The 57,266-nt window shown below is 67.8% G+C and carries 50 protein-coding genes and 4 pseudogenes (1 of these 54 only partly in view); 29 read left to right on the plus strand and 25 right to left on the minus strand.

The features are described from left to right. From C2L59_RS47060 to C2L59_RS13190, 7 genes and pseudogenes are all read right to left on the minus strand, one after another. Window positions 1-584, minus strand: a 584-nt coding sequence (locus C2L59_RS47060) for a hypothetical protein (RefSeq protein ID WP_233223455.1), incomplete at its 3' end; no start/stop codon positions are given. Between the two features lie 1,085 nt (window positions 585-1,669). Then, window positions 1,670-1,881, minus strand: a pseudogene (locus C2L59_RS48885) (fasciclin domain-containing protein); the annotation flags it as partial. Further along, complete coding sequence (locus C2L59_RS13165) at window positions 1,836-2,117, minus strand: hypothetical protein (RefSeq protein ID WP_103349796.1); 282 nt, start codon at window positions 2,115-2,117, stop codon at window positions 1,836-1,838. The pseudogene C2L59_RS48885 and the gene C2L59_RS13165, both read right to left, overlap by 46 nt. Then, window positions 2,104-2,496 carry a hypothetical protein gene (locus C2L59_RS13170; RefSeq protein ID WP_103349797.1) on the minus strand — a complete coding sequence of 131 codons (393 nt, stop codon included), beginning with the start codon at window positions 2,494-2,496 and terminating at the stop codon, window positions 2,104-2,106. Before C2L59_RS13170 ends, C2L59_RS13165 begins: the two co-directional genes overlap by 14 nt. Further along, a complete protein-coding gene (locus C2L59_RS13175) occupies window positions 2,493-3,719 on the minus strand; it encodes an NRAMP family divalent metal transporter (protein WP_103349798.1) in 1,227 nt (408 codons plus the stop codon). Before C2L59_RS13175 ends, C2L59_RS13170 begins: the two co-directional genes overlap by 4 nt. Further along, the gene (locus C2L59_RS13180) at window positions 3,716-4,159 is read right to left on the minus strand and encodes a hypothetical protein (protein ID WP_146060362.1); all 444 of its coding nucleotides are present in this window, start codon (window positions 4,157-4,159) and stop codon (window positions 3,716-3,718) included. The genes C2L59_RS13175 and C2L59_RS13180 overlap by 4 nt, the downstream gene beginning before the upstream one ends. A gap of 1,304 nt (window positions 4,160-5,463) precedes the next feature. Then, window positions 5,464-7,566 carry a right-handed parallel beta-helix repeat-containing protein gene (locus tag C2L59_RS13190; RefSeq protein ID WP_146060363.1) on the minus strand — a complete coding sequence of 701 codons (2,103 nt, stop codon included), beginning with the start codon at window positions 7,564-7,566 and terminating at the stop codon, window positions 5,464-5,466. Between the two features lie 278 nt (window positions 7,567-7,844). Between C2L59_RS13190 and C2L59_RS50340 the strand changes: the two are divergent. The 5 genes and pseudogenes from C2L59_RS50340 to C2L59_RS13210 all read left to right on the plus strand — a co-directional run. Continuing rightward, window positions 7,845-8,135, plus strand: a pseudogene (locus C2L59_RS50340) (DUF2264 domain-containing protein); the annotation flags it as partial. A gap of 13 nt (window positions 8,136-8,148) precedes the next feature. Further along, complete coding sequence (locus C2L59_RS13195) at window positions 8,149-9,624, plus strand: DUF2264 domain-containing protein (protein WP_103349801.1); 1,476 nt, start codon at window positions 8,149-8,151, stop codon at window positions 9,622-9,624. After that, on the plus strand, window positions 9,621-12,446 hold the full coding sequence (locus tag C2L59_RS13200; RefSeq protein ID WP_103349802.1) for a polysaccharide lyase family 8 super-sandwich domain-containing protein: 2,826 nt from the start codon (window positions 9,621-9,623) through the stop codon (window positions 12,444-12,446). Before C2L59_RS13195 ends, C2L59_RS13200 begins: the two co-directional genes overlap by 4 nt. 60 nt (window positions 12,447-12,506) lie before the next feature. Further along, the gene (locus C2L59_RS13205; RefSeq protein ID WP_103349803.1) at window positions 12,507-13,622 is read left to right on the plus strand and encodes a LacI family DNA-binding transcriptional regulator; all 1,116 of its coding nucleotides are present in this window, start codon (window positions 12,507-12,509) and stop codon (window positions 13,620-13,622) included. Window positions 13,623-13,934: 312 nt separating this feature from the next. Continuing rightward, window positions 13,935-15,011 (plus strand): substrate-binding domain-containing protein, encoded by a 1,077-nt coding sequence (locus tag C2L59_RS13210; RefSeq protein ID WP_199199052.1) that lies wholly within the window; start codon window positions 13,935-13,937, stop codon window positions 15,009-15,011. Here the strand turns inward: C2L59_RS13210 and C2L59_RS13215 are convergent. Then, window positions 14,958-15,782: a sugar phosphate isomerase/epimerase gene (locus C2L59_RS13215; protein WP_103349804.1), complete on the minus strand. Its 825-nt coding sequence runs from the start codon at window positions 15,780-15,782 to the stop codon at window positions 14,958-14,960. The genes C2L59_RS13210 and C2L59_RS13215 overlap by 54 nt on opposite strands. 304 nt (window positions 15,783-16,086) lie before the next feature. On the opposite strand from C2L59_RS13215, the gene C2L59_RS13220 reads away from it, so the two are divergent. The 7 genes from C2L59_RS13220 to C2L59_RS13250 all read left to right on the plus strand — a co-directional run bounded on the left by C2L59_RS13220 (window position 16,087) and on the right by C2L59_RS13250 (window position 23,093). Next, entirely contained in the window at window positions 16,087-17,418 is a 1,332-nt protein-coding gene (locus C2L59_RS13220) for an ABC transporter substrate-binding protein (protein WP_103349805.1), read from the plus strand. After that, entirely contained in the window at window positions 17,415-18,344 is a 930-nt protein-coding gene (locus C2L59_RS13225) for a carbohydrate ABC transporter permease (protein WP_103349806.1), read from the plus strand. Before C2L59_RS13220 ends, C2L59_RS13225 begins: the two co-directional genes overlap by 4 nt. Before the next feature lie 77 nt (window positions 18,345-18,421). After that, entirely contained in the window at window positions 18,422-19,246 is an 825-nt protein-coding gene (locus tag C2L59_RS13230) for a carbohydrate ABC transporter permease (protein ID WP_199199062.1), read from the plus strand. Between the two features lie 35 nt (window positions 19,247-19,281). Further along, window positions 19,282-20,337, plus strand: coding sequence for a hydroxyacid dehydrogenase (locus C2L59_RS13235; RefSeq protein ID WP_103349912.1), 1,056 nt, complete (start codon window positions 19,282-19,284; stop codon window positions 20,335-20,337). Window positions 20,338-20,377: 40 nt separating this feature from the next. Continuing rightward, on the plus strand, window positions 20,378-21,529 hold the full coding sequence (locus C2L59_RS13240; protein ID WP_103349808.1) for a Gfo/Idh/MocA family protein: 1,152 nt from the start codon (window positions 20,378-20,380) through the stop codon (window positions 21,527-21,529). Further along, window positions 21,526-22,677, plus strand: a complete 1,152-nt coding sequence (locus C2L59_RS13245; protein WP_103349809.1) for a dihydrodipicolinate synthase family protein — start codon at window positions 21,526-21,528, stop codon at window positions 22,675-22,677. Before C2L59_RS13240 ends, C2L59_RS13245 begins: the two co-directional genes overlap by 4 nt. Next, window positions 22,674-23,093, plus strand: coding sequence for a sugar phosphate isomerase/epimerase (locus tag C2L59_RS13250; RefSeq protein WP_158263069.1), 420 nt, complete (start codon window positions 22,674-22,676; stop codon window positions 23,091-23,093). Before C2L59_RS13245 ends, C2L59_RS13250 begins: the two co-directional genes overlap by 4 nt. An 89-nt stretch (window positions 23,094-23,182) precedes the next feature. On the opposite strand, the gene C2L59_RS13255 is transcribed toward C2L59_RS13250, so the two are convergent. The 4 genes and pseudogenes from C2L59_RS13255 to C2L59_RS13270 all read right to left on the minus strand — a co-directional run bounded on the left by C2L59_RS13255 (window position 23,183) and on the right by C2L59_RS13270 (window position 26,923). Then, window positions 23,183-24,223, minus strand: a complete 1,041-nt coding sequence (locus C2L59_RS13255) for an IS110 family transposase (RefSeq protein WP_103349810.1) — start codon at window positions 24,221-24,223, stop codon at window positions 23,183-23,185. Window positions 24,224-24,444: 221 nt separating this feature from the next. Next, a pseudogene (locus tag C2L59_RS13260) lies at window positions 24,445-25,356 on the minus strand (IS481 family transposase); the annotation flags it as partial. A gap of 117 nt (window positions 25,357-25,473) precedes the next feature. Continuing rightward, the gene (locus C2L59_RS13265; protein WP_233223456.1) at window positions 25,474-26,295 is read right to left on the minus strand and encodes an RNA polymerase sigma factor; all 822 of its coding nucleotides are present in this window, start codon (window positions 26,293-26,295) and stop codon (window positions 25,474-25,476) included. A 265-nt stretch (window positions 26,296-26,560) separates the two neighbouring features. Beyond that, window positions 26,561-26,923: a hypothetical protein gene (locus tag C2L59_RS13270; RefSeq protein WP_146060364.1), complete on the minus strand. Its 363-nt coding sequence runs from the start codon at window positions 26,921-26,923 to the stop codon at window positions 26,561-26,563. Between the two features lie 1,268 nt (window positions 26,924-28,191). Between C2L59_RS13270 and C2L59_RS13280 the strand changes: the two genes are divergently transcribed. From C2L59_RS13280 to C2L59_RS13290, 3 genes are all read left to right on the plus strand, one after another. Next, entirely contained in the window at window positions 28,192-29,058 is an 867-nt protein-coding gene (locus C2L59_RS13280; RefSeq protein WP_233223457.1) for a helix-turn-helix transcriptional regulator, read from the plus strand. 40 nt (window positions 29,059-29,098) lie between these two features. Next, complete coding sequence (locus C2L59_RS13285) at window positions 29,099-29,338, plus strand: DUF397 domain-containing protein (RefSeq protein ID WP_103349814.1); 240 nt, start codon at window positions 29,099-29,101, stop codon at window positions 29,336-29,338. A gap of 360 nt (window positions 29,339-29,698) precedes the next feature. After that, the gene (locus C2L59_RS13290; RefSeq protein WP_103349815.1) at window positions 29,699-30,994 is read left to right on the plus strand and encodes an XRE family transcriptional regulator; all 1,296 of its coding nucleotides are present in this window, start codon (window positions 29,699-29,701) and stop codon (window positions 30,992-30,994) included. Here the strand turns inward: C2L59_RS13290 and C2L59_RS13295 are convergent, their stop codons facing one another. Further along, the gene (locus C2L59_RS13295) at window positions 30,995-31,690 is read right to left on the minus strand and encodes an HAD family hydrolase (RefSeq protein ID WP_233223458.1); all 696 of its coding nucleotides are present in this window, start codon (window positions 31,688-31,690) and stop codon (window positions 30,995-30,997) included. A 347-nt stretch (window positions 31,691-32,037) separates the two neighbouring features. On the opposite strand from C2L59_RS13295, the gene C2L59_RS13300 reads away from it, so the two are divergent. Continuing rightward, window positions 32,038-32,940 carry an inositol monophosphatase family protein gene (locus C2L59_RS13300; protein WP_233223459.1) on the plus strand — a complete coding sequence of 301 codons (903 nt, stop codon included), beginning with the start codon at window positions 32,038-32,040 and terminating at the stop codon, window positions 32,938-32,940. A 418-nt stretch (window positions 32,941-33,358) separates the two neighbouring features. On the opposite strand, the gene C2L59_RS13305 is transcribed toward C2L59_RS13300, so the two are convergent. The 5 genes from C2L59_RS13305 to C2L59_RS13320 all read right to left on the minus strand — a co-directional run bounded on the left by C2L59_RS13305 (window position 33,359) and on the right by C2L59_RS13320 (window position 36,869). Beyond that, complete coding sequence (locus C2L59_RS13305; RefSeq protein WP_158263070.1) at window positions 33,359-34,366, minus strand: SAM-dependent methyltransferase; 1,008 nt, start codon at window positions 34,364-34,366, stop codon at window positions 33,359-33,361. A 313-nt stretch (window positions 34,367-34,679) separates the two neighbouring features. Beyond that, window positions 34,680-34,928, minus strand: a complete 249-nt coding sequence (locus C2L59_RS47460) for a helix-turn-helix domain-containing protein (RefSeq protein ID WP_158263071.1) — start codon at window positions 34,926-34,928, stop codon at window positions 34,680-34,682. 67 nt (window positions 34,929-34,995) lie between these two features. Further along, window positions 34,996-35,292: a helix-turn-helix transcriptional regulator gene (locus C2L59_RS47465; protein ID WP_158263072.1), complete on the minus strand. Its 297-nt coding sequence runs from the start codon at window positions 35,290-35,292 to the stop codon at window positions 34,996-34,998. Then, complete coding sequence (locus C2L59_RS13315; RefSeq protein WP_103349819.1) at window positions 35,292-35,540, minus strand: hypothetical protein; 249 nt, start codon at window positions 35,538-35,540, stop codon at window positions 35,292-35,294. Before C2L59_RS13315 ends, C2L59_RS47465 begins: the two co-directional genes overlap by 1 nt. Before the next feature lie 837 nt (window positions 35,541-36,377). Then, window positions 36,378-36,869, minus strand: coding sequence for a hypothetical protein (locus C2L59_RS13320; RefSeq protein ID WP_103349820.1), 492 nt, complete (start codon window positions 36,867-36,869; stop codon window positions 36,378-36,380). Window positions 36,870-37,274: 405 nt separating this feature from the next. Here C2L59_RS13320 and C2L59_RS13325 point away from each other — a divergent pair, with 405 nt between their 5' ends. The 3 genes from C2L59_RS13325 (at window position 37,275) to C2L59_RS13340 (ending at window position 39,351) form a co-directional block, all read left to right on the plus strand. Next, a complete protein-coding gene (locus C2L59_RS13325) occupies window positions 37,275-37,973 on the plus strand; it encodes a hypothetical protein (RefSeq protein WP_233223460.1) in 699 nt (232 codons plus the stop codon). A gap of 55 nt (window positions 37,974-38,028) precedes the next feature. Further along, the gene (locus C2L59_RS13330; RefSeq protein WP_233223461.1) at window positions 38,029-38,610 is read left to right on the plus strand and encodes a GNAT family N-acetyltransferase; all 582 of its coding nucleotides are present in this window, start codon (window positions 38,029-38,031) and stop codon (window positions 38,608-38,610) included. A 126-nt stretch (window positions 38,611-38,736) separates the two neighbouring features. Further along, window positions 38,737-39,351 (plus strand): hypothetical protein, encoded by a 615-nt coding sequence (locus tag C2L59_RS13340; RefSeq protein WP_146060365.1) that lies wholly within the window; start codon window positions 38,737-38,739, stop codon window positions 39,349-39,351. Between the two features lie 252 nt (window positions 39,352-39,603). On the opposite strand, the gene C2L59_RS13350 is transcribed toward C2L59_RS13340, so the two are convergent. Both C2L59_RS13350 and C2L59_RS13355 read right to left on the minus strand, forming a co-directional pair. Then, window positions 39,604-40,341 (minus strand): ATP-dependent Clp protease proteolytic subunit, encoded by a 738-nt coding sequence (locus C2L59_RS13350; protein WP_233223462.1) that lies wholly within the window; start codon window positions 40,339-40,341, stop codon window positions 39,604-39,606. 452 nt (window positions 40,342-40,793) lie between these two features. Further along, window positions 40,794-41,642, minus strand: a complete 849-nt coding sequence (locus tag C2L59_RS13355) for a nucleotide pyrophosphohydrolase (RefSeq protein ID WP_146060366.1) — start codon at window positions 41,640-41,642, stop codon at window positions 40,794-40,796. A 183-nt stretch (window positions 41,643-41,825) separates the two neighbouring features. On the opposite strand from C2L59_RS13355, the gene C2L59_RS13360 reads away from it, so the two are divergent. The 4 genes from C2L59_RS13360 to C2L59_RS13375 all read left to right on the plus strand — a co-directional run bounded on the left by C2L59_RS13360 (window position 41,826) and on the right by C2L59_RS13375 (window position 44,677). After that, complete coding sequence (locus C2L59_RS13360; protein ID WP_158263073.1) at window positions 41,826-42,125, plus strand: acyl carrier protein; 300 nt, start codon at window positions 41,826-41,828, stop codon at window positions 42,123-42,125. A gap of 109 nt (window positions 42,126-42,234) precedes the next feature. Beyond that, window positions 42,235-42,735 carry a helix-turn-helix domain-containing protein gene (locus C2L59_RS13365; protein ID WP_103349825.1) on the plus strand — a complete coding sequence of 167 codons (501 nt, stop codon included), beginning with the start codon at window positions 42,235-42,237 and terminating at the stop codon, window positions 42,733-42,735. Further along, on the plus strand, window positions 42,732-43,745 hold the full coding sequence (locus C2L59_RS13370; protein ID WP_103349826.1) for an ImmA/IrrE family metallo-endopeptidase: 1,014 nt from the start codon (window positions 42,732-42,734) through the stop codon (window positions 43,743-43,745). The genes C2L59_RS13365 and C2L59_RS13370 overlap by 4 nt, the downstream gene beginning before the upstream one ends. Further along, the gene (locus C2L59_RS13375; RefSeq protein WP_103349827.1) at window positions 43,736-44,677 is read left to right on the plus strand and encodes a hypothetical protein; all 942 of its coding nucleotides are present in this window, start codon (window positions 43,736-43,738) and stop codon (window positions 44,675-44,677) included. Before C2L59_RS13370 ends, C2L59_RS13375 begins: the two co-directional genes overlap by 10 nt. Here C2L59_RS13375 and C2L59_RS13380 read toward each other — a convergent pair. Next, window positions 44,674-45,732: a nucleotide kinase domain-containing protein gene (locus C2L59_RS13380; RefSeq protein WP_199199053.1), complete on the minus strand. Its 1,059-nt coding sequence runs from the start codon at window positions 45,730-45,732 to the stop codon at window positions 44,674-44,676. The genes C2L59_RS13375 and C2L59_RS13380 overlap by 4 nt on opposite strands. A 304-nt stretch (window positions 45,733-46,036) precedes the next feature. On the opposite strand from C2L59_RS13380, the gene C2L59_RS13385 reads away from it, so the two are divergent. From C2L59_RS13385 to C2L59_RS48895, 4 genes and pseudogenes are all read left to right on the plus strand, one after another. Beyond that, window positions 46,037-46,891, plus strand: coding sequence for a hypothetical protein (locus C2L59_RS13385; protein WP_103349828.1), 855 nt, complete (start codon window positions 46,037-46,039; stop codon window positions 46,889-46,891). A 227-nt stretch (window positions 46,892-47,118) separates the two neighbouring features. Further along, a complete protein-coding gene (locus C2L59_RS48890; protein ID WP_233223464.1) occupies window positions 47,119-47,757 on the plus strand; it encodes an RHS repeat domain-containing protein in 639 nt (212 codons plus the stop codon). A 26-nt stretch (window positions 47,758-47,783) separates the two neighbouring features. Continuing rightward, window positions 47,784-48,635, plus strand: coding sequence for a tetratricopeptide repeat protein (locus C2L59_RS13395; protein WP_103349829.1), 852 nt, complete (start codon window positions 47,784-47,786; stop codon window positions 48,633-48,635). A 99-nt stretch (window positions 48,636-48,734) separates the two neighbouring features. Next, window positions 48,735-49,357: pseudogene (locus C2L59_RS48895) on the plus strand (IS5 family transposase); the annotation flags it as partial. 1,024 nt (window positions 49,358-50,381) lie between these two features. Here C2L59_RS48895 and C2L59_RS13400 read toward each other — a convergent pair. The 4 genes from C2L59_RS13400 to C2L59_RS13415 all read right to left on the minus strand — a co-directional run bounded on the left by C2L59_RS13400 (window position 50,382) and on the right by C2L59_RS13415 (window position 54,892). Then, window positions 50,382-52,184 (minus strand): ricin-type beta-trefoil lectin domain protein, encoded by a 1,803-nt coding sequence (locus tag C2L59_RS13400; RefSeq protein ID WP_103349830.1) that lies wholly within the window; start codon window positions 52,182-52,184, stop codon window positions 50,382-50,384. Between the two features lie 73 nt (window positions 52,185-52,257). Next, window positions 52,258-53,106 (minus strand): class II fructose-bisphosphate aldolase, encoded by an 849-nt coding sequence (locus tag C2L59_RS13405; protein WP_103349831.1) that lies wholly within the window; start codon window positions 53,104-53,106, stop codon window positions 52,258-52,260. Next, window positions 53,106-54,014, minus strand: a complete 909-nt coding sequence (locus tag C2L59_RS13410; RefSeq protein WP_103349832.1) for a 1-phosphofructokinase family hexose kinase — start codon at window positions 54,012-54,014, stop codon at window positions 53,106-53,108. Before C2L59_RS13410 ends, C2L59_RS13405 begins: the two co-directional genes overlap by 1 nt. After that, window positions 54,011-54,892, minus strand: a complete 882-nt coding sequence (locus tag C2L59_RS13415) for an SIS domain-containing protein (RefSeq protein WP_103349833.1) — start codon at window positions 54,890-54,892, stop codon at window positions 54,011-54,013. The genes C2L59_RS13410 and C2L59_RS13415 overlap by 4 nt, the downstream gene beginning before the upstream one ends. Window positions 54,893-55,193: 301 nt before the next feature. On the opposite strand from C2L59_RS13415, the gene C2L59_RS13420 reads away from it, so the two are divergent. Then, entirely contained in the window at window positions 55,194-56,564 is a 1,371-nt protein-coding gene (locus C2L59_RS13420) for an ABC transporter substrate-binding protein (RefSeq protein WP_233223465.1), read from the plus strand. Then, window positions 56,564-57,266: the 5' portion of a carbohydrate ABC transporter permease gene (locus C2L59_RS13425; RefSeq protein ID WP_103349835.1), read on the plus strand. 254 nt of this gene lie beyond the right edge of the window; 703 of the gene's 957 nt are visible here — the first part of the coding sequence; it begins with the start codon at window positions 56,564-56,566; the stop codon falls past the right edge of the window. The genes C2L59_RS13420 and C2L59_RS13425 overlap by 1 nt, the downstream gene beginning before the upstream one ends.

Here is a 57,266-nt window from a genome sequence, read left to right on the forward strand (position 1 = left end):
GCCAGCGTGACGTCGCATCCTGCGGGGATTCCGGCGTAGTCACTACTCATCGTGGGTCTCCTCAAAATCGGTGGTGTCAGCGGCTGTGCTGTGAATGAACCCGCGAGCGTCCGGTGCAGGGTGCGGATGTCCCGCAGCTTCTGCGGATCAGGCGCGACATAGGTGTTTTCGGTCAGGTAACGGCTCACGGTGTCGACGTGGAGTGGGTCGTCGGTTGCCAGGACGGCCAGTGCGGCGTGCGCGGTGTCGTCGAGGTGTTCGGTGGTGGCGTCGTGTTCGTGCCACAGCCAGGTCGGGAAGACGTATCGGCCGTCAGCGTCGGGCTGGAGGCGCTCGATGGCGGGACCGCTTGTCGGATCGGTGTCATCGTGGAGTGCGTCGTGGTCGGTGACGATCAGGTGGTCGCCGTCCCAGCGGAAGCGCAGATGGTCGGAGGTGGCTTCGACGGTGACGGCGATCCACTCGGTGACGACACGACGAAACCGCGGCGTCACGGTGTATAGGCGGAGGCCGTCTTCGTCGTGGGCCGCGAACTCCAGCTCGCCCAGTTGTGCCGGGAAGTAGGGCTGGTCGTCGCTGCACACCAGTCCTTCGTCTACGCGGAGAACGTCGGGCGGAGAAGGTGCGGACATCAGGTTTTCCTTTCAGCGGACGCAGAACGCGTGGTGGACGGCGCGGACGAGCGCGAACCGAGAACGGCGCCACCGGCAAGAAACCCCGGCGGGGTAGCGCAGTTCCGGCGGTGCGGGAGCCTCGCCGGGTGACCGTGCGCCGGCTCGAAGACGACGCCGGCGCCGAGCACGTGATCCCGATGGTGGATGCCCAGGTGCGGGTGGTCGAGCAGTTCGCCGACGAAGCGCGCGCGAGCGTCCGGTGGTCGGCAATGGCTGGGTGTTCAGCACGGTCATCTTCCTCGTCGACGTCTTCCCGATCGCCCTGCTCCTCATCACCCTCCCGTCGCTGGCGGTGTCGTTCGAGGGACTCGCGGTCTTCGTGGTCAAGACGGCCGACTTGGGCATCACCCTCGCCCCCGTCGATGCGACATCGCGGCTGACGCTCATCATGTATTCGCTCACGCTGCTCATCGAGTTCCAGGCCTACGCGCTCGTCCTCTTCGGCGCCTACCTGCTCGGCCGGTCCTGGTTCCGGCCGGCGACCGCGGACGCCCGACGCGCCGCCAGGGAAACGTGCGCCGTCTCCGTCGGCTGGCCTGGCTCTGCTTCCCGGCCCTCGCGCTGGTCCTCCTCGGCGCGGCGTACGAGGCCGTCGAGATCTACTTCCTCGTGCCGCTGGTGTCCGCCCCGTGATCCATGCCCGACGTCGGCTGGCCCGATCGTGGCCGTTGGTGGAGGGGAACCGTGGCGCCGAGTGACATTCCGCTGGAAAGCTCCCTGCGAACACGGCCGACCGAGCTGGCGATCGGCCGGGCAACTCGACGGGGAATCGAGCGGGATGACTGACCACCGGGCTTCTTCGGTGACCTGCGCCGCGAGTGTGGGTTCTCCCGGTCGTGAGGCCCGTCGCGCTCCATCGGTGAGGTGTCGAACCGACGCGGCCCGGCCGGCGCCAGCTGTATTGCCCCCCGGCCGGGCGTGGGGCACGTGTCGATGCGTGGCATCCGACGCCGGCCGGGTGGTCGTCGAGCAGCGCGAGTGCCTGAGTGTCGGGCGGTCGAGGCGGCGGAGGCGACGGGCTGCGGGCCTATCGAGTCGAGCGAGCCGGGCGCAGAGCCCTGGGCAGCTGGGAGCAGACCGGGCCGAAGACGTTGGCGTTCGTGGTCACTCCGTCCGGGGACCCGGTCGAGCCGGCAGGGTTCGCCGGCATCGACACGGTGTTCACGTCGGTCGAACCTGAAGCGGACGCAAGCGGACGTCGTTCCACGGGATCTCGTGCAGGTCGCGGTGCACCCACCTGGCGATGCGGTCGATGAGCCACGGCCGGTTCATCTCGTCGCGCTCGTAGCCGAGCAGCCGGACGCGCCGGTTCGGGGCGACCAGCACCGCCCGGATGACCGGGACGCCATCGGAGCCGACACCGGTGATGAGATCGGCGATGCGGCCGAGCTGACGCCCTTCCAGGTCGTAGGCGGTCGCGCCCAGCAGGTCACTTGCGCGCATCGCGCGCTCCCGGGATCCGGCCGATCAAGTGGTCGCGCAGCCAGGTCTCCAGTGGCGGTTCGCTGAAGACTTCCGCGCGCAGCGATAAGGAGATGTGGCTGCCCACCTCGGCCACGTGCTCGAACGGGATCCGCAGCGGGGCGGGGGTCTCTTCGGCACGCAGCCGCGTCGCGACCGCCGCGAGCCAGTGCCCGAAGCGGCCGCCGATCCGCCGCCCGAGCGCGACCTGCCCGGCCAGCAACGCGACGATCCGCAGTCGGCCGTCCTCGCTGACGGCGAGTTCGACGTCGTCGACCTTGCCGACTTTGGTGCCGGCGAGGTCGAGGATCTGGCGGTCGAGGAGGTGGAAGTCGATCCGCAGCGGGTCGGGTGTGGTCATTGGCCGGCTCCCGTGATGATCATCAAGGGGATCGCGGCGAGGGCCGCGACGAGGATGACGCCGAGGTAGCCGACGCCGAGGATGTTGCGGATCCGGCCGTTGACCTGGTCTCCGAGGTACGCGCGATCGTTGGCAACCACGAGGATCGGCAGGTACGTCAACGGCAAGACCACCGCCGAGAGCAGCAGCGTGTATTCGGTGAGCTGGACCGGATCGATGGTTGTCAGCAGCAGCGCGGCGCCGAGGACGACGCTGGCGAGGACGACGGTGTGGAACCGGGCGGCCCGCCGTGGGGCGACGCGCTTGCCCCACTCCCAGCCGAAGTACTGGGCGACGGTGTAGCCCGACGACAGCCCGGTTTCCAGCGCGGCGCCGAACGTCGCGGCGAACACGCCAAGGATCACGATCGCCAGCCCGAGCTTGCCGAGGGCCAGGCCGACGGGCAGCGTCGTCTGCGTGATCGCGTCGACCTTCAGTGACGCGGGCTGGAACACGACCGCGGCGCACGCCATGATCGCCAGGGACAGCAGGCCGCCGAGCGGGAACCCGACGAACACGTTGATGCGCTCGGTGCCGAGGTCTTTGCGGGTCCAGTTTTCCTCGACTCCGCCGGAGGAGAAGAAGAACACCTCGTACGGTGTCATGGCCGCGGCGAACAGCGCGACCGCGAAGTACCCGTAGGTGGCCCAGTTCTCCGTCGGCGGTGGGCCCTCGCCGACCTGGCCCAGCAACTCGGGCCACGACAGCGGCAGGGTCACCAGCGCGACGACGAAGACGATCAGCGCCAGGCCGAGCAGGCCGAACACCCGCTCGAGGGTCTCGAACTTGGTGCGCCACAGGACGACCCAGAGCACGACGGCCACGACTGGTACCCACAGCAGGTAATGGACGCTGGTCGCCAGGTGGAGGGCGAGGGCGACGCCGCCGATTTCCGCTCCCAGGGTCAGCATTGTGACCAGGTAGGAGCCGGCGAGGTTCACCAGGGCGATGCGTGGTCCGAGCCGTTCACGGATCAGGTCGAACACGGGGCGGCCGCTGACCGCGGCGATCCGGCCGGCCATGTCGGCGTACACGCAGATCCCGACGATGCCGACGATGACCACCCACGCGAGCCGCATGCCGAACCGGGCGCCGGTCTGGGAGTTTGCGACGAGGTCGCCGATGTCGACGAAGCCGCCGATCGCCGTCAGGATCCCGAGGGTGACGGCCAGGAACTTCTTCATCGATGACGCTCCAGGAAGCCGGCCAGCAGTTCGCCGGTCTTGTGCAATCTCGTAGCCATCGCGCGCTCGTCGTCCGGGCTGACGTCGGCCGCCGCGGTGACAGCGGCAATCTCGGCGCTCGCTTCAGTTAGCAACGGCGCGCACTCGTCGTGCAGCGAGATCGAGGCGGTGTCGGGAATCTGCTCCGCGGTGAAGTCGTCGGCGGCCGTGGCCAGGGCATCGCGTGCCTGCCACAGGACGGACGACCGGTACGGCGGGAGCACTTTCCCGTCGATGTCGGCGGTGACCATCAGTTCGGTGGTGCGGACCTGGGAGAGGGATTGTTCGGCCGCGGTGAGCGCCGCGCTCCGGTAGTCCTCGGCCGAGGTGGGCAGAACGGACGGAACGACCACCGCCGTCGCTACGAGGGCGGCCACTGCGCTTCCCACCGCGATCTTCACCGTTCGGCGCGTCATCGGATCAGCGTAGTATCGGCTGGGCGACTCGGCTGATCAACGGGCGGGCCGCGCGCTCAAGCTGCGGGGTACTGCGCGCCTTCGAGCAAAGGCGCCAGGTGGACGGCGTTGCATGCGAGCGTGGCGTTCGTCGACGCGACGGGCTTCCTGCTTCTCGTCAAGGTCGCTGTAGTCGCCTCCCTGCATGGCCTCGCCGTTCCAGTACGTTCGCGCCTCGAGCCGGAGTGCTGAAGCCCGGCGTCGTTGGGCTGGCCACAAGTCAGCGTGACCTCCTGCGGAGGGTCCTCACGCAGGTGCTCGGAGTTCTCCACTGCGGCGGCCCGCGGGCCCGCCACGCGGCCAGCACCGTCGGGACGATGTCATTCAACATAGACCGGGCCGGCAAGGCCGATGGCCCTGGATCGCGGTCAAGCTCGGCGATCTTCTCCCGTATCGTATTCAGGCTTACGTTGCCTGGACGGCCCCCAGGTAGGCCGGTGGCGGCGGCCGGTGTTGTCGAACAGCCAGCCCAGTCGGCCGCCCCGCCCTCTGCTGGCGGGGCGAGGTCATGCTGACCGTGGTGCCGGCGGGAGTGGACTGGACCGCGGTGGCGGTGGCCAGGGCGTGGATGAGAGGCAGGCCCCGGCCGTGCCAGGGACCCGGCCGAGCCACCGGCTGCCACTGGCCGTGGTCGGTGACGCCGACCTGGTCGACGGACGGCTGCGCTGGCGGCTGAGCCCCTGAACCACGGTCCGGCCGGTCGCTGTCCCGGAACAGGAACATCACCGGGATGACCGCCGTCGGCGAGGCCTCGACCTGCCCGGTGGGTCGGATCCCACCGTCAACGTTGTCCGCAAGACATGTCCAGCCGCTGAATGCAGGAGGACCTGTGCCGTTCCGCCACCTGCGGTGGGCCGGCGCCTTGAGCCTCGGCCCACCGCAGGTGCGCTCATCCGTCCTTCCGGCTCCGGCCGAGGAAGCTGCCGACGACGCCGGCGCCGAGCCCGATGACGGCGACGATGACGACCGGGGTGAAGTCCCTCGTGACGAGCCAGGTTACCGTCATGACGGCAACCAACAGGACGACCCCGATGAGCCGACGGTGCCTATTCAAGCAGCTTTCCGTTTCGGGAGGAGAAGGAGCAGCCCAACCCGCTGGTCAGGCCGAGGGCCGCGTTGGTGGTGACGTCGTCCGAGCTGCCGCCGCCCACGCCGGTTCCGATGCCGGCGCCTTCCGGACCCGGGAGGCGGAAGAGCCGGTCCTCGGCGTCGACGTCTCCGGTGGCGACAACGTGTCGCAGGGTATCCGGTCAGCTGATCGCCATCGAGAACACGTGCAGGCCGGCGGAGGCCAAGGGGCCGCCGACGTCCGGCAGTGTCACCGAGGCCACGGACTTGGCCGCGTCGAGCGGCACCGACGTGGACCACAACCGGACATCCTGCTCGTCGCGGCCGGTCGAGGCGTCGTTGTACTTTGTCGGTGGCTTGTGGTGGTAGGTCATCGCCGCGGCCGGGGTGTTGCCGGCGATCGGGGTTGCCGCCCAGAAGTCGCCGAACGACAACGTGAAGCTCGAAAAGGTGCCGTCGGTGTACGTCACCGTCCCGGTACCGCTCTGGGTGCCGAAGGTCGCCGCGCCCAGGAACGACAGCTTGCCGCCCGAACCGGAGACCGTGATCTTCTGCCCGGCCGCCTTGACGTTGTCCGGGAAACCGTAGTATCGCTGCGGCCAGTCGAAACCCACTCCGCCGACGACCGCGCGCGGGTACTTGATCCCCGCTGCCTCCAGTGCCTGTCCGGAGAAGCTTCGGCCGCTCAAGGTGATGCCGCCGGCCTTCGGGTTCAGGTCGTTGCTGATGCCGACGTTGTCGAACGCCTCGCGTAGCGACGAATAGGTCTTCGCCGCCACGCCGGACGAGTTGTCCGCGCCGATGTCGACCTTGCCGTCCGCGCGTGGGACGGGGGCGCCGAAGTAGTCGCGCGTCCCCGCGTCGGCCGCGGCGGTGCCGGTGCCCAGGGCCGGGGAGCCGGTGGTGAGCTGGTAGCCCGCGACACTGTTGAAGCCGGTCGCGCTGCCGCCCGCGTAGTTGAGCTTCGGGTCGCTCTTGACCGCGCCCTCGTCCCCGGCCGGTGCGGGGAAGCCGCCCCAGTACAGGTTCGAGCGATAGGTGACCCCGGAGCCCGCCGGCAGCGATCCGCCTTGCGACACGAAGATGTTGTTGGCGAACAATGTCGTCGCCGTCGCGCCGATCGGGACCTTCACGTCGAACGGCCTGGCCATGCAGTAGAACGTGTTATTGTAGTATACCGACGGCGAGGACTTGTCGCCGTCGGCGGCGATCCGGCAGTCGTCCTGGGAGACGTTGTACCGGATGACCTGCTTGGCGTGGTAGTTCGGGTACTCCGTGCAGTGCTGGCAGCCCAGGAAGAAACCACCCGCGTTGTTGCTGGAGAAGTTGTACTGGTAGGTGCAGGTTCCGACGATCGCGCCGTCGCAGTCCCACGCCGTCGAGTCGTAGGTCGACGGGTGGTTGCGGGTGACCTCGTTGAACTGGAAGACCGGGTTGCGCGAGTTGATCGGCCACATGCCGGCGAAGTTGCCGGTCAGGAACGGGTACGCGCCGCCGCCGAGGTCGTCCGCCCGGTTGTACTCGACCAGCGGCGCGTCCGAGCCGTGCACCACGATGCCGTCGCCGCCGACGCTGACGATCTGGTTGCGCGCGACGAGGACGTCGGTGTGGTACTGCGCCGGCTTGATCGTGATCTTGATACCGCCGCCACCGGTGTCGTGGACGTAGTTGCCGGTGATGTGCAGGCCCGCGATGGCGCCCGCCGTGGCGTCGCTGAGCACGGAGATGCCCGCGGAACCCTTGAACCAGTCAGCATTCGTGCCGGTCTTGTCGCTCCACCCGGCCACATGATCGACTTCGAGGCCGGTCAGCACGATGTCCGCCTTGGCCGCGATCGTCGTGCTGCGTACGCGGACGCCCGCGCGTTCGGCGGTAGTGCCGGGGTTGGTGACCCGGAGGTCCCGGACGGTCCAGTGGCTGACGTCCTTGAGCAGCACGGTTTCCCCGCCCGCGCCCGCGCCGTCGAGCACCGGGCGCGCGCCGGTGCCGTACGCGCCCACGGTGATCGGTGAGCCCGGCGCGCCGGAGCCCGACGCGACGAACCGCCCGGTGCACGTGGTGCCGCGCTTGAACAGCACCGAGTCACCCGCGCCGAACTTCCGCCCGTTCACCTGGGACAGAGAGGTGAGCGGCGCGGCCTGGGTGCCCGAGGGCGAACCGGTGAACGAGCAGTCGACGTAGTAGGCGGTGGCGGCGGACGCGACGGGGGCGCCGGCGACCGCCGCCCCCACCATCGCCGCCGAGGTCAAGCCGACCTGCAAGGCACGGCGCAGCCGAGAACTCATGGTGGTCTCCTCTTCGTGCGGAGGCGCCTGGGCGGGGTAGCCGGGCGTCGATCGCCCCGGTCCGTTCCGGACCGTGGCGACCAGTTTTCGGGCCGGGAAACAGGCAAGTCAAGAAGGGATCGCTCGACCGAACACAAACGAACGTCACCGTGAGTTTTTGCAGATCACACCTCTGTGAATGATCACCTATCGAGGCCGGGCCCGCGCTCGTGTTCGTCTTTGACCGAGTTCGGCCGCCGGGCTTGTTCGTGAGGACGACGCCGCCTACGTTTCGGCGAATGCACTCAGCGCCGTTGCTGCCGCCGGCCGACTTCGTGCTCAGCCCGCACACCGGTTGGGGCCGCGAGCACTGGGCGGCGGTCGCCGACCACCTCGTGGACGGGATCCTGCGCCACCGGTCGCCGGGCGGCGCGTTCCTGCGGGTGCCGGGGCGGACGAGCTGGTCGGGCGCGGACAGCGACGGCCTGGAGGGCTTCGCGCGCAGCTTCCTGCTGGCGTCGTTCCGGCTGACGGGTGCCCAGGGCGAAGACCCACGCGGCTGGCTGACCGCCTACGCGGAGGGTTTCGCCGCCGGCACGTCCGGTGAGCCCTGGCCCGCGATCGTGGACCGGGGGGCAGCCGCTGGTGGAAGCCGCGTCGCTGGTCATCGGGTTGCGGCTGACCCGGCCGTGGCTGTGGGACCGGCTGGCGGACCCGGTGCGGCAACGGGTCGTGGCGTGGCTGTCGGCCGGGGTGCGCGTCGAGCCGGTGGACAACAACTGGTGGCTGTTCCCGGTGCTGGTGGGCGATTTCCTGGAGTCCGTGGGCGCGGGGTCGCCGGCCGGCCGGGCCCGGATCGAGCAGGGACTGGCGCGGATCGAGTCGTTCCACGCCGGACGCGGCTGGTACGCCGACGGCCCCCACCGCTCGTTCGACTACTACAACGGCTGGGCCATGCACTTCTACCTCGGGCTGCGGTCGTACCTGTTCGGTCACCCCGTCGACCGCGCGCGGCTGGCCTCGTTCCTGGAGGACCACCGGCACTTCTTCGACCACGACGGCGGCATGGTCCACTTCGGCCGGTCGCTGACCTACCGGGTCGCCGCCGTCGCGCCGCTGTGGCTGGGCGCGGCGCTGAACGTCCCGGCGTGCCCGCCGGGGGAGACCCGGCGGATCGCCGGCGCCACCCTGAAGCACTTCGTGGAGCGCGGGGCGATCCGGGACGGGGTGTGGACGGCCGGCTGGTACGGGCCGCACGAGCCCACGCTACAAGCGTATTCCGGAGCCGCGTCACCCTACTGGGCGGCCAAGGGGTTCCTCGGGCTGGCGCTGCCGCCGACACACCCGGTGTGGACGGCGACGGAGACCCTGGACCGGGGACCCGGGGTGGCCTCGCTGCCCGAGCCGGGGTTCCTGCTGCACCGCGCGCCCGGCGACGGCACCGCCCGCCTGGTCAACCACGGCAGCACCGGCCATCCCGGGGACCCGCTCTACGACCGGATCGCCTATTCCTCGCGGACCGGCCCGGCCGCCGGGCCGGCCGACAACACCTTCGCCGTTCTGGTGGACGGCGCGTGGTGCGGGCGGCCGTCACTGGAGCCGGCCGGGACCGGACCGGACTGGGCGGCGTCCCGGCACGTCGCCGCACCCGGGGTGGTGGTCGGCGCGGTGAGCGTGGTACGCGGGGCGAGCGAGGTCCGCGTGCACCGGACCCCGCCGGGCTCGGTCGTGCGCCACACCGGCTGGGCCCTGACCGAAGCCACCGCGACAGTGGGCGCCTTGGCCGTCCGCACGACCTCCGGTGCCTTGTCCGCCGAACTCGTCGGCCTGCTCGGCTACCGGGCGGCCGGCGTCGTGGACGCGCCGGAGGGCACCGCGTTCGGCGCGCCCGCCGTCGTTCCCGCGCTGGAGGGTACCGGTGAGCTGTTCGTCTGCCGGGCCGCTCTCCGGGCCGGCGGCACCGAGCCGCCGGCCGCCACCGCCGAACGCGCCGGCCGGGGCGTTCGAATCACGTGGCAGGACGGCACTACCCACGACGTCGACCTCGACGACCTCTCCGTGATGAGGAGCGATCCATGACCCTGTCCCGCAGGCACTTCCTGCTCGTGAGCGCCGTGACGACGCTGAGCGTGTCCGGCATCCCCGCGCTCGCCGCCGGCGACGCCTACGCCACTCTGCGCGCCCGCTGGCGCGACCTGCTGACCGGCGTCGGCTACAACGCGGCGGCGGAACCGTTCAAGTCCGCCTTGCAGCGCACCGGTCAGCAGGCGGAGGCGTACCGGGCGGCCATGAGCCCCGGCACTTCGTCGCTGTGGCCGGACCTGCCCATCGGCTCCGTCTCGGCCAACGTGACCCAATCGCACAACCGCTTGCGCACGATGGCACTGGCCTACGTGCAGCCCGGCACCGGCCACACCGCCTCACCGACCGTGCTGGCGGCGCTCAAGACCGGCCTAAAGTGGCTGAACGACCACGCCTACACCGCCGGCCGCGCCACCTACGGCAACTGGTGGGACTGGCAGATCGGCACCCCGCAGTCGCTGCTCGACACCTGCGTCCTGATCGACGCGCCGCTGCTGGCCGACCATCTGGCCGCCGTGGACCACTACGTGCCCAGCTCGCTGGTGACCCGGTACAGCGGCACCAGCACCGGGGCGAACCGCGTGGACCTGTGCCGCGTGCTCGCGCTGCGCGGGGTACTCGGCGCGTCCGGGGCCAAGCTGACCACGGCGCGCGACGCGTTGTCCCCCGTGTTCCCGTACGTCCTGACCGGTGACGGGATGTACCCGGACGGCTCGTTCGTGCAACACACCTACGTCCCGTACGCGGGCGGCTACGGCGCGGTGCTGCTCGGCGGCCTCGCGCAGATGCTGACGCTGCTGTCCGGTTCGGCGTGGGCGGTGACCGACCCGAACCGGCAGCTGGTGCTCGACGCCGCCACCACGACCTTCGCCCCCTGGATCATGAACGGCCTGGTGATGGACGGCGTGTCCGGGCGGGGGATCAGCCGAGGCGAGCAGACCGACCACACCCGCGGGCACGCCATCATGGGCAGCATCCTGGTGCTGGCTGCCTCCGGCCTCGGCACATCCGCCGAGGTCACGCGGTGGCGCGGGCTGGTGAAGGGCTGGATCGGGCGCGGCCGGTACAGCCCGTACCTCGACGACCCGGCGGTCGGCGTGCCGGAGCTGGCGCTGGCCAAGGCCGTGGTGGATTCGACCGTGCCCGCGGCGGCGCAACCCGTGGGCCACCGGCTGTTCGCCTCGATGGACCGGGCGATCCACCAACGTCCGCAGTGGATGTTCTCGGTCAGCATGTCCTCCGCGCGCACCACGTTCTACGAAACCGGCAACGGCGAGAACCTGCGCGGCTGGCACACCGGCAGCGGCCAGACCTACTGGTGGGGCGACACCTACGGCAACGGCCAGTACTCCGACGCGTTCTGGCCCACCGTGGACCCGTACCGGCTGCCCGGCACCACGGTGTCGCGCAAGACGCTGGCCGACGCGGCGGGCGGCGACTGGAGCGCAACCCGGCCCCCCAACACGTGGGCCGGCGGTGCGAGCGACGGCACCTACGCCGCGCTGGGCCAGGACGTGCGGGGCCTGCAGAGCACGCTGACCGGCCGCAAATCGTGGTTCTGCCTGGACGACCAGGTCGTGTGCCTGGGCGCGGGCATCACGTCGGCCGACGGCGTGCCCGTGGACTCCGTGGTGGACAACCGCAACCTCGGCGCGTCCGGAACCCACCCGCTCGTGGTCGACGGCACGACCCAGCCCGCGGCCCTCGGCTGGACGCGGCGGTTCACCGGGGCGAAGTGGATGGCTCTCGGCGGATTCGGTGGGTACGTGTTCCCGGGTGGTGCGACCGTGGACGCGGGGCGGTTCGCGCGGACCGGGCGGTGGCGCGACATCAACAAGGGCGGCTCCACCGACAACATCACCCGCCGTTACCTGACGCTGTGGTTCGACCACGGCAAGAACCCGGCGGGCGCCGGGTACAGCTACGTCCTGCTGCCCGGGGCGGGCGCCGCCGCCACGGCCGCCCGCGCGGCGAACCCGTCGGCCGTGGTGCTGGCGAACACCGCCGCCGTGCAGGGGATCTCGGCCCCGGGTACGCACGCGGCGAACTTCTTCGCCGCCGGCACGTGCGGTCCGATCACGGTGAACGCGCCGTGCTCGGTGCTGGTGCGGCGCGTCGGCGAGCAGGTCACGGTGACCGTCGCCGACCCGACGCGCGAGGCCACCACCGTGCTGGTCACGTTGAGCGACAACGGTTTCACCTCCGCTTCCGGCGACCCGACGGTCACCGTGCTGGACACGTCGGGCACCACGCGCCTGCTGGTCGAGGTGGGCGGCTCGCTGGGCCGCGGCCACACGGTGACCCTCGGTACCGGAACCGCTGTCGGCTCGCAGACCTTCCGCACCGTGCCCCCCTCCGCCGACGCCTTCGTCCGCGACGGCACGTACGCGGACACCGCCTACGGCACCGATCCGACGCTGGTGGTGAAAGCGGCCGCGGGCAGCGGGTACACCCGCCAGTCGTACCTGGAGTTCGACCTGTCCGGGCTGGCGTCCGCACCGACGCGGGCGGTGCTGTGGGTGCACGGTGCGGTGTCCGACGCCGACGGCACGCACACCACACTTTCCGCCAACGGGGTCACGGCCGCGTGGTCGGAGTCGGTCACCTGGAACACCCGGCCGGCGCTGGGCGCGGTCGTGGCGAGCCGGCTGGTCAGCACCGCCGCCGACTGGGTCCCGCTGGACGTCACAGCGTTCGTGCGCGGCCGGTTCGCGGTGGACCGGGTGGTGTCGCTGGGGCTGAGGGGGTCGCCGCTCGCGGTCGTGCTGGGCAGCCGCGAGGCCGCGGCCGGCCGGCCTTTCCTGGAGGTACTCACCTGAGCGTTTTCCGGATACGATCACCAGGCGATCGGTTCGCCCGGTCGATCACCGGAGGTGCGGATGGACGCCAGCCGCAGGCATCACGCGATCCTCATGGCCGTGCGCCGCGCCGGGAGCGTCCGGGTCGCCGAGCTGGCCGCCCAGCTCGGCGTCTCGCCCATCACCGTGCGCCGGGACCTGGCGGAGCTGGAGTGCCGCGGGGACCTCAGCCGAGTGCACGGCGGGGCGGTGCTGCCCAGCGCCGTCCGGGACACGCTCGTCACGCCGTCCGTGCCGAGGGTCGTGGGGCGGCGTCCGACGATCGGCATGGTGATACCGGCCGCGAGCCAGTACTTCCGCGAGATCGTGGAGGGCGCCCGGCGGGCGGCGCACGCGCGTGACATCAAGCTGGTGCTCGCGGTGTCGGACTACAACCTCGACGACGACCGGTCCCACGTGCGGCGGCTGCTGGAGGCCAAGGTCGACGGCCTGCTGCTGACGCCGAGCGAGCCGTTCTCGCGGCTGGCGCCGGCCCTGGACTGGATCACCGAACTGCCGATCCCCGTGCTGTTCGTGGAGCGCTCGCACGAGCCGGCCGTCAACCTGCACCCGGTGGAGTACGTGTCGAGCGACCACCAGCACGGGACGATCCAGGCGATGCGGCACCTGGTGGAGCTGGGGCATCGCGACATCGCGTTGGTGACGTGCCAGTCGCCGACCAGCGGGTGGATAACGCGGGGTTACGACGCGGCGGTGGCGGCGATGGGCTTGGCCACCGGCATGCCGCGCCACGAGAACCATACCCAGGCGGAGATCGCGCAGCGCTTGGACGGGTTCTTGGACGGTTTCGCGCGTTCCGGGGTCACGGCCGTGCTGGCGCACCCGGACGACATCGCGATCCAGGTGCTGCAACGGGCGCGCCGGCGGGGCCTGGTCGTGCCGGACGACCTGTCGGTGATCGCCTACGACGACGAGTTCGCGGGCTTGGCGGACATCCCGCTGACAGCGGTCGCGCCGCCCCGCGAGAACGTGGGCCGCCTGGCGGTGGAATTCCTGCTGCGTAAACTCCACAGCGGCCGCTCGGACCGCGCGGAACTCCACTTGCAGCTCCTCCCGCACGTGGTGGTGAGAGCCTCCACCGCCGCGTCTCGCCATGTAACCGCCGAAGACCACACGTCCGCCGAGACCCGGCTCTGACCGGATGTCGTTCTTCGTCCCGTCCGCCTTCGGGCAACTGCAGGCGCTCTGGGAGCGAAGTCCGGATCGAAGTGACTGGATATTTTGATCGCATGTGCTCGAGATGTGATCTGGGTCGGGCGGCGTATCTCAATCCGGGCCAGAAGTGGTTGAGGACGAGCGGCGCCGGAGGACGAGCCCGTCGGGCGTCGGCGGCTCAGCGGGATGACGGTGCGCGCCACACGGCTTGGCGCCCCCAGGAGGAGATCAAGTGATACAACTTGATCCTGACGTGGATTGTCCACGCGCGACGGCTCGAGGGAGTTGCAGGCTGTGACGGCGGAGGAACGGCGGGCGAAGATCGTGGACCTCGTTCGCGAGCTGGGCAGCATCCGGGTGGTCGCGCTGGCTGAACGGCTGGGGATGGCGCCGGTGACGGTCAGGCGTGATGTCGTTGCGCTGGCCGCCGCGGGTGTCTTGCGCCGCTCGCACGGTACGGTCTCGGTGCCGACACGGGCGGTGGATGGGCCCCGGCTCGTGCCCGACCGGGAATGGGTGGTCGGGATGCTGATCCCCGCGGTGGTCTCGTACTTCGACGAGATCATCGACGGGGCGCGAGCCACGGCCGAAGCGCTGGGCGCGCGGTTGGCGCTGGGTATTGCCCCCTACGGCCTCGGAGACGACCGTTTCCAGGTCGCGCAGTTGACGGAGTCCGGTGTCGACGGCCTGCTGGTCACCCCGAACTGGACCTCGGAAGGGCCTTCGGGGGAGGGGGCGTGGATCTGTGACCTGCCGGTCCCGACGGTCTTGGTCGAGCGGCGGGCTCCGGCGGCCAGCGCCTGCGCGGGCCTGGACTCGGTGAGTTCGGATCACCACCACGGAGTCGTGCTGGCCCTGCGGCATTTTCTGGCCTTGGGGCACACCTCGGTGATGCTGGCCGCCCGGCGTGACACGTGGACGGCTCTTCAGGTCAGAGCCGGCTACTGCGCCGCGGTCCGAGAGCTGGGGCTGACGTCGAGCCCGCTGATCGACATCGAACATCCCGGCCGTGACGCCGAGGCGGTCGCCGACCGGATTCGCGGCAACGTGGCCGAGGGGGTGCGCGCCGCACTGGTGCACAACGATCAGGACGCCATTCAGCTGATGCCGCTGTTGCGTGCGCGCGGCGTGCGTGTGCCCGATGACCTGGACCTGATTTCCTACGACGACGTGTTCGCGGCGCTGTCGGCGCCCGCGCTCACCGCTGTCGCTCCGCCCAAGCGCGCTGTCGGCGCCGCCGCCCTCGACCTGCTCGTGCGCCGTCTCGGCCGCCACGATCCGGCCCTCCCCGTGCACCACCTCGAGCTCTTGCCGACGCTACAGATCCGGGCTTCCGCCGGGAAAGCCGCCGCCGCGGACGTCCTGGGCTGAGGCTGCGTCGTTCAGGTAGCGAGCCGCGGCGGTCAGCAGCGGTGGAAGAGGCTCGGCGCGGGGAAACCAGGCCGCTTCGTACTCCCAGGAGACCCGGCAGCCGGCGGCCAGCAGCCGCAGGCACTCCACGATGGGCAGGACTCCGCCGCCGAGCCGCAGGGGTGTGCGGTCGTGCTGGCCGGCAATGTCTTTGACCTGGACGTAGCCCAGCCGCGCACCGAGTGCGTCGCGGGTCGCCTCGGGAGACTCGCTCGCCAGCCAGGTGTGCATCAGGTCCACAGTGCGCCGATCGACGGCCGGTCGACCAGATCGAGAATCCGGGCGACGTCGGCGCCGCCGCGATGGGGAGTCATGGGTCTCCGGCAGCACGCCGATTCCGAGGTCCTCGGCTTCGCCGGCGACGGCCGACAGGCGGCGGGCCGCTCGTGGGTCAGCCCCGCCCGGACACGAACCGGCGTGGGGAAACACCCGCACGTAGCGCGCGTGCAGGTCGGCTGCGAGCTGGAGGGACTGTCGAAGCCGCGCCAGGACAGCGTCGTCCGGGCCCGGCGCGGCAACGCCGATGTAGGTCGCGACCGTGAGAGCGCGGACTCCGCTGACCGCGCGGCTGTGCACCGCGGCCAGCCGCTCGGCGCGGGTCATGGCCGGGGAGATCGTCTCTCCCGGGGCACATCGCAGCTCCAGACCCAGCCAGCCCGTCCGGGTAGCCAGGTCGGCGGCCTCGTGTAGCGGCAGGCCGGGCAGGCCCAGCGTGGAAAAGGCGAGTCGCATGGTCGCACGGCTCCTCGGCGGACGGTGAGCGAAAGTTCGTGCGCTGATCGTCGGCGACGCCGAAAGCGTCTCAATCGATCGAAACGGATCGTTCGACAGCCTAACGCCGCTGTAGTCGGTCGGTGGGCTCTGACGTGCTTCATTCACCGAAACCAGGCCGACACCACGACTCTCGACCAGTCAGTCGAGATCGCTTTAGATCATTTGATTGATCGGTCTTGACGTCGGGCAAGGCTGGTCGCAAGATGGCGGAACTCACGCGAGCCCGCATCGTTGCGGCTGTGCTCGACCGACAGGAGCCGTCATGTTCACCTCTCTCCGGCGTGGTCGCGCCGCCGCCAGAGCCGTAGCGCTCGGGGCCGCTTTCGGCGTCTTGACGGGCCTGGTCACCGCTTGCGGCTCCAGCTCCGCGAACGGCGGTCCGGAGACCATCACCTTCTGGGGCTGGGCCAAGGGCACCGAGCAGGTGGTGAACGCGTTCAACGCCTCGCATCAGGACGTGCACGTAGCGTTCCAGCAGATTCCGTCCGGCGTGGCCGGTGGTTACGCGAAGATCTCCAACGCGATCAAGGCCGGCAACGCGCCGGACCTATTCAACGTCGAGTACGCCCAACTGCCCGACTACGTCACCCAGGGGGCCGTGCAGGACCTCACCGACCGGGTCCGCCAGTCGGGCCTCGACAAGCAGTACCTGCGCCAATCGGTGGCTCTGACCACGCTCGGTGACCGCGTCTGGGCGCTTCCGCTCGACGTGTCGCCGCAGGTGCTGTTCTACCGCAAGGACTTGTTCGCCAAGGCCGGCATCACCAGTCCGCCGGCCACGTGGGATGAGTACCGGGAGGACGCGCAGAAGCTCAAGCAGGCCGAGCCCGGCACCCGGATCGGTACCTTTTTCCCGGACGACCCCAGCACGCTTGAAGCATTGGCCTGGCAGAACGGCGCGAGCTGGTTCGGTACCCGCGGCGACAGCTGGAGCGTCGACCTCGACAGCCCTCCCACCCGCAAGGTCGCCGGCTACTGGCAGCAGCTCGTCTCCGACGACCTGATCCGCGTTCAGCCTTCGTTCAGCCAGCAGTGGACCGCGTCGTTGCAGAAGGGTGAGACCGCAGCCTACGCCGGAGCGGCGTGGGGAGCCGGCGTGCTGGCCTCCACCCTCGCCACGGCGCCCGGCGCCGCCGGTGCGTGGGCCGTCGCACCCATCCCGACCTGGGACGGCGCTCCCGCCAGTGGCATGCTCGGCGGGACGACCTTCGCGGTGTCGAAGGGCAGCAAGAACACCGACGCGGCGGTAACGTTCGCGACCTGGGCCACGACCACCCCGGAGGGAATCAAGGCCCGCATCGCCTCGGGGACGTCGTCCATGTTCCCGGCCTCCCCGGCCCTGCTTCCCACGGCCAAGGCCGCCTTCAAGACGGATTTCTACCGCGGCCAGGACGTCTACGCCCTCTTCGGCTCCGTGGCCCAGGCGATCAAACCGGACTGGCAGTGGGGTCCGGCCATGAGCATCACCAACAACACCTTGCAGGACTCCTTCGGCAAGCTGGGCAAGGGCGGCACGATCGGCGCGGCCATCACCGCGGCCCAGCAGGCCACCGTCGCGGAAATGACCAAGCGCGGACTGAAGGTCGCGCCATGAGCCGCCGTGGCACAGCCTCACCCGGTGGCGGGGGCAGCCGGACCCGCGCGGCGGCCTCGGTGCTGCTCGCCCCCTTCTTCATCCTGTTCGCGGCGGCGACGGTCGTTCCCATCGGTTACGCGATCTACCTGAGCCTGTTCACCGAGCACGCCTCGGGCCTCGGTTTCGGCGGCAGCGAAACCGTCTTCACCGGCTTGAGCAACTACTCCGGCGCGCTCGGCGATCCGTCCTATCGAGCCGGTTACCTGGTCATCGCCGAATACTGCCTGCTCTACATCCCGATCATGCTCGGGCTGTCGCTGGTCGTCGCCCTGCTGCTGGATTCCGCGCTCACGCGCGCGAAACGGTTCTTCCAGCTCGCCTTGTTCCTTCCGCACGCCGTGCCCGGCATCATCGCCGCGCTGGTCTGGACCTACCTCTACACCCCCGGTATCAGCCCGGTCCTCGGCGCCCTCGGTTCCGCCGGGGCCGACCTGGATCTGCTCGGGCACCCACTGCCGGCCGTGGTCAACATGGCCGTGTGGGAATGGACCGGGTACAACGTGGTGATCTTCTACGCGGCGTTGCAAGCCATCCCGCGCGAGGTGCTCGAGGCCGGCGTGATCGACGGCGCCGGCTCATGGCGGACCGCGGTGGCCATCAAGATCCCGCTGATCCGCGCATCGGTCGGCATGGTCGCGTTGTTCACGGTCATCGGCGCGCTGCAGCTGTTCACCGAACCCATGATCCTGCACGGCAGCGCACCCTCGGTGGCCAACGCGTGGACCCCCAACATGTACGCCTACACCGCGGCCTTCTCCGGCAACAACTATGGCCTGGCCGCCGCCTCGTCGGTGTTGCTGGCGCTCGTGGCCGCGATCCTGTCCTACGTCGTCACCCGGGCCGGGCGCAAACGGTCCGGACGTGCGCTGGAGGACGCCGCGTGACCCTCCTCTCCGACCGCCGGCCCCTCTCCGTTCGCCAGGCCCGGTCCTCCGGGCCGAACCGGCCCCGAAACTGGACCTTGTCCAAAACGGCCGTCAACGGCGCCCTGCTGCTGGCGACCGCCTACACCCTTCTGCCCTTGTTGTGGCTGCTGACCGCCGCCGCCAAGGACACTCCCGACCTGCTCGGCGGCACCACTCTGTCCCCCGGCACGTTCCACCTGGGCCAGAACCTGCACAACCTGGGCACCGCCGAGGACGGAATCTATTTCCACTGGTATCTCAACTCGTTGCTCTACGCGGGGCTCGGCGCACTGGGGTGCGCGCTGATTTCCGTCGGCGCCGGTTACGCATTCGAAGTCTTCTCCTTCCGCGGGAAGGAAAAACTGTTCGGCGCGGTACTGATCGGTGTACTCGTTCCCACGACCGCGCTCGCGTTGCCGATGTACCTGCTGGCCTCGCACGTCGGCATCGTCAATACGTTCTGGTCGGTCTTCGTCCCCAGCCTCGTCAATCCTTTCGGCGTGTACCTGGCGCGGGTGTTCTGCGCCGGGTACGTGCCGGGAGAAGTCCTCGAGGCGGCCCGCATCGACGGTGCGGGCGAACTGCGGACCTTCTGGTCGATCGGGTTGAAGATGGTCATGCCCGGCTTCGTCACCGTGTTCCTGTTCCAGTTCACGGCCATCTGGAACAACTTCTTCCTCCCACTGGTGATGCTGTCGGACAATGACCTGTTCCCGGTCAGCCTCGGCCTGTACTCCTGGAACACCCAGGCGCACGCCTTCCCCGACTTCTCTCCGCTGGTCGTGACCGGATCCCTGCTGGCGGTCATCCCGCTCGTGGTCGCGTTCACGGGCCTGCAACGGCACTGGAAGGCCGGTATGACCGCGGGCAGCGTCAAGTGACCTTCGGCCGCATCGACGACGACCCGGAGACCCGCATGCACACTCCCAGTCCGGCTCTCGCCGCCGCCGCCGCCGGGGCCTCGGGCCGCCGGCCCCGGGCCGTGCTGGCAATGCGCCGCGGGCTCGCCGGCCGGCTCATCGACGAGCGGACGCTGAGCCGGTTCACCGAACTGGCCGACCTCGACCCTGACCTGGTGCTCGACGACTTCGCCACCGCCGCAGCCGCCGCGGTCCTCGCCGAAACCGAGGTCATCATCAGCAGCTGGGGCTGCCCGCCGATCGACTCGTCGGTACTGGCCGCGGCGCCGAAGCTGCGAGCCGTTCTCCATGCCGCCGGCTCGGTCAAGCACCACATCACCGACGCCTGCTGGGAACGAGGAATCCAGGTCACCTCGGCCGCCGACGTCAACGCGCTGCCCGTCGCCGAATACACCGTCGCCGCGATCCTGTTCGCCAACAAGGCAGTTCTGCGGCTGGCCACCGAGTACCGGCGACGGCGCGGGACGTTCGACTGGCTGGCCGAGTATACCGACATCGGCAACCACCGCCGCACGGTCGGCGTCGTCGGCGCCTCCCGGATCGGCCGGCGCGTCATCGAGCTGCTGCGCCCGCACGGGCCCCGGGTGTTGTTGTACGACCCCTACGTCACCGAGGCCGAGGCGGCCAGGCTCGGCGTGCAGCTGGTCTCACTCGATCGGCTCTGCGGTCTCAGTGACGTCGTCACGATCCACGCTCCGCAGCTGCCCGAGACCCGCCACCTGATCGACCATCGGATGCTGGGCCGGATGCGTGACGGCGCGACCGTGGTCAACACCGCCCGCGGATCCCTGATCGACCAGGACGCCCTGGCGCGGGAACTGGTCTCCGGCCGGCTCAACGCCGTCCTCGACGTCACCACCCCCGACGTGCCGCTGCCCGACTCGCCCCTCTTCGACCTGCCGAACGTGCTGCTGACCCCGCACATCGCCGGATCACTGGGCACCGAACTGCACCGGATGGCCGAAGCCATCGCCGACGAACTGGCTCGATACGTCGCCGGAGTGCCCTTCGCCTACCGCGTCGAGCGCGACGAGATTTCCCGGACCGCCTGACCGGCAACGCCCCCGGCTCGAGGAAGAGGAGAACAACCGCATGACCCGCAAGGTGATGGGCATCGTCATGAACGGTGTCACCGGCCGTATGGGTTACCGGCAGCACCTGGTCCGGTCGATCCTGGCCATCCGCGAACAAGGGGGCCTGCCCCTCGCCGGGGGCGAAACGCTCTGGCCGGAGCCGATCCTGCTCGGTCGCGACGCCCGCAAGCTCAAGGCGCTGGCCGACCGGCACGGCCTGAGCGAATGGACCACGTCGCTGCCGGAGGCTCTGGCCCATCCTCAGGCCGAAGTGTACTTCGACGCCCAGCTCACGCAGGTGCGCGAGCCGGCGATCCGCGCCGCGATCGAAGCGGGCAAGCACATCTACACCGAGAAACCGACCGCGGAGGACCTCGACGCGGCACTCGGCCTGGCTCGCCTGGCCCGTGCCGCCGGTGTACGCAACGGTGCAGTGCAGGACAAGCTGTTCCTGCCGGGCCTGCTGAAGCTGAGACGGCTCATCGACGGCGGCGTTCTGGGCCGGATTCTCTCCGTGCGCGGCGAATTCGGATACTGGGTGTTCGAAGGGGATTGGCAGCCCGCGCAGCGGCCGTCCTGGAACTACCGCGCCGAGGACGGCGGCGGCATGACGTTGGACATGTTCCCGCACTGGCGCTACCTGCTCGACAACCTCGTCGCCCCGGTGCGCTCGGTCTACGCCCACACCGCAACCCACATCCCCGAACGCGTCGACGAACAGGGCCGTGCGTACCAGGCCAGCGCCGACGATGCCGCCTACGCGGTCTTCGAACTCGACGGCGGTGTGGTCGCTCAGATCAACTCGTCCTGGACCACCCGGGTGGATCGGGACGAGCTCGTCGAATTCCAGATCGACGGTACCGAGGCCAGCGCCGTGGCCGGATTGCGCAACTGCCGCGTCCAGCACCGCGCCCTCACTCCGAAGCCGGTCTGGAACCCGGACCTGGCGGCCACCGAACGGTTCCGCGACCAGTGGCAGCCCATACCCGACAACGGCGAATTCGACAACGGCTTCAAGGCTCAGTGGGAACGGTTCCTGGCCGATGTCGTTTCCGGCTCGGATCACCCCTGGGATCTGTTCGAAGGAGCCAAGGGAGTCCAGCTCGCCGAGCTCGGGCTGCGCTCGGCCGCCGAAGGCCGGCGGCTCGAGGTCCCGGAGCTGCGGCGGTGACCCGCCGCGTGCACCTGCCCGGGATCGGCCGGTACGAGTTGCGGGACCCGGCACCGTTACCGGTGAGCAGCCGCCCGGCGGTCAGCCGCGTGGCCTTCTCGGCCGCGCACGTCGTGGCCGACCCGCTCGGCGACAACACCCCCGGCGCCCCCGCCGCGGTGGACTGGGACGCCACCCTCGCTTTCCGCCACCACTTGTGGTCCCTCGGGCTCGGCGTGGCCGACGCCATGGACACCGCGCAGCGCGGCATGGGACTCGACTGGGCGGCCACTCGCGAACTGATCACCCGCTCGGGGGCGGAAGCCCGCGCCGCCGGCGGGCGGCTGGCCTGCGGTGTCGGCACCGACCACCTCCTCGGGTCCGGACACTCTCTCGCCTCGATCCAGACCGCCTACGAGCCGCAGCTCGCGGTCGTGGAAGAGGCCGGCGCCCAGCCGATCCTCATGGCCAGCCGCGCTCTCGCCGGCACGGCCCAGGGACCCGACGACTACCTGTGTCTCTACGGCAACCTCGTCAGGCAGGCGACCCGGCCGGTCATCCTGCACTGGCTCGGCGACATGTTCGACCCGCTTCTGGCCGGCTACTGGGGATCCCGTGACCTGGACAAGGCCGGCGAAACGGTGCTGGAGCTGATCCGGGGCAACCGGACGCACATCGACGGCATCAAGGTGTCCCTGCTCGAACCGGACCGCGAGATCGCCCTGCGCCGCGCGCTGCCGGAAGGTGTACGGCTCTACACCGGCGACGACCTCCACTACCCCGACCTGATCCGCGGCGACGACCACGGGCACAGCGACGCTCTCCTCGGCGTCTTCGACCCGATCGCCACGCACGCCGCCGCTGCCCTGTACGCCCTGGACATTGGGGAAACCCAGCAGTACGAGACGCTGCTGAGCGCAACCGTTCCGCTGGCCCGGCACCTGTTCGAAGCACCCACCTACCACTACAAGACCGGCGTAGTCTTCCTCGCGTGGCTCGCCGGGCACCAGAAGCATTTCACCATGATCGGCGGCGCCCAAAGCCACCGATCGGTGCCTCATCTGGCCAAACTGGTGACCCTTGCCGACGAAGCCGGGATCTTTCCGGAGCCAGACCTCACCGCGGCCCGGCTGCACCACTTCCTCGATCTGGTCGGAGCCGGGGCGTGAGCGCACCCGAGGACACCGTGCACGACGATCTCGCTAACCTCTCCTTGAACCAGATCACCACCAAGCGCCGGAGCCTGAACGAAGCGGTGCGAGCGTGCGTGGCCGCCGGGATTCCGGCCATCGGCGTGTGGCGTGATGAAGTCGAGGATCTCGGCACCGCGCGAGCGGCCCGGCTCGTGCGCGACGCCGGGCTTACGGTCACCACGCTCTGCCGAGGCGGATTGCTGACCGCACCCGACCGCCCGTCCCGGCGCGCGGCGGTCGAGGACAACCAGCGTGCCATCGACACCGCGGCCGACCTGGGCGCCAGCACCCTCGTCCTGGTCGCGGGGGGCCTCCCGGCCGGCGCCGCAGCCGGGATTTGCGAGGAGCGCGAGCGCGTATCACCGACCTGCTGGCCGAGCTCGTCTGTATGAGGCCATGACGTTGGTGACGCCGGTGTGGAGCCGGGAGGGTGGTGGCTGATCTCCGGCGGCGGTGTGTGGTCGATGGTAGCTCCTCTCTGTCAACCCGCGGTCGGTGTTGGACCTCGTTGGTCGGCTGTGAGATGGCGGTAGATGACTGCGGCGAGTCGCCGTTTGAGGCAGCGCATGGCTTCGCGGTGTCCTTTGCCGGCTGCGCGTCTGCGCTGGTAATAGGTCCGGGCAGGAGGATGGCAGCGAACCTGGCTGAGCGCGATGAGATGCACGGCATGATTGAGCTGCCGGTCGCCGGCACGGGAAAGACGGTGACGTGTGACATCGCCGGAGGAGACCTCGATGGGCGCGGTGCCGCAGTAGGACGCGAAGTGGTTGGCGCTGGGGAACCGGTCGAGTGATCCGACGCGACCGATGATGCGCGCGGCCAGGATGGGCCCGACGCCGGGCAGCTGGAGCAACGTCGGTTCACTGTCGGAGAGCGCGTCCGACACTCGTTGCTCCGCGGTAGCGATCTTTCTGTCGAGATGGCGGATCTCAGCGACCAGGTCGACCGCGAGAACCCGTCGGGTGGCTCGTGCCCCTTGAGCCCGGCGGATCCGGCCGAGCAGCGCAGCGGCGCGGTCGGCCGTTAACGATCCGGGTGCTCCTCCGTCAAGCAGATGCGACAGGAGAACATGCAATCGGTTGATGATCTGGGTGCGGCGTCGGACGAGCTCGTCGCGGTGTTCGCTCAGCAGCCGCAGGGTGTCGGCTTGATCGTCCTGACGGTGTTGCCTGTCGGCACCGGTGAGTGCGGCGACCGCGACCGAGCGGGCGTCGACCTGGTCGGTCTTGCGGCCGTGCCCGGTGGCCAGTTGACGCACCCGGCTGCTGAGTTTGGACGGCACGTCCACGACGATGATGCCGTCGTCGATCAGTCGCTGGGTCAGCGGTCGCCCGAGGCCGTTGCTGCCTTCGATCGCCCAGCGGATGCCGGGCCAGCGCCGGGCCAGACGACGCAGTTCACGGTAGCCGTCGCGGCTTGCCTGCACTCGGAGTTCTCCGAGCAGTTGGTGTCGGCTGTCGACCACGGCTGCGTACCAGCTGGTCTTGTGCGGGTCGATGCCGATGACCACGTCGCGATCCATGTGTGCCAGATTTCCTCTCGCTGGAACGGAAAGAAGCGAGGAGGGCAGACTGACGTCCGGCGTCGCAGACCTCTCTTGAGCCACTCCGCGCAGCGGGATCGCAGCGGGCGCAAGCTACCATTGAGCCAACCTTCGGTGGCAGGTTGTAGTCGAGCGAGCCCGGCCACGATCCCTTGGCCTCAGACTGCAGCACCGAAGCCCGGATCCATGCCACCACGTCAGTTGTAGTGGATGTTCCAGATGGCCAGGGCTGTGGTGCGGTGGGTTTCGCTGGTCCAGGCGTGGGCGTAGAGGAATTCTTCGGCCAGGATCCGGTTGTAGCGTTCGACTTTGCCGTTGTGGCGTGGGGTGTAGGGGTTGATCCGCTGGTGGCGGGCGCCGCGTAGGACGGTGGCGAAAGTGTTTGCGCGGTAGCAGGAGCCGTTGTCGGTGACGATGCGGTGGATGTGGGTGATGCCGTGGCGGGCGAAGAACGCGCGGGCCCGGTGGACGAACCCGATCGCGGTGCGGGCTTTCTCGTCGGGGAGGGCTTCGGTGTAGGCCAGGCGTGAGTAGCCGTCGACGGCGGAGTGCAAGTAGGTGTAGCGGGCTCGTTGACCTCGGGTTTTGGTGCGGGCGACCTGCCGGTCCTGGTTGCTGCCTTTGCCGTGGACGCGCCAGCCGCCGCCGTCGGGGATCTGGCCGGTCTTCTTCACGTCGAGGTGGACCATGTGCCCGGGCCAGCGGGCGATGATCCGCCTCGGCGCCCGGTTGCTGTCGCCGGTGGGGTCGATGAAGCGGCGCCGGTTGAGCCCCAGGTGCAGCAGGTGCCGTCCGACGGTGCGGGTCGAGATGGTGATGCCTTCGGCGGCCAGTTCGGTGGCGATGCGGCGGGCGGAGTATTTACGGGTCCGGCGTAGCTGCTCGATCCGGGCCACTACCTGGGCGGGGGTGGCGGTGGGCTGGTGGTGCGGGACGCTGGGGTGGTCGAGCAGGCCGGTCTCGCCGTGGCGGCGGTAGCGGTCGACTCATTTGGATGCGCATTGGCGGGAGATGCCCATCTCCGCGGCGACGTGGGCGATCGGGCGGGTCTGGCAGCGCGCGACGAGCCGGCGGCGGCCCTCGACAGACAATGGGGCGTTACGGTGGTGCATGGACGGGTCTTTCTCTTCGGCGTGATGAGTGGGTCGCACTTCTCATCCTGCCGCCGAAAGGACCCGTCCCTCGTCTCAGGCCCTCGCCCGCGTCACCAACGTCACGACCCGCAACAGCTAGCTCGCCAACTTCATGGTGAGGAGACGGTGCCCAGTCTCCATCGTGAGGCTCTGTCGGCGGGCACCGGGCTGGCGGACGCTCTTGCTGCCCTTGGAACGCTTCGCAGGCGCCTTTGCGCCGCTCCGGAAGGAACTGTTGATTTCGGCAAGTTCTGCGGATAGCGCCCGGCATGATGCGCATACGTCGAGGTGTGTTTCAACTTCTTCGGTCTGCCGCTTGGTCAAACCATCTCGTGTCCAAGATCCGAGCACCTCGATCGTCGGTCCGCACTGCTTCGTCTGAGCTGCAGCCAAATGAGCCTGCAGATACCCCTGACGGAGAGCTTCCCGAGCTCGGTATGCCAAGGCCGACAATCCGTTGGGTGTGAGTCCGAGGCTCGGCGCCACTTCCGCTGGTGTGCGCCCTTCGACCTCGGTGAGCCACAGCACCTTTCGCCAGCGATCGGGCAGTCCGACGAACGCCCTTCTTGCGAGAACTCTTTCACTGCTTGTCATCACGGTGTCATCGAAGGGGACGCTGACAAGGGTGGGATCCACCGCTTCTGCGATGTCGTCGGACAGTTCGACACGGCGTTCCTTGCGAGTCCTGTCGTATGCCATGTGCCGAAGCGCTGCGAGGAGATAGGCGCGGAACGCTGAGTCAGGACCACCGCCGGCGCGGAGAATTTGGAGGACCCTGATGAACGCTTCCGAAACGAGGTCGTCGGCTTCGGTCGCTGTCCGGGAAAGCTGGCGAGCAAGGTTACGAGCCGAGACCACGTGCCGTGCGTAGAGGTCGCCGTACGCCGCAATGTCTCCACGACGTACGGCTTGGATCAATCGAGCATCGTCACCACCATGAACGTCACAGGTCGACCGGACAGCTCCGCGGGAAGCGCTCGGACCGGAAGCTGGTGGCCTGGATGGTTGTGGCTGCTGGGCTGGGACGAGTAGCTCGGGTGCTCGCACTTCTCGCTCGGAAGCACGAGTGCGACGGCCCCCGCAGTGGCGTCGCGGGCTGCCAAGGGAGTCGAGTTGACCTACCTGTTCGCTGCGGCCCTCTACGAGACTGGCGGCCATAACCGCACTCCATTTCTGATAGCTTTCATGAGCTCGCGGACTTGATCGCCGGAATCAACATGGTCTGCTCTTCTGGGCGTTCCGGCGGAGCCTGCTGATCTTGAGCAGCGAGCTCGTGCCTGTCCGTTCCCGGCGGAAGAGCCAGCAGAGACTCGGAGAAGGCCGGGAACAGGGCAACCATTGCGCGGACACAGCACAGTGGACAGAGGTTGTCCGGCACCGGCGGCCGCTGCTCCCAAATCTTTTCGATTGGAAGGCTGCACAGGCCGTAGAACTCGCTGTGGGGCCAGACGACGTGCACGCGTCCGGCATAGTGATCCGCTGTTCCGCCCTGCTGGTTGGTCCCCCAGTACAGCAGTGGTTCAGGTCCTTGCTGTGGCTCGGCCATGACTCACCGGGCCGATCTAGTTGGACAGTCGCGGCGGCGAGCAACGGCGGCCGGGAGCCTGTCTTGGCCGACAACACTATTCCTGTGACCTGGTTGTTGACGGCAACTCGCCTTGACAGGCCTCGCGGTGTCGAAAGCGCTCTCTCGCAGGGTGACCGTTGACAGGGCAAGCGGGGACTGGGAGAGCAAGATCGCTGGGCTCATCATCGATGTCCTTTCGTCGCTTGCTCGACGCAGGCCGAGTCGGTTTCGGGAACCGGTGTGCCGGGATCCAGGTCGGCGCCGGATCGGCACACCCGGCGATCGAGGGGCCTTGGCCGCCGCCGACGTCGCCGGCGTGAGACCCGGTCACCGTCCCGCGGAGGCCATGGCCCTCGTGGTAGCGATCACAGTCGTCTGCGGCGGGAAGTCCTTCAGTGCGTTCGGAGCGCACTCCCAACACCAGAGACCGAGTCGCTCGTCGTCTGGGGATGGCGAGACGATGTTGTCGCCTTCGGGAGCGGCCGACACTCCCAGCCGAAGAAGGTCGGCTTGGACACGCCGACCGAGTCCGAGCGGCATGGTGATCGCGCCCAAGAGCCCACCGACGGGCATGAGGATGCGCTGCGTCGAGCGGTCAACGGTGGCTGGTAGCCCGTATTCGCTGCGATAGGAGTTGCAGCGTTCTTCGGAAGTCAGGTCCGAATGTGCGACTGGAGTGCGAGTGGTCGACGTTGTCACGGCGAGCCACCTCCTTCGACAGAGCAGGGGGGTCAGGCAGCGCCAGTCAAGTTGCACTGCGGCGATGTGCCACGCGGGGTCGCTCGGCGGCGAGCCGTCGAGCGGCTTGTCGGCACTGCGTGCCGGGGGCTGCGTGACCGGGCGACAGGTTGATCAACACCCTGGGGGCGAGGGTGGGGCCCGTCGTCAGCGGTGCCTCGGGGCGCGGGCTCGGCGGTATGTGTTCACGGCAGCGTCGGACTCGACGCCGCTCGCCTACGTACCACCAGCCGGCACCGACTCCGGCCACGCAGCCCGCCATGAGAAGGAGCGCCGCTGCGATCGCCAGCCCAGACCCCCACGACATCTGAGTGGGGGCTTGTATGGCACTGGGGGCGACCACGGCCGTCGCAGCTGCGATGTTAACTTGTGTACTCATCGCTCTGCGCTCCTCTCTGGCCTGGGGTGCTGTCGTGTCGATGCCTGAACCGTAACTTGTGTACTCAGATTAACTAGCCGACCGATCGGGTGAATTGCGGATACGCTATGCAACCAGACACCCTGTGGAGGTGGAGGAGTCCGTGAACCAGCCGCGCCGGGAGCTGCCTCCGGCTGTCATGAAGATCGTGCTCGGCAACCAGCTCGCCCGTCTACGTGAGGCAGCTGGCGTCACGCAGGAAGACGCGGCCGGTGTCCTCGGATGCACCCAGCAGAAGATCGCTCACATCGAGGGCGGCAGCGGCATCCAGTTGATCGAGCTGAATGCTCTGCTCGATCGGTACGCCGCGAACGAAGCTGACCGGGCCTACACGCGAGACTTGCAAGCTGAGAGCAAGCACCGCACGAAGCGTGGCGCCTTCAGTACCAGGTTTCGCCAGTACCTGCGCTTGCTGGTCGACATGGAACCGAGCTGCAACCGGTACTTCGCGTACCAGGCCCTCGTCGTCCCTGGGCTGCTGCAGACTGAGGACTACATGCGAAGGAACGCGCGGGCCTGGCGGCCCTCGCTGTCGCCCGAGGAGATCGACAAGTACGTCGCAGACCGCATCGCCCGGCAACCCGTACTGGACCACGTCGACCAGGAGTTCTGGTTCATTATCGACGAGGCGGCCCTGCGCCGGACCGAGGGCGGTCCGGTCATGAAGGCCCAGATCATGAAGCTCGTCGAGATCATCGACAGGCCGAACATTGAACTCCAGATCGTGCCGTTCAGCGTCGGCTACTACATGGGGCAAGGCCACGACTACACGATCTTCGGCTATGACACGAAGCCGGCGGTTGACATCATCTACCTGGAGCAGCATGACGGAGGGGAGTACGTCGAGAACAGCAAGAGGACGGCGCGGTACCTGACTCTCTGGGACCACCAGCGGGCCGCGGCCAGCGGGCCCGAGCAGACGCGACGGACCTTGCTGGAGATCGCCGCGTCGTTGTAGCTGACCTGCGATTTGAGATCGAAAGGGCACGAGGAAGCAGATGAACATCCAGGACGCAAACAAGCGCCACCTCGACACCAACTTCACCAAATGGCAGAAGTCGCCCCTGAGCAATCCTCCGGACAACCAATGCGTCGAGGTGTCGTTCAGCAGCAACGCCGTCGGGTTGCGAGACAGCCGGAACCCGGACGGCCACGTGCTGGTCTTCGATTTCGGAGAGTGGGAGGCGTTCCTCGGCGGAGCCGCGGCCGGGAGCTTCAACCTGCCGAAGAACCAGTAGTGCGCCCGGGCGGCGATCCCATCGCCGCCCGCAGGCCAGCACCCGGTTGTCTTCAGTCACAGTCTTTGGTATCCCTGCGTTTGCGCTGGTAGCGGTCCAAGATTGATCGAACCCCTACCACGGGAGAAGGACTACCGTCCAGAACCCGTCCGCTACCCGCCCATGTTCCCGCCAACGTCGCGCTCGGTTACGTCAGCTCCTACCCTCGGGCAAACGAGATCACCAAGTCGATCGGAGGTTGATGCCGTGGGGACACGTCGAACATCGGCGCCGAAGCACCCTCCAAACACGCGGCTGCGATGGCAACGGCTTCAGCGTGGTTGGAGCCAAGAAGAAGTCGTCGAACAGATCAAGCGGAGCTTGGAGCAGGCCCATGAAGGCGAGTGCGGCCTAAACGCCGACACCGTGCGACGTTGGGAAACCGGCGACCGCAAGCCCGACCCGCGCTACCAGAAGCACCTCGTGCTGGTCTTCGGGCTACCGGCCAGCGAGCTCGGCCTGCTCTCGGCCACGGAGATGGCACTGTACCCCGCAGATCCGGCGGTGCCTGCGCCTGCGGCCAACATGCTCGTCAACGAGCAATTCATCGACGCTGTCGTGAAGAAGGTGATAATGGTGCTGCTGGGCAGCAACGCTGAGTTCAGCCGGCCGATGTTCTTGAAGGGCCTGCTCGGGGCGAGCCTCGCAGCACTGCTCTCGAACGACATCTCGATGCCCGACGGTGTCGAAGCGCTTGCCCGTAAACAACGGACGCAGTTGGATTCGCGAGCAGTCGACGCGTTCGCTGCGATCACCGCCTCTCATCGTGCTTTGTACTGGACGAGCGCTGCAGTTGAACTTTTGCCCTCGGTTACAGCTCATGCTCGCCTCGGCGAAAGCTTGATCAAGTCGACTTCGGAAGCAGACTCGCCGCATGCTCGCCGGCTAGCTTCTGCCGTCGCCGAGTCCGCGCTCCTCGTTTCCCGACTACTGTTTTTCGACCTGGGCCAAGAAGACGCGGCCGAACCGTTCTTCCAGCTTGCCGAGGACGCGTCTGCCAGCTCGCTGGATCACCCCTTAGCGGCTGCGGTACTGGCGCACCGAGCGTTCGTCCCAGGCTTCGCCGGTCAGGAACAGCCCGCCCGCCACTACCTGTCGGCCGCTCATGCCCACGCACGGTACGGGGCGGGGCCGCTGCTACGGTCGTGGCTGCACTGCGTCGACGCCGAGGTATCCGCCCGCGTTGGCCAGTCGAGTACCAGCCTTACTCGTGTCCGTTCTGCCGAGGATGCGCTGGCGAGCGCCGGAGCCGACCCCGGCTGGCTCGACTTCTTCGACACCTCTCGACTCGACGGCTTCGCCGGCAACGCCTTGCTGCTGGCAGGCCGAACCCGCGAGGCAGCAGGCCGGCTCCAGAGCGCGTTGGACAGCCTCTCCGAGAGCGCCATGAAACAGAGGGCCGTCCTGCTGTTCGACCTCGCCGCGGCGCAGGCATCGATCGATCCCGAACGCGCCGTCGCAACCGTCCGACAAGCATGCGACCTGGTCAGTAAGGCTCCTTACAGCACCGCGCTCCAACGCGTGCCCGAAGTTCGTGCGGCTCTGAGCGCTACGCCCTACGCCGACGAGCTGGATGAACGAGTCCGAGCAATGACCGGACTGGCCACCAAGGCTTGATCAGCTGCCCTCGGCGTTGTGGGCGGCAACGCGCGCAGGCAGTTCAGCGAGACTCGTCAGCTGGAACAGGCAGCGCTCCTCGACCTCGGGCATTCGGAGGATGTGTCCCCACGGTCCGCGGCGGACGAGCGCAGTCGAGATGCCGGCCTCCTGGGCCGGTCGGACGTCGTTGTCCAACCGATCGCCGACGTACAGCACCGAACTCGCTGGGCCCCCGGCCTCCTCGATGACCCGATCGAAAAATTCGGGTGATGGCTTCTCAACGCCCCAACCGTCGGAAGTACCGATGACGTCGACCGGCAGTTCTAGCGCTTTGAGGATCTCCTCCGCCCGTGCGGTTTGGTTTCCGGCCAGGCCGACCTGAAGGCCGGACTCCTGGAGCTCCCGCAGGCACGGCCGCACATCGCTGTACAGGTTCTCCTCGGCGAAGGTCTCCGGCTGGCCCGCAGCGGCCCGTCGCTCGCGTTCCACGGCGAGGTCGAAACCAGGCTTGAAGACCTGGAAGGTCTCTCGGTAGTCCTTCCCCTGAGCAATCACGGCGCCGAAAACAGCCGAGAACGTGTGACGAGGCACTCCAAGCCAGTCAGCCCAGGTTCCGTACTCGCGGGTTTCGTCGACCAGTATCTCGCCCACGTCGAAGAAGACCGCATCGATCCTTGCCACGTGAAGATCCTTCCTGTCCAGCACGACGGTCACTGCCATGGTGCCCGATGTGGTTGCGCCAATGCTTGGGAGGTTGCACTGCGGTCGTCCAGCGGACGTGTTGTGGACGGTACCTCGTGCCGACGTTGGCGATTTGACTATGCGTCTCGGCTCATGCACTCAACGTTATAGAAGATGTCTGTTGTATCGGGCACGCAAGGCCCTCGGCCTTCGTGGCCTGCAGTCGCGCGCGTCGACCTGGTCACGCTCTCATGAACGCACCGGCTGCGGCGAGGGACGCCCCTCGACCTCGCCGCAGCCGGTTGCCCACTCCAACGACGACGCAGGACGTCCTGCATTCCACCTGGGACCACCTTCTCGCCAGAAGGGCAATCAGGATCGTGACGAGTACGTTCGACGCGGCACGCCTGCTCGACGTTGCGCTCGGCGCTATGGACAAGGCAATCAACATCCTGATGCGCGACCAAGCCGGCGAAGTTCGGGCCAAGGGCGATCGCGATCTGGTGACCGACGTCGAGCTAGCCATCGAACGCCTCGTACGAGACCACCTTCAGGATCAGACACCGGACGTCGGCTTCGTCGGCGAGGAGACTGGGGCGACCGGCAACCCGGACGTGTACTGGGTCCTCGATCCCGTTGACGGGACGGCCAACTTCGTCCACGGGGTCCCGTTGTGCGCGGTGGCTCTCGGGCTCGTCCACGCGGACCAACCCCTTCTCGGCGTCATTGACACGCCGTTCCTCCACCACCGGTACTGGGCAACGATCGGCCACGGGGCTTTCCGAGACGGCGACCTGATAGCCGTCTCGCGCACGAAAAACCTCGAGGACTCACTGATTTCTCTTAGTGATTACGGATCAGGAGAGGGAGGTGTAGCGCGAACGAGGGCGTCCGCCAGGTTGGACCAGACACTTTCTCGACGCGCACAACGAGTTCGACGACTTGGGTCATCGGCGCTCGAGCTGGCCTGGGTCGCAGATGGCACTCTCGACGCCAGTCTCACGCTTGGCAACCGCAGCTGGGACACGGCGGCCGGAGCGATCATCGCCCGCGAAGCCGGCGCACTCGTCGTTGACGCGGACGGTAGCCAGCACAACACTAGTTCGCGTTGTGCCGTTGCGGTGACCCCGAGCTTGGCGGACACGCTGCTACCTCTTCTGCGCATCCTTTGCGGTACCCGATACTGGCCGATCTCAACATTCGAAGGCGAAACGGCCTCAACTGCGTGGCCTGCAGAGACCCGGCACCGGCGTAGGCGACCGGTGCCGGAGCGCCGCCGATGATTCGTGGGGAGGCTGTGGCGGCTGGCGGTGGTGCGGTGTCTGCAGCGGTCGCGGCGCAGACCCCTACCAGCATGGGAAGAAGCGCCAAGGCAGTCGCGAGTGTCGTTCTGAAGCGCACGAGGAAAAAGATCCTTTCTCGGTACTACTTACAAGTGCTGTCGCGCAGATGCGACGCGCCGGCTGCGGCGTGGATGCCTGGCCACGCACGAGGACTGGTTTGTGCGTAGCCAGGCACCACGGAATCCCGTGAACCAAGGAGGCCGACTTCTTGACTTCGCAGGTGCACGGAAGCTGAAAGACCAACCCCGGGTGGCTGGTCGAGTCCGGCCGATGCCGTCGGATAGGTATTCGTGTGACGGCAACGGTTCGGGCTCTCTGATCATTCACCTTATCGGGATACGGACGGTCGGTCGGGAATTCAAGTACCTGCCGGCCGCCAGGGAGGTTCCGGTAAGTCGCTGTCTGGTGCGGGTTTTTGGGCGAGGACCGCGGCGGTAAAGCTGCCGCAGACCGGCGCGTCGGTGAGTGGCCCGTCGGGATACCAGGTGAACGCTGGGACGATTCCGGGTGGCAGCTCGACCGTGCCGTCAATCATCGTCCTGATTTCGTGGCCGGTGGCGAGACTTCCTGTGCCGGGACCGTGGAGCTGCAACGTCTCTTCGAATTCACGAGCCTGGGCAGCGAGGTCGGGGTGTTCGGGCAGCAGCAGGTGCGTCATGGCCAGGAACCCGCCGTCAGGCAGCCGTGCGAGATGGCCCTGCACGACGTGCGCGACGTCGGCACGGCTGCCGCCATGGAAGGACATCACCCCGCCTAGCAGCAACGCCACGTGGTCGTAGCAGAACGAGATCAGTCCCGGGTTTTCGCTGCCAGTATTGTAGAGAGCATCCCACATCGCAGTTGGGTCCCAGGGATCGGCGTCGACGACGTAGACGCCGTTGTCGTTGTCGGCGATCGTGCGTAGCTCGGCGAGGGTGAGTGGGTCGCGTTCGACGTAGATCACACTGGCACGGGTGGTGTTTTGAGTGCGGCTACGGTTGTTCGCCTCGCCACGGCGGACGTGGGAGTGCAGGTCGTCGTCACCGGCGATGTGGGGCAGCCCGGCGCCGGCGACCACGATGGAGCTGACGGACTGGTGGGCGACGAGGTAGGCGGCGACGCGGTCGAGGAACGCACGCTCGGAGCGGAACACGAACCCTGCGTCGTGCACACGGGCGGTCATTCGACGGGCGGCGTCGCGTTCGTTGATGTGAGCGAACTTGACGGACGCAACGGAGCGACCATCGCTGTTTTTGGCTTCGCGGAAGGCATCGAATAGGTAAGCGAGGTTGATCCTGTCCTGGTCAACTCCGCAGGGCCGCCACCACGGCGCACGGTCAGCGGGCTGATGGCTAGTGCTGTGCGGTGTCGCTTTTGTTGATGTCATTGGTGTACTGGTGCCTCGGTGGAAAGCTGGATAGTTGGGTGCGCGATACTCAGGCGGCATCGATCCGCGAGGTTCGCGAGGTCTACGGCCCTGAGCCAGAAAAACGGTGCTTCGCCAGCTCGCAGCTCGTCTCCGTGCCCAGCGAGCGCGTCCGCCAGACGCAGGATCTGCCGCGCGTCCCGCAGATCCCGGTACCCGTTCTCCAAGCCCCACAGGTGTGACTTAGAGATCCGCGCCCGCCGGGCTGTCGTGCCCGCGCGCTCGCCCTGTTCCTGACGTCGGTCCCGTAACCAGCGCCCCACCGGCATTCCGTTCACTGGTCCTCCAGCCTGCGGAAGTCCCACACCGCGCGGATCACCAGCTCCTCGCGCGACACACCCAACCCGTCCGCGATCTTCACCGCGGTCTCCACCTGAGTCAGCGCATGCCGGCCAGTCTCCAAGGCTCCCAGCGTGCCCGCCGACAACCCGATCCGCCTGGCCGCAACCCTCAGCGGGAGGTACGCGCGTTTGCGGCGCCATCGGATCCAGCCACCGACCATCCGCGTATCCGGCACCGGCACCGGCTCCTCCGGCCCGCCGAGGACCACCCAGTCCGCACACGCCCTCAGCACAGCCGACGACGTCGCCTTACCAGCCACCGTGACCCCTCTCGAACTCCCGCAGCGCCAAGACCGCAGGCACCGCGCGGTCCACCCCGAACGCATCGGCCAACGCCGCCATATGCACCAGCGACCACGATCGGCGATGCTCGTAGGCAATCGCGTAGATCGTGCCCACTGACACCCCGGACCGCCGCGAAAGCTCCAGATGCGACCACCCGTGAATAGCGCACGCCCGATTTAGCCACGTTCCCAGCCGCAGGTCCGGCAGGACAGGCAGCCACACCGCCAGCGGCCGAGGCCCCGGACCGATCCGCACGTCCATCACCGCACCTCCCCTTCCCCGGCCTCATACGCCCCGGCCTCGTCCGCCTCAGTCCCGTTCGGATCGGTCTTGTAGTCTTCATTCCACTCGGGACGCTTCGTCAGCCGTTCTACACACCGCAGCTGAATCGCGTGATCGGCCAGCGTTTCCCACTTGTGATCCGGATCGGTTTCCGGCACCGACTTGAACATCCGCACGTCCCAGGCGATGCGGCGTTGAAGCACGACCGGCCACTCGAAGGACCGCAACTGGGTCGAGCAGGCCGGCGTCGGCGAGCTGGCGTCGGGATAGCGATGGGGTCGCCTTCTCCCGCGTGGTCAGTGCTCGCGCCTTCGCCTGGTTTCCGGACCACGCGGCGAGCGCAGGGTGGAATGAGCCGCGACTTCCTTGTCGCTGCTGTAGTTCCGTGCCCGCGGCGAGGGCTGGCTCGCCGGTATCGGTCGTGGTCATCAGGATCATCCAAGGCTTCCTGGAGCGGGTAGATGGTGTACGGGGGGTCGGGATCGCGAGTTGGCCAATGCCGCAGTCGGGCCGTGGGTGTGCGCGAGTCGAGATAGTCGTGCAGCGGGCGTGAGCGTGCGGTGCTCCACCAGTAGGTCTCGGGTTTCGCGCCGTCGGTCACTGGCATGACGGTTCCGCGGTAGCCGCAGACTCGGTCGGAGCGCCTGGCGGCTCGGCACCGGCGTTGCCCTCGCTACATCGAGGTCTCTCGCAAGTCACAGCGGCTGAGGTGTCGCGGTAACGAGGGCGGCGGGATCGCGCGGCATTGATGGCGTCGCGGCGGGACTCCGCTGACGCGCACGCGGGTGCGAGCACACCGGTGACGTCGAACGTAGCGCCATGGACGCGGTGGATCCGCGGATAGTTGCTGGACGGCGACCGCAGAACGGTCGCACTCGGCCGACTGGCTAAGGCTGTGATCAGGACAAAGCCCCCTCGCTCCCGGCGGTGATTACGCTCCGAGACGGACGGTTGGGCCGGTCGCTTCCGCGTATTCGGCGTGGCCGTGAGAGCAGCTCCCGTCTTCTTCCGGCTGGCTCTTGGATTCGCATGCCGCTGATCGGCTTGAACCTCGGTGCAGTTCCTCACGTGGGGTCACCGTCCGAACGTCCGCCGCCGTCCTCGTCGTTGGTGTCGTCGTGGTTCGCGCCGATCGGGTTGACCTCAGCGATCACCGCTGGGGACAACTCCGCCGAAAGTCGGTACAGCCGCCCGGCGGTCTGCGCGCAATCCTCGGCCAATGCCTCGATTTCCATCGCCATCGAATCGGCCCTCGTCGGGTTGCTCGCCACCTGTTCGGCCAGGCGGAGGGTGGTTCGTAACTCATCGGCCACCTCCGCCGCGACCTCCCGAGGGTCACCGGCCGACTGGTCGCGACGCGCGTAGGAGTGGATGAGGACCCGCGCTCCGGTTCCGACCAAGTAGTAGCCGACCTGCCTGTATGACGTCCAGTCATGCCGGTCACGCTCGGCATAGGCAAGCCGAATCAACGCAGTCGTGTACGCATCGGTGATCAGGCTGAGCAGTTTGATCGGCGGTGCGCCCGGCTGATCCGGCGATCGTTCGGATCCAGTCATCAAATGGTCCAGAGATGTGGTCAGCTAGTCGGCGAAGGGGAAACTGAGGGCTGCCCCCCGAGTGCAAGCGCGAAAGACTCCGCCAGCCACCTCCGGTACAGCGTCACGCAATACTTTCGCCCATTCAAAGGTCGAGCGCCGTATGTTCGGCATGTGGAGGCTTTCTATGAAGGTGGTGAACCGAGACGCATAGTCAACTCGTCAAGATCGTCCCGAGGTACCGTCCACAACCCGCCCACTGAGCGTCCTTGAAGCAGCACGCGATTATCGGATCTGCCCGTCAGGTGCCAAGACAGCGAACTACGGGTAGGTAGGACGGTTCTTCACGTGGCTATTATTAAAGCGGTCCTCCTCGACGTGGGCGCGGGTGTCTTTGGTGCGTGTTCGTGGTGCTGGAGGTGCGTGGTGGCGGTACCGGAAGCGGTGGCCGGGCTCGCGGCGATGCCTGGCGTCCGCACGGCCGCGCAGCTCGGCGAGCCGACCGTTGACACGTCGACGTCCGCTGGTTCGTTGCCGGTGGCGGCGGCCCTCGCCGGGCTGTTTCCGGGTGGCTTGCGGCCCGGCAGCGCGGTGTCGGTCGGCGGCTCGATCGCCCTGGTTTTGGCCTTGCTGGCCGAAGCGACGCAGGAAGGATCGTGGGCGGCGATCACCGGTATGCCCGAGGTCGGCGTGGTGGCGGCAGCCGCGCTGGGCGTCGAGCTCGACCGGCTCGCCCTCGTACCCAGTCCCGGGGCGGAGCTGGTCGCCGTCGTGTCGGCGTTGATCGATGGTTTCGACCTGGTCGTCCTCGGTCCGGCTGCCGTCCGCGGGGTACAGCCGCAGTTGGCGCGCCGGCTTGCCGGCCAGCTCCGCAACCGAGGCGCGGTGTTGGTGGCTGCCGGTCCCTGGCCCGGCGCTGACCTCGAACTGCATGTGTCGAAACGTCGGTGGCGCGGTCTGACGGACGGCGGCTTCGGTCATCTGGAGTTCTGTGACGTCGTGGCGACCGGCCGCGGCGCTGCGGTTCGCTCGCGTAGCGTCGAGCTGCGGCTTCCCGGCCCCGGGGATGCGGTCGCCGCCGTGGAGGCATCCGCTGGCCGGGCGCTGACCGAGGTCGCCGGATGATCCGCACGTCGAAGCGGCCGCAGTCGAACCGGTCGGGACTCCCGCGAGGTGCTCGGTGATCGACCAGGCCGGCGGCGTCGTTCGGTCTGGTGCGCGCGGCGAGGTCGGCGAGCTGATCCCGGTCCGCCCGGCGACAGCAAGCTCGTCGTGTGCCTCCGTGGCCACCGGCTCGATCTGGATCTCTACGGCAAGCTCAGGCCCTACAGCCACCGCTACCGACTGCAAGCCCGCAGCTCGGCGCCTTGCCGAGTGGGCCTACCTCGACGTCACGGTCCAGCACGCGCCCGGCACGGAACCGGGTGATGGGCTCGTTTTGGTCGTCTGTCCGCCGACCGCGGGAACGCTGGCCGGTCGGATCGAACTTCGACTCGACGGCACCGCGGTCGGCGCGGTGACCGCGAGTCCGTGCGCAAGTTGCCGGACGGCCACCCTCGACTACGTCCACGTTGCCGCCGACTACCGGCGCCTCGGCTTCGGCCGCACGCTGGTCGCGGCCGCCGTGGCTCGTGCCCCGTCCTACCGGTGGACGGCACCGCTGCCGGACGGCCCGGTGGCGCAGTCGTTCCGTGCCCGGATCGCCATGCGCCGCCCTGGTCAGCGCTGCGTCCACGCCGGCGCGGTCGATCTCACGCGGTGAGGGCCAGGGAACAAGTGGGACGCGGTCGTCGAGGAGTGCCCGCAGGAGGTCGGGCAGCTGCGCAGGCAGAAGCTTGTCGCGGCAGGTCGAGACCGCGGCGGCTGGCCACCAGCGGCGCTCGAGGTGGTGGACTCGGTGCTGCGGGCTAACGCGGACCGGCTGGCCACCCTGGAAGGTCGGGCGGCCGTCCTGCGCGAGACGGCTCGTCAGGCGGTGCTGTGCAACTTCGAGGAAATGATCACCGCTAAGGGCTGGACCTTCTACTTTGCGCTGGCGAGCACGATCGACTACGTCCGCGATCCCGAGGCTCGTGCCAGGATCGCCGCGGCGCTGGAGGAATGCGAGGCGACCCGGATACGAGGCCTGGTCGACTTCTACCGGAAACTGGCCGACATTCTCGGGTTGCGACTGCGTGCCGGCTATCGGTTCGAACACCTGGCGCTGGCCGGCGGGGCATTGCTGCAGGCACTGCTGCTGCGCTTGACCGTGGCCAGGAACAGTCCCCACGACCAGTCCGTGTCTGCCGTCGACTGCATCTGGACCGCCCACCGGCTGATCACCGAGCCGCTGCCGGGTCCGGGACTCGACACCCCGGTCGCCGACTGGTCGTTCGCCGCGAGCACCTACTTCGCCCTGTTCGAGGCCGTCCTCGAACTGGACCCCGACGCCACACCATCCGGGCTGCCGGCAAAGAAGCTGTCACCGGCCGCGAACGAGCAGACAGGGCTTGGTCAGGGCTGACCAGCAGCGGTCCGTGGGCGGCGAGCTTGGTGAACAGGGCCTCAGCTTCGGTTCGCTGTTGGGCAGTGGCCCGTCGTGCAGCCACTTGCCGTCCGGCTCAAGACCGATGTGCGGGCGGGTGCGCCGATTAGAGCTCCTATGTCAGATACCGACCAGGGCTCACTTTGAAACGGATGTTCCCGGTGCGCAATCGGTCGGCGTAGGTATCCAGAATGAATCCACATCGAGTAATAGCGCGCGAGCGACGCACGCTCAGGCGTCGTTGCTCAAGATGAGGGATGCGCGAGCTCCTTCATAGACTGACAAGGTGGCCAGGGGGCCGAGGGCGAAATAGTGGCTCCAGATTTCCCAGATCTCGAGCCAGTGTGGGCTTTGCATGGGAAGCCGTGTGATCGGGAGGCCGGCGGCTTCGGCTTCATGGGCGCCGATGACGGCGTGGTGCGAGCGCGGCGACTCGATGAAGGGCTGTGCGATCGTCTTGCACAGGGTGTCGATGTCGGCTGGAGTCCGGTCGGAGTGGCTAGAGATGGCTTGGCGGGCCAGGTCACCGGTGCGGGCGAGGGCTGATCGGGCGAATTGTAATGTGGTGGCGTCGATGCCCGCGAGCATGGCGGCCTGGATGGCGAAGGTGTCCGGTTGTGCGTTGACGGCTGCGATGGCGCCGTCGACTGCGACGATGAGGTCTTTGGCGGAGACGAAGCCTCGGTCGGCCACGAATATCTGCGGGTCAATGGGGCCCAGGTCAGAGGTGGCGGCCATGACGATCTCGTGTGCGGCGAGGGCGAGAACGGTGCCGGCGCTTTTGGCGGTGTCGGGAACTAGGAGGACGAATCGCGCGCTGGCTTCCTGTGCCATGCGGGCCATTCGGACGGCGACTTCGCCGTCGCCGCCCGGGGTGTGCAGCAGCAGGTGAAGGTCCTTGGTGGGATCGAGTTCCATCAACGTCTCGGCGAAATGCGTGATGGTGTCGGGCACGATCTGGTCGATCACCACAACGAGGTTGCAGTCGTGGTTGTTCTGGTAGGCCTTGATCAGGTGCTGGCGCCGAAAGCGGGGTTCGTGGCGGGCACGGTAGAGGGGCGTGACGTGCCCGGTGGTGACCCCGCTCGGTGGGTGGAGATGGGCCTGGTTGGTGGGAGGGGCCGCGTCGGTGCCGGCGTTAGCAGTCTCTTGCCCAGATTCCATGCTTCGATCGCCATTCGACGTCGCCGGGCCCAGTCTGCGGCGGCCGGCGAGATGGTTGGGGGAATGGGGAGCACAGTGTCGTCGGACGACATGGGCGGGTCTCCTGTCGAGGTGGGCGATCTTCCCTACCCGACAGTAATGCTCCCCGAAAAGTGCTGATTGCTGCAAACGAGTGAAGACGCGCGTTCGAGGTGACAGTTTGGTGAAGGTGGGCCGCCCTTGGGGTGGGTGGCCCACCGAACGTCATCGTGAGGTGATCAGCTCGCGAGGGGCACGGCCTGATGACGGATCATGTGTCGGGTCAGTGGTCGCTCCGGGCCGTGGTGGACGCTGGTCAGGATCGATGCCTGAGAGGTCTGCTGCCGCGTCGGACCGGCGAACACCATTGTGCGCCGGATTCGGTCAGCGTGAACGGTGCCGACGCCGCCGCAGGCTCGCAATTGGCGGAACAGCCGCATGCCAGTGAGGATGGTGTCCTCCCAGTCCTGCGCGGTAGCCCAGGCGACCTCGAACGGTGCTGCGCTCGAGCGGATGTAGTCGAGGAGGGGAGCTTCGACGTAGGTGTGCCCGCGCAGGAACCCGCGGTCGCTGGCGTAGCCGAACACTAATGCTGCGATGCCCTCCTCCACGACTACGGCGCGGCCGCCGTCTTCGTTCTCGTCGAGCGTGGGATTGCTGCGGCGCTTGCGGTTCAGCAGTGCCCTGGTGACCGGTGACCAGCCCAACAGCGTGGCGTAGGAGAGGTGGAAGACGTCGTGCAGGCGGTAGAAGTCCTCGTTGCCGGCGGCGTCGGTCAGCGGGTCGCCCAGCTTGCGTCCGTCGGTGAGGACGATCGTCACGGCCCGGCCGTCGCGCGGCCGCGTGGCGGCGGTGAAATGGTAGGAGACCCGCTGAGGTAGTTCTTCGGCAATCGGATGCGGGCTCAGCAGCGGGTTGGTGCCGGGCTGAGCGACAGGCACAAGACCGTCCGATGCCGGACCTCCCCTCTGGCGTGTTGTTGACGCACGCTGCTCGGGCGCGTGGTGCCTGATTAGGCGCGCCGCTGTGAACGGCAGGATGCTGCCGAGGCGCACGTACGGGGGATCGTAGGAGGGCGCGTGATACATCGGTTCTCCAAACTGGGTGGCGTCTGGACTTGCGTGTGGACGAGACGGTGGATCCGGGCCCGGGAGCCACCGCTGCCCCTGTTGATGGCTGAGCCTACAGCAGCCTGTCTGGTTTCCCGCAGGGGCTTGCCGTAGGATGACACAAGCACCTGTTGGATTACCTCACACGAAAGGGTGGTGCAGGTGGATCCCGCTCTCGGACGGCGCGCCGAAGTCGAGCAGTACATCCTCGAGCTGATCGCCGAGGAGAAAGACTGTGACGTCGAGCAGTTGCGCGAAGAACTCACAGCTCAGGGGGCAGATATGCCTTACGACTCCGTGCTGCTGGTGGAGCTGATGGTGCGGGTGGAAGCGCGCTTCGGGGTCAAGCTCCCGACGGACCTGCCCACGGCCCGGGATATGCGATCCATCCGCAGCTTCGCCGAGCGAGTCTGCGACCAGCTGACCGACGCCGCGCCGACGGAACCCGAGGCGGCGAGATGACGTGGAGCACTGGCCGCGCCCCCCGCTTCGCCGGGCACAGCGCGGCTCGTGATACATCCCGCGCGGGGAGAGCGACCTATTTGCCCGTCACGCAGTCAGGAGCAGTCAGATGAGCGAGCAGCCCGACGCTGCAGGGACGCAAGCCGACAAGCGCGCCCAGCAGGAGTTGGCAGAGCGACTGCGAACCAGCAGGGAGTACGCCGGCCTGTCCCAGCAAACCGTCGCCCATAACACCGGCATCCCACGGTCGGCGATCTCCGAGATCGAGCGAGGCAACCGCCGTGTCGACAGTATCGAGCTGAAGAAGTTGGCCATCGTGTACGGCCAGACCTTGGAGTACCTCCTTGGAGAAGACGCCGCCTCGCGGGCCGATGACCCATCACTGAAGCTGCTCACCCGTGCCCACGCTGGCCTGACGAGCGGCGACCGGGAGAAACTCTTGTCCTTTGCTCAGTTCCTCCAGTTTTCCCAAGACCCTCCCGGGGGTGCTGATGACGTTGGCCTAGACCTGCCGCGATCCGCGTCTGAACACGCGGGCGCCAGCGTCAGTGACGGCGCGGACAGCGCAAACGACCGGCCACCTACCGTGGGCGGTGAGCAGCACCGATGACGAAATGGTCGGTCGCGCACCGGCTCGCGCACATGGCGGCGATGCGCACGCTCGATGATGCGGGCCAACCCGCTGACCGGCGCACGGATGTGGCAGCACTGATCGCGGCGGCCAACCTTCGCGCCCTGGCCGACCCAGAGGCCGAGCGATTGTTCGGTCTCTACATTCCACCAACACACACGTACCCGGGCGGGATCTGGATCAACGCGGCGATGCCGCCCTCGACGCAGCGTCACAGCGCCGCGCACGAGCTCGGCCACCATGTGTTCAACCACGGCCTCACCTGCGATACGGACTTTGCGTCACTGTCGGCGACGCCGGCGACCTCGACATTGACCGAAACCACCGCGGAGGCGTTCGCGGCCTGGTTGCTGATGCCCCGGGCAGCGCTGGTCCGCACTCTGCGCATGCTGAACATCAAGCCAGAGGACCTCCGCCCCGAACACGTCTACCTGACCGGGCTGATACTCGGCACCTCGTACCGCGGAACAGCTCGGCACCTTGGAGTTGCCCGCCTCATCGAGCCGCGAGCGGCGACAGCTTTGGCCCGTACGGCCCCTGCCGCGATCAAGAACCGCTTTGACGACCCGACCGCGCCGCCGCGCGGCGGCAACGCCGACGTGTGGCCGCTGCAGCATCTGGCCGGCTGCGGCGAGGTGACCCTCCACCATGGTGACCGGCTGGTACTGCCGGCCACGGCCGACGCAGCGGCTGAGGGGCTCATTGCCGACGATGTGGCCCAGTTCGTGCACCAGAGCTTCACCTCGATTGTGCTCAGCGCGACCGCGCCGCCGGACCGTAATGGCGCGGTGCGCCGTCATCTGCTGTCGCTGCCAGGCGACGATGACGGCCTGCAGGTCTCGGTCGAATCCGGCCCGGTGCGGCCGCGAGCGCAACGAGCCGTCCCGAATGTTGCCAACGTCAACAGTGAGGCCGATCTCGACCTGTTGCTGACCCAGCAGCAGGCTCAACGTGTCGCTTCGGCGGCGGGGGAGGACCCATGCGTGTAGCTGGAACCGTCCTGCGAGGACAGCACTGCGGGCAAGTATGGGCGCAAGCCGCGCACCTGCTCCTGGCCGAGCGTGACCGCAAACTTCTGCACCTCATCGTCGAGATCGCCGAGCCCGGGGTGGAGGATCTTGCGTTCCGCGCTATCGTCGATGAGTTGCTGGCCCGGCGCGGTCACGACCCGGTACAGACGGTGGTCAACACCGTCTTCCCGGCCGCGCTCGCGGCGTCCTCGTCCACGCCGGAGCGCCTGGCTCAGCGTTACCGGTCGATGTATGACCGAATCAAAGCCGAACGTAAGATCAACCGTTCCGGTACCTATTTCGGGCGGCTGGTGGCGCATCCCACGCAGAAAGGTCCGGTCGACCAGCTCAACCGCATTATCAACCGGTTGCGTACGTACGGACACAACGGCAACCACGTCGCGACCGCATACGAGGGGGCGATCGACGTTCCCGAACCTCGCACCGAGGAATCCGAGGTGCCGGAGACCTCCGATGGACCGTCCATCGAGGACGCCACCAACGACCTTGGCGCTTGCATCTTCAACGTCTACACCGATTCGATGCCATTGGGGTTTCCGTGCTTGTCGCACCTCTCCTTCCAGCACACCGGGAACCGGCTCAACGCGGTGGCGCTCTACCGCAGTCAGTACATGGTCCAGCGTGGATACGGCAACTATCTCGCGCTGGGTATGTTGCTGCGCTATATCGCCGAGTCTGCTGGCTTCCTTTCAGGAACGCTGACAGTCATCACGGGACAGGCTGAGGCTGAAGGCGCTGCTGGTGACCTCCGTGCCGCATTGGCCAGTGTGACGCAGTTGCCCTTGTTCTCTTCATCGGCAGCAGCAACGACCGTCCCACGCGGACGACGCTCGTCGTCGCGGCCGCCGAACGTCTCTGGCCAGCTGTCGCTGGAGGCCGACTCCAGCTAGGACTGCGTTGTTGCAGTTTTCAGTGCGGCGGCTTGTGCCTTGACGGCATCAGTGATTCCCCACTTTGGTGGAAACCACGGGGCCGGCATCGGCTCGCTGGATTGCCGGTACTGCTGCTTAATACGTGTACGACCGGAGATCCCGGGAACGTCCGGGTGGGCTACTCGGGCGTACTTGTCAACTTCGCAGAACAAGTTCTGGCAGTCGATCAGATGGAGTCGACGACCGCCCAAGTAGTCGAACCGGAGGCCGAGCCGCGCGAAATGTTCTTCTTGGGTGTCGGTCATGTATGAGATGACGGCTGCCTCGATGCCGCTGGCACCAGTCCCGAAGCACTTGCGAATGCCGTCGCGGGCCCCGGGACCGGCCACCACGAACTGATTCTCCGAGAAGTCTAGAACGGAGCTGTAGTTGAGGTCGATCGTGAACTGATACGCCAAGAAGTCCCCGATGCCTGGGTACTGCCGCAGTTGCTGGAACACCTCGGCGAGGCTCTTCGCGCGCCGCAACCGCTGTGGGAGACCGTGACTGATCATGGTCTCGGCCAGCAGTAGGTGATCGTGGTGCTTGCGACGACCGCCCAGCTGAGGCGGCGGGATGACGTAGGCCGGCGAATACAACTTGCGGCCTGCCTTCCACGCGGCGTCCAGCACCGCCCGCGCGAGCCCAGGCTGCCACGAAGCCCAGGCGATCGACCCGAATTGATCCTCGAGCAAACGCCAAGTGTCGATCTTGTTGAAGAACTTGAACAGTAGTATCCGGAACACGACATCATCGGGATATTGTGAGCCCTGGTAACCCACGTCGTGGATCGCATACTGACTGACTCGATCAGCAGCGCGGTAGCAGTTGGTGAAGCGATGACTGGCCAGGATGGGATCGTCAGCAGGTGCCTGATCGCCGTTCAACCTCGCGAAGTAGGTCGCCTGGCGGGCAGCGGCAAACCGCCAGTAGGTATCGAAGACCGCAGTGGGACGTAGCCGTCTTCCCGCGATCGTTACGTCCGGAATGGACTCACTCACTGTGGTCACAGCGGCGGGAGTATCACTCGTCATGTGTAGAACCTATCGCGAGTACAGGCTGGATGGGGACGCTTCGTCGGTGTGCCACAGACGCTTCCTCCGTTCGAGAAGCACCTATCGCCTGTCCGAGGGCTCTGGCTCGACTGCCGGTAACTCATGCGGACATCGAAGTCATCCCGGTTGTGTCTCATTGGACGGCGCGGGCAGGCGTCCGGTCACACGGTCGTTCGGCGGTGGGCCATCGCCGTCTGACTCCGACTCCGTCTCGCACGCCACGCAGGCGTTGGCGTCTGACAGTCGGGCACGGCCTCCGCGTGCCGTTGGTCGATCGACTTCCGTGCACCGGCGACGCCGTGCACCGGCGACGCCGCGCACCGGCGACGCCGCGCAGTGGCGCGCCGAACACATCACGGCGCGGACGTCGCCAATCACGACGTTCGGCTACGACGACGCCGGCCGTCCGACGACAGTCGCCCACGGCACGACGATATTGGCCACGTCGACGTACGATGCCGCCGGCGAGCCGGCAACTGTCACCTACGCCAACGGCATGAGCCTCAGCAGCATCGGCCGCAATGCTGCAGGTCAGGAAACGAGCCTCACGTGGAAGACCAGCGATGGCGCCACGACGGTGGCTCAGGTCGGACGGAGTCGCGCGGGCACCGTCATCGACGAATCCCTCGGCGGCGTCGACGCACGACCTGAGGGCCCGAACTACGTGTACGACACGGCGGGCAGACTCACCGAGGCCTACGTCACCGGGCACCATTACACCTACGACTTCACCTCGCCGACCGCCGCCACCTGCCCCATGGGCAGCGCGAGTAACGCGGGCCTCAACACCAACCGGGTCCGCCTTCTCGACCAAACCAGTGCCGGCTCCGCGGAGACTGGATACTGTTACGACAACGCCGACCGTTTGCTGGCCGTCACCGGAGCCATGGCCAACAGCGCCGTCGGTTACGACACCCATGGCAACACCACGCAGCTCACTACACCCGGCGGGACGACCTCGCTCGGCTGGGACAGCGACAACCGTAACCTCACCGTCCGTGTCACCGGCGCGCAAGCGCCGATGTCGCCTATGTCCGCGACGCCACTAATCGGATCACCCGGCGCAACGTCGCCCAGGGCGACACCGCCACGGACCTGCTCTACTCCTACCTCGGTGACGGGGACTCCGCATCGCTGACCCTCGCAACCGGCGACAAGCGACTGCTCAGCCGAACCTTCAGTCTTCCCGGCGGCGTCGTCTACACCGCTCGCTACGACGGTGCCGCAACCACCTGGGACGCCTCCAGCATCCGTGGTGACCTCGTCCTGACCACTGGCGGAAGCGGCCATCAAGTCGGCGCGCTGCGGACCTACACGCCCTACGGGGAGCCGCTGACCACGGCGGGCAACACCGATAAGAACAACGTGCCGGACAACCAGCCGGGAGCCATGGACTATGGCTGGCTCGGTACCCACCAGCGTCCCTACGAACATGCCGGTGGCTTGGCCTTGGTCCAGATGGGCGCACGTCCTTATATGCCGGCGCTCGGGAGGTTCCTCTCCGTCGACCCGGTGGACGGCGGTTCGGCCAACGACTACGACTACGTCAACGCCGATCCGATCAACGCCACCGACACCGACGGCATGCGTCCCAAGAACGGGGACGATAATGGCCTTAAACAACAAGGCCGCAAGGGACAGCGGAAAGGCAAGAGCAAAGCCAAGTCGGATAAGCACAGCAAGGGAAATCGTCACGGCGGCCGTCGAAAGATTCCCTTGAATCACAATAAAAATGGTAACCCTAAGAAAAATGGACAGAGCTCGTTCGCGCGACTCCACGGAGGAGGACTGTCTTTGCGGAACCGTGAACTGATGCGCGATTCTCCTTCGCTCAACCGCGGCAGCTATCGCGTCACGTTGCCGCGCTGGTCCAAACCCGAAGACTCGGGAGGCTGGGGCCACGCCGGAGCAGGGCTGGCCGGGATCGGCATACTTTGGTGGTTGGGTAAGCTCGCCTCGCCCGCCTGCGGTCCCGCCTTACCCCTCTGTGTGATCGGCTTCTAGCGTTCACCTACATCGACAGGAACTACATGAGCAGCAATGAAGACGCCCGGAATCTCACTGCCCAGGGTGCGACGTTGCGAGAGGAGGACCGTCACGAGGAGGCGGCGTCCGTTCTGCGTGGGGCCGTCGCAGCGCACGAGCCGGGCTCCGACCGTCTGCTGGCCTTGACGCTCATGGAGACCGGTGACCTTGAGGGTGCAAAGCAGGTACTTGTCGCTGCTGTAGCCAACGGACAGACTAATCTGGCCGGTCTGCTTGGCGATGTTGCAGATGACCTCGAAGACGACGAGTTGGCCGAGGCATCGTTTCGCCAGGCGGTCGACGCGGGAGACAACGATGCTCTCAACGACTACGGCGTCTTTCTTAGGAGTCGCGAGCGGTATAACGAAGCTATCGATGTTCTTCAACGAGCAATCGCGGCAGGTGACAGCTTGGCCGCTGCAAACCTGGTTTCGCTGTACTTCGACGACTTGGGTGATCTCGACACGGCAGAGGGGTTGGCGCTGCGTCACCTGAACAGTGACCAGCCCAATACCTACGTGGCCCTGGCCAATGTCTACGCCGAGCAGGGTCGACTTGACGAAGCCGATGACAAGTTCCGGGAAGCTATCGGGCTGTCGGCCCGCAAAGTGCACCAGAACTACGCTTTGTTCCTCTGGGAAAAGTGGGAAGACTTAGTCGGTGCCGAGCGCGAGTTCCGGCTTGCGCAGGAGCGAGACGAGCCAGGATGGGGATACGAACTGGGTTCGTTCTTGGTCGAGTTGGGCCGCGAAGATGAAGCTCGGAACGTACTTTCTATGGCCGCTTCATGGGGTGACGTCGACGCCGAAGAGCTCCTGGGCGAGATCGAATCAGGGGGCGATGTCAAGGCGGATTGACAAGGCTGACGCGGTAATTGTTTAATTTGGTCGGGCTATTTGTTATGCTTAGAGCGTGTCTCACTTGGGCTTCGGCTGAGGTGCAGGCAAGATTATGGTGTGATAGACGAGTTGTCACGGCGGCTGGTGCCCGATGAGCTATGGTCGCTGGTCGAGCCGCTCACTCCACCGGGAAAGACGCGCCCGTGAGGTGGCGGAACGTCACGCGTGGACGATCGGGTTGTGTTCGCGGCGATCGTTCGCGGGTGAACAGCGGGTGCGCCTGGCGGCGTCTGCCGCCCAGCATCGGGGGTCACCGTGCCGACAGCCCACCGTCGGTTCACCGAATGGACCGAAGCCGGGCTGTGGCGACAGCTGCACCACGCGGTGCAGGACAAGCTGGGCAGCCGCGACATGATCTATTGGTCGTGTGCGCCTTGGACGGAGCATCCGTAAGGGCAAAAAAAGAGCGGACTGACCGGCCCGAGCCCGGTCGACCGCTGCAAACCCGGCTCGAAGATCCACGCTCTGTCCGACCGGGCGGGCCTGCCCCTGACCGTCGGCGTTTCCGATGCCACACCCACGACAGTCACGCGCTCAATCCTTGGTCAACGCACTGTCGGCGATCCGGTCCCATCGCGACCCTCGAGGCCGGAAGCCGGCTAAGTTGCAACGCGGATAAGGCCTACGACATTCCCGCTCTGCGCGCCTGGCTCCGCCGACGCGGGATCATCCCGCGCATGGGTGCCGGTCGGGCCCGTCGGCGCCGCCGGGATGCAGTGCTGGCCGTCCACGGTCACGTCAGAGGGCCGGCCGATCGGCTTTCTCGATCACGGTGGTGGGGCCTGCCGGCTTTGCGATCACCACGACCGGGGCGCCTAACCAGCCGCCTTCGCCACTTGATGATCACAAAACGAGGGAGCATTTGTGCTCCATAAACGGCGACGATCGACGTTGATTGGCACCGAATCAGAGCATGAGCGAATGCAAACATCCCAGCTAGATCGACTGATGTCGACCCACGGCTAAACCTCCAGTTAACCGGAGGGTTCTTGGTTCGAGTCCAAGCGGGAAAGCTCCCAGGCGAGAAAGCCTAGGCCAACGGCCTGGGCTTCTCTGCGTTGTGGGGGCTGAACGGGACTGCAGGCCATCTATGGGCCAAATACTCCTGTCAGCGGGTTTCGGGGCTGGTGGCGCTTCGGCAGAATCCAGCATGGCCTCCAGGGCGGCGACGTTCTCGTGGTTGGTCACCCGGCGCTTCCTGTAGTGACGTTCTGCAACTGCGCGGGAGTTGCCGAGCTGGTCGGCGATCGCCGTGGTGGGCAGCCCGGCTTCGTCGAGCACCGTGCCGACGGTCTTGCGGAAGACGTGGCTGGTGACCCACTCGTACCTGGTTCTGGCGGGAACGGAGCTTCGGGTTCGCCTTGATGAAGCTCACTTTCGTTGAACCCAAGGGGAACTCGGGGGGCGTGCCGGACCGATCATCTGAGCACGAGGCAAGAGGGCACACGCAGCGGTGATGACGTCCGGCGCCGGAGATCACCGAAACGGGTGACACGCCGATGCCCGGAGCCCGACGGACATCGGCCCCCCGAACCGCCGGGCCGCCGGGCACCGACCGGCCATCGGCCAACGCGGACGAGCCGCCGGGCGCGGGCGCCCCCCGCCGAATGCGGCTCTGATCCAGCAGGCAGCAGCAGCCCGGCCACGAAGGCGAGTGCCGCCGCTCGCGAGTGGGCCCTTCGGGCCGTGCGCAGCCCGGTCCGCTCAAGCGGCGGGCGGGGTGCCGAAGGGGGCGCTCCACGCCTGGTTGGGCTGGTTGGTGCCGCAGGCGTAGGTGGCGACGGTGGAGGCGGCGTCACCTACGTCGCCGCCGTGGACGTCCAAACAGGTGCCGTTGCCCTGGCTCAAACTGCCGGATCGGTGATACGTCCAGACCTGCTTGGCGTCCGCGCTGTTGCAAATGGCGAGCTGAGCCCCGGAGGTGTCGGCCGAAATGCACAGCGACGGGGCGGCGTAGGACGAGATCAGGCCGCCCGCCTGCCGGACCCACTGCTGGTTGCCGCCGCCGGTGCACGCGTACAGCGCGACCTTGGTCCCGGCGGTGGCTCCGTGGTACGCGTCCAGGCAGAGCGCGGGCTTTTGGAACCCGGTCTGCGCAGCCTGGATCTGGGCGGTGGGCAGCGCCGCGCCGCACGAGCCGGGTGTGATGGTGTACATCGCGTTGTCGTGTGAGGCGATCGTGGCCGTGATCGACGCCGTCACGTTCTGGCTGGTGTGGCTCCACAGGTTGCGGGCGGTGCGGGGGCAGCTCAGGTTTCCGAAGCCGGCGCGGCCGAGGTCGAGGGTGTAGGTGGTGGCGGCGGCGTTCTTGTTCAGGACGACGACCGCGCGGCCGCCGTTGGCCAGCGGCTTGACGACGACGTCGATGCCCGCGGTGGCGGAGACGTTGTCACGGGAGGCGAGGTAGCCGCCTGCGCCGAGGGCATCCTGATCGACGGCGATGATGTCGTTGTTCTTGAGGATGTTCAGTTGTGGCGCGTACCCGGTGGGGTCGGCGGCCATCTTGCGGACGTCGGTGCTGATCTCCAGCGGTGAGCCCATCGCGGCCCACAGCGCGAACTGGCTGCGCTGCTCGGGCAGGGTGAGCTGGTTGTTGTCGCCGATCAGCAGCATGTCGGCGTCGCCGAAGTCGCCGGGGGCGTCGTACCGGGCCAGCGCCACTGTGTCGGTGAAGTTCTGGTAGACGCCGCCCTCGTAGTAGTCCGAGCCGTGCGGCCAGTCCCAGGCGTTCGCCGGTGAAGGGTGCCAGACGGCGATGTCCGGGCTGGCCCGCCACATTTGGCCCAGGCCCCGCACGTAGTTCATCGCGTCGTACTTGCCCGAGCTGCTCGGCCCGAAGCCGGCCGGGGCGGACTCGTTGAGCAGGATCTTGCGACTGCTGCCGGTGGTCGCGGTCTTCAGCGCGTTCGCGACCTTGGTCAGCTCGGCCTGGCGGTTGCTGCTGTCGGTCCCGCAGTTGTCCACTTTGAGGGAGTCGATTCCCCAATAGGCAAGAGAGTTCGCGTCCGCTTGCTCGTGCCCCATGATCCCGGCGGCGACGCCTTGGCAGGTGTTGACGCCGGAGGTGGTGTACAGCCCGGCGAGCATGCTCTGGTTGTGCACGAAATTCGCGTATGCCGTCAGCTCGAAGTCGAATCCGGGCTGGCTCCGGGAGCCCCAGGTGGACGCGCCGTGCAGGTAGCCGGAGCTGGTGCGCTGCATCCAGCAGTCATCGACGGTGAGATTGGTGTAGCCGGCGGCCACCAGCCCGGTGTCCTTCATCGCCTTCGCCTGGTCTTCCATGAACTGCTGGAAGGAGTAGCCGGTGCTGGTACCGTCCAGCCGGGCCTGCGCGCTGCAGGTGAACCGGGCCCAGTTGTTGAACCCCATCATCGGCTTCATTCCCACGGCCGTGTCGGTGTTCGCCGCCACCGGGTCGGCGATGGCGGGAGACGGCGCTGCCGCCGCGCCCGCAGCGGTCAGGGCCAGCGCAGAGCCGAGAAGGATGAGCCGTTGTTGCCATCTCATGTGAACAGGCTCCTTCGAGCGAAGGGGAAGACGGACGGGGAAGGCGGTCAGGCGATAGGGCCTCGGGTTCGATTCACTGCCGGACAGCCGGGGTGGCGAGCACGTTCAGCAGTCGCTGCACCTCGGTGGTCACTGCGTCGCGGCCGGCCCCCAGGTACTTCCGCGGGTCGACGCGCCCGGGGTGGGCGTGCCAGTCGGCCGCCGCGGCCGCGGTGAACACCTTGTTGAGCTGGGTGGCGATGTTGACCTTCGTCATTCCCGCCCGGACGGCTTCGGTGAGCCCTTCGTCGGACACCCCGGACGAGCCGTGCAGGACCAGGGGCACCGGCACCCGCTCGCGCAGCCGTGCGATGAGCTGGAAGTCCAGTGCGGCGTCCCGGGTGAGCATGGCGTGCGAGCTGCCGACGGCGACGGCGAGCGCGTCGACCCCGGTTGCCGCGACGAACTCCGCCGCTTCGTCGGGGTCGGTGTGCGCGCCGGGCGCGTGCACGCCGTTCTTGCCGCCGACTTCGCCGAGTTCGGCTTCCACCCAGACGCCGTGGTCGTGGCAGAACGCGGCGACTTCCCGCGTCGCGCGCACGTTGTCGGCGTAGTCCAGTTCGGACGCGTCGAACATGACCGAGCTGAACCCCAGTCCGACGGCTTCCCGGACGAGGTCGCGGGACTCGGCGTGGTCGAGGTGCACGGCGACGCGGGCCTCGGCAGTGCGCGCCACGGCGAGCGCGGCGGCGCCGATCGGCGCCAGCGTCCCGTGGTAGCGCACGGCGTTCTGGCTGAGCTGCACGATCACCGGCGCGCCGGCCAGGGCCGCGCCTTCGACGATCGCGGTGATGTGTTCGAGCTGGATCGCGTTGAAGGCGCCGCAGCCGCGTTGGGCCGATGCGGCTTCGGCGACGATCCCCTCGGTGGTCACCAGAGGCATCAGGACTCCTGTTCCGGCCGGGCACGCACGGCGACCCGTTGTCCTTGCCGGTGGTAGTGGGCGAGGTCGACGTCGCCGGCGAGCGGGCCGAGCACGGCCGCGCCGGACAAGGCGACGGCGCGGCGCAGAATCTCCGGCCACGGCTCGCGCCGGCTCAGCCCGAGAGCGAGAGCCGCGACGACGGCGTCCCCCGCGCCGGTGGCGTTACCGGTGAGCGCGCCCGGCGGGGTGGCCCGCCACGTTCCCGCGGGTGTCACTGCGAGCAGTCCGCCGGCGCCCAGGGAGACGACGACCGCGCCCGCCCCGGCCCGCATCAGTTCGCGAGCGGCCCGCTCCAGGTCGTCGTGTCCGGTGGCCTCGCGCAGCTCTTCGGCGTTGGGCTTGACCACGGCCGGCCGTCCGGCCAGCCCGGCGAGCAGCGCCGCACCGGAAGTGTCCAGAACGGAGGTCCGGCCGGCGAGCAGCCGTGCGTAGCCCTCGGATGGCGCGCCGGGAGGCAGGCTGCCGGAGCAGACCAGCACCTCGGGCTCGCGGCGGTGCACGTGTTCGGCAAGCAGTTCCCATTCGGCCGCGGTCACCACCGGTCCCGGCTCGTTAATCAGGGTGACCGAACCGTCCGAAGCCGACAGCACGGTGGTGGTCCGGCGGGTCTCGCCGCCGATCGGGACCAGCTCCGCGGACAGCCCCGCCGCGCCCAGCTCGGTGGCGACGGCGACCCCGGTCGCGCCGCCCGCGGTGGCGATGGCGTGGACGTCGACGTCGAGCGCGTGCAGCACACGGGCGACGTTGACGCCCTTGCCGCCCGCCCGCCGCCGTACGTCGCGCGCTCGGTGCACGGCGTCCGGCACGAGGCTGTCCACGGTGTAGGTGACGTCGAGCGCGGTGTTCGGCGTCACGGTGACGATCATGCGAGGACGACGGAACGCGTGAGGCCGCGAGGCCGGTCCGGATCGAGACCCTTCCGGTGGGCGATCGCCCCGGCCACGAGCTGGGCGTGGACGAGGTCGGCGAGCGGGTCGAGGCCGCTCTCGACGAATGTCCCGCCGGCACGGCGGACGTCGTCGGCCAGGCCGTCCGGAGCGGTGCCGAACATCCAGGTCACCCGGCCCGGCTCGCAGATGCTGATCGGTCCGTGCCGGTAGTCCCAGGCCGGGTAGGACTCCGTCCAGAGCAGGCACGCTTCGCGGAACTTCAGCGCGGCCTCGTTCGCGAGGCCGATCGACCAGCCGGTACCGAGAAAGCTGAACTGCTCCGCGGTCGTCAGGGCCTCCGGCAGCGGCTCGGCCAGCACCCGCTCGGCCTGGGCGACGATTTCGGTCAAGTCCTCGCCCAGGTGTGTCCGCAGCATGGCCAGCGCGGTGGTGGCGAACCGGGTCTGCACGACCGAGCGCTCGTCCATCGCCGAGAGGTCGACGATGGCGTCGGCGGCGCCGCTGACCTCGCCGGGCACGCCGGTGATCACCGTGGTCTTCGTCCGGCCGCACAGCTCCGCCAGCAGGGTGTGCACCTCGGTAGTGGTGCCCGAGCGCGTCAGCGCGAGCACGTGGTCGTAGGTCCGGCCCACCGGGAACTCCGACGCGGCGAACGCGTCGGTTTCGCCGAGCCCGGCGGCCTCGCGCAGCGCGGCGTAGGCTTGACCGACAAACCACGACGTCCCGCAGCCGGTGATCGCCACCCGGGCGCCCGTCGCGGGCAGCCACCCGTCGTTCGCGGCGGCCAGCGCGCCTGCTTCCCGCCAGCAGTCGGGCTGGCTGGCAATCTCCGCCGCCATGAACGTGCCGCCCATGAACTCCCCCTTCGGATGTCGGTTGTGCGCAACAGTCGCCACGTTAGATGCAATCTAGTGCAGCGTCAACGCGTGAATCGATCACTTGCGTGCAACCTGCGTCGAGCAATGAGTGCAGTCGGCTGATGGGTGTCGGGTGCCTGATCACTGGGGTGTTGAGGGGTTTGGCGAGCCAGCAGACGGACCGACATGGTGTTGACAAGTGCTCGGAGGATGATGAAACTGCGCAGCAACGCGCAGAAGGCGTGGTTTCCTCATCGATCCGGGCGGTGGCGCTATGCGGCGAAGCAAGCTCTTGGCAATGACGGCGGGGGCGGCACTCCTGCTGACCGGCTGCGGTGGAGGCGCCGATACGGGCGGCGAAACCGGCGAGAACGCCCTGCCCGGCGTCGACCAGTACCTGAACGCGCCGTGCCCGGAGGCCGCGGTCAAGCCGGTCACGGACAAGGAGTTCACCTACTGGGCCATGTGGACCGCGGACGAGCCGCAGGGCAAAGTCCTGCAGAAGGCGGTCAAGTGCTTCCAGGAGAAGACCGGCGTCAAGGTGGACGTCCAGTGGCTGGGCCGCAAGGCCTACACGCAGAACCTGGTGCCGGCGCTGAACACCGGCTCGGTTCCGGACCTGTTCGACCAGGACGTCAGCAAAGTCGGCGCGGCGATCATGACCCCGGGCGGCACGCAGGGCCTCGACGACGTGTTCGCGATGAAGGTCGGCGAGGGCGACAAGACGGTCCGGGACGTGCTGTCGAAGAGTTCGTACGACTTCCCGCAGAACAAGGACCACGAGGGCCAGAACTTCATGGTGCCCTACACGGTGCAGTCGAGCGCCTGGTGGTTCAACAAGAACGGTGCCGGCGACGTCCCGCAGCCCAGGACGATGGACGAGCTGACCGCGCTGTTCGACAAAGCGAAGGCCGACGGCAAGGCGGCCATCAGCCAGGACGGCGACATCCCGTTCTACAACATGTACTTCTTCACCCAGCTCGCCGAGCGGTACGTCGGTTCGGGCGGGCTGAACAAGGCCGCGACCGACCGGACCGGGCAGGCGTGGAAGACCGACCCCGGGTTCCTCAAAGCCGCCACGGAAACCGCGAAGCTGCCGAAGTACTTCATCGACGGCTGGGACGCGGCGAAGTTCCCGCAGGTGCAGCAGCGCTGGGCGGACGGGGACTCGCGGTACCTCTACGTCGGCACGTGGGCGCCGAGCGAGACGCGCGAGTACCTGGACAAGCAGGGCGCCGGGACGAAGATCGACTACGGTTCGTTCCAGTTCCCGATGCCGGCCGGGGCCACGCACGACACCGTCGAGCAGATGTCGATCGGGTTCGCCGTGACGAAGAAGGCCCGCCACCCCGAGGCCGCGAAGGCGTTCATCGCCTACTTCCTCAACAAGGACGTCCTCTCGGGCATCCCGGCGGTGGCTGACAACCTGGTGCCGCGCGCCGACCTCGCCGTGCCGGACGACCTCAAGCAGGTCAAGGCCGCGATGGACGACCCGAAGAAGGAGCACGTCCTGCAGTACGACGGGATTGACGGCATCGCGGGCGGCAAGTGGCAGACCGACGTCTTCGACCCCGCCGACACCATGTTGCTGAAGGGACAGCTGAGCCCGCAGCAGTTCGTCGACCAGCTCGCCGCCAAGGGCGCGGACTTCTGGAAGAGCCAGGGCTGATGGCGACCCTCACGACGGCGCCGGCGGCGCGGGTGACCGAAACCCGCGCCGCCGGTGGCGCGCACCTGCGCCGCAAGAAGCGGCTGTTCTGGCCGTTCGCGGCGCCCGCACTGGTGCTGTACCTGGCGTTCCTGGTCCTGCCGACGATCGCGACGGCCGTGCTCAGCTTCACCAGCTGGGCCGGCGCGGGGGACACCCCCCGGCCCAACGGCGTCACGAACTACACGCGGATGTGGGCGAGCGACTCGTTCCAGTACGCCTTCCGCAACACGCTCGTCTACGTCTTCCTCGGCGGTATCGGCACGTTCGCGCTCGCGTTCCTGTTCACGATGGTGCTGCGGGACATGCGCGGCGGCAAGGTCGTCCGGGCGATCCTGTTCTTCCCGAACATCGTCGCGCCGGTGGCGCTGGGCATGTTCCTCGGCTTCGTATTCAAGTACCAGCCGGGCAAGCAGGGCCTGGCCAACTACGTCCTCGAGCACGCCGGCGCGGACGCGGCGAAGTTCCTGGCCCCCGCCAACGTGACCGGGGTCGTCACGGCGTCGCTGATCTGGGCCAGCTCCGGCTTCTACATCACGATCCTGATGGCCGCGGTCGACCGGATCCCACCCTACCTCTACGAGGACGCGGAACTGGGCGGGGCGTCGCCGTGGCAGAAGTTCTGGAACATCACCCTGCCCATGACGTGGGACGTCGTCGGGG

This window comes from Amycolatopsis sp. CA-128772 (genome assembly GCF_002904295.1).
Classification (GTDB): domain Bacteria; phylum Actinomycetota; class Actinomycetes; order Mycobacteriales; family Pseudonocardiaceae; genus Amycolatopsis.

What these genes read in the sequence shown, in the direction of transcription:
- C2L59_RS13220 (WP_103349805.1), top strand. Translation starts at nt 16,087, where the DNA reads ATGTTCACCTCTCTCCGGCGTGGTCGCGCCGCCGCCAGAGCCGTAGCG.
- C2L59_RS13320 (WP_103349820.1), bottom strand. Translation starts at nt 36,869, where the DNA reads ATGACTGGATCCGAACGATCGCCGGATCAGCCGGGCGCACCGCCGATC.
- C2L59_RS13365 (WP_103349825.1), top strand. Translation starts at nt 42,235, where the DNA reads ATGAGCGAGCAGCCCGACGCTGCAGGGACGCAAGCCGACAAGCGCGCC.
- C2L59_RS13190 (WP_146060363.1), bottom strand. Translation starts at nt 7,566, where the DNA reads ATGAGTTCTCGGCTGCGCCGTGCCTTGCAGGTCGGCTTGACCTCGGCG.
- C2L59_RS13405 (WP_103349831.1), bottom strand. Translation starts at nt 53,106, where the DNA reads ATGCCTCTGGTGACCACCGAGGGGATCGTCGCCGAAGCCGCATCGGCC.
- C2L59_RS47465 (WP_158263072.1), bottom strand. Translation starts at nt 35,292, where the DNA reads ATGGACGTGCGGATCGGTCCGGGGCCTCGGCCGCTGGCGGTGTGGCTG.
- C2L59_RS13205 (WP_103349803.1), top strand. Translation starts at nt 12,507, where the DNA reads ATGGACGCCAGCCGCAGGCATCACGCGATCCTCATGGCCGTGCGCCGC.
- C2L59_RS13215 (WP_103349804.1), bottom strand. Translation starts at nt 15,782, where the DNA reads ATGCGACTCGCCTTTTCCACGCTGGGCCTGCCCGGCCTGCCGCTACAC.
- C2L59_RS13395 (WP_103349829.1), top strand. Translation starts at nt 47,784, where the DNA reads ATGAGCAGCAATGAAGACGCCCGGAATCTCACTGCCCAGGGTGCGACG.
- C2L59_RS13375 (WP_103349827.1), top strand. Translation starts at nt 43,736, where the DNA reads ATGCGTGTAGCTGGAACCGTCCTGCGAGGACAGCACTGCGGGCAAGTA.
- C2L59_RS13175 (WP_103349798.1), bottom strand. Translation starts at nt 3,719, where the DNA reads ATGAAGAAGTTCCTGGCCGTCACCCTCGGGATCCTGACGGCGATCGGC.
- C2L59_RS13355 (WP_146060366.1), bottom strand. Translation starts at nt 41,642, where the DNA reads ATGTATCACGCGCCCTCCTACGATCCCCCGTACGTGCGCCTCGGCAGC.
- C2L59_RS13370 (WP_103349826.1), top strand. Translation starts at nt 42,732, where the DNA reads ATGACGAAATGGTCGGTCGCGCACCGGCTCGCGCACATGGCGGCGATG.
- C2L59_RS13420 (WP_233223465.1), top strand. Translation starts at nt 55,194, where the DNA reads ATGACGGCGGGGGCGGCACTCCTGCTGACCGGCTGCGGTGGAGGCGCC.
- C2L59_RS13170 (WP_103349797.1), bottom strand. Translation starts at nt 2,496, where the DNA reads ATGACCACACCCGACCCGCTGCGGATCGACTTCCACCTCCTCGACCGC.
- C2L59_RS13400 (WP_103349830.1), bottom strand. Translation starts at nt 52,184, where the DNA reads ATGAGATGGCAACAACGGCTCATCCTTCTCGGCTCTGCGCTGGCCCTG.
- C2L59_RS13410 (WP_103349832.1), bottom strand. Translation starts at nt 54,014, where the DNA reads ATGATCGTCACCGTGACGCCGAACACCGCGCTCGACGTCACCTACACC.
- C2L59_RS13225 (WP_103349806.1), top strand. Translation starts at nt 17,415, where the DNA reads ATGAGCCGCCGTGGCACAGCCTCACCCGGTGGCGGGGGCAGCCGGACC.
- C2L59_RS13270 (WP_146060364.1), bottom strand. Translation starts at nt 26,923, where the DNA reads ATGGCCGAGCCACAGCAAGGACCTGAACCACTGCTGTACTGGGGGACC.
- C2L59_RS13240 (WP_103349808.1), top strand. Translation starts at nt 20,378, where the DNA reads ATGACCCGCAAGGTGATGGGCATCGTCATGAACGGTGTCACCGGCCGT.
- C2L59_RS13415 (WP_103349833.1), bottom strand. Translation starts at nt 54,892, where the DNA reads ATGGGCGGCACGTTCATGGCGGCGGAGATTGCCAGCCAGCCCGACTGC.
- C2L59_RS13200 (WP_103349802.1), top strand. Translation starts at nt 9,621, where the DNA reads ATGACCCTGTCCCGCAGGCACTTCCTGCTCGTGAGCGCCGTGACGACG.
- C2L59_RS13255 (WP_103349810.1), bottom strand. Translation starts at nt 24,223, where the DNA reads ATGGATCGCGACGTGGTCATCGGCATCGACCCGCACAAGACCAGCTGG.
- C2L59_RS13380 (WP_199199053.1), bottom strand. Translation starts at nt 45,732, where the DNA reads ATGACGAGTGATACTCCCGCCGCTGTGACCACAGTGAGTGAGTCCATT.
- C2L59_RS13235 (WP_103349912.1), top strand. Translation starts at nt 19,282, where the DNA reads ATGCACACTCCCAGTCCGGCTCTCGCCGCCGCCGCCGCCGGGGCCTCG.
- C2L59_RS13165 (WP_103349796.1), bottom strand. Translation starts at nt 2,117, where the DNA reads ATGCGCGCAAGTGACCTGCTGGGCGCGACCGCCTACGACCTGGAAGGG.
- C2L59_RS13285 (WP_103349814.1), top strand. Translation starts at nt 29,099, where the DNA reads ATGAACATCCAGGACGCAAACAAGCGCCACCTCGACACCAACTTCACC.
- C2L59_RS13305 (WP_158263070.1), bottom strand. Translation starts at nt 34,366, where the DNA reads ATGACATCAACAAAAGCGACACCGCACAGCACTAGCCATCAGCCCGCT.